Consider the following 57,671-nt stretch of genomic DNA (forward strand, 5'->3'; position numbering starts at 1 on the left):
AGGTAATTTATTTTAGGATCTGTTTTAATGTTGCTCCTGATATTGGAGAAAAGAAATTGATGATTTTAGCGGTTCGTGAGGACACGAACCACGGCAATTTTACCGCTGTCTTCGCCAATCTAAACCTGACATTCGCGTAAAGCCCGGAGCGAGGAACGAGTGAGGACTTGAAGCATTGGCAGGACTAACGATAATAGTAGCACTGTACCTGCTTTTCAAAACTTTTAACCACCAAAACACAATTAATTACCTTCGTGAAGGTTCGATTGTTTACCAAAGTGGCGCAGCGGAAAACTACGCAGTAAACCGAGCCTTTAGCAAGCTCACCGCAGGTAATTTATTTTAGGATCTGTTTTAATGTTGCTCCTGATATTGGAGAAAAGAAATTGATGATTTTAGCGGTTCGTGAGGACACGAACCACGGCGGCGGGGATTATTTATATCTCGTGTCTGCCCTTCGACTCCGCTCAGGGTGACAAAAACATGAGGAAATCCGTGTGTTCTGTGTCTCCGTGGCTAACAATAAAACGTGTATACGGCGATTTGTTTATAATCTTTGGTAAAACCTATGCGTAAAACTTAATGTAAGTTTTAACGATGAGCCAAATGGCAAAAAAGATGATGACCACACCTGCGATTTTATTGAGTTTCTTCAGTGCATCTTCTTTTATTTTATAACGGAGTTTACTCGAATAGAAACTCTTTGCACCATCTATGCTCAATTGGGTGGCCATGGCGATAAAAAAGCAGACGAGTTTTTCGTTCAGCATGTTGTTCAATTTAACCGAGATGATCCCACTTACAATAATCCAGAACATTAAGGTAGAGGGGGTGAGGATGCACATTAAAAATCCTTTTATCACATAACCCCGCTTACTTACTTTTTGAAGCGTTGAACTATTATAGTGCACGGTTATTTTAGAAACCAGGTAATATATACCTACGGCTAACAAAAATAGGCCCCCAATGGTGCCTACATATTTATCAAATTCTGCTTTATAATCGAAAAACTGGCTCCCAAAAAGGACTAATCCAATTAAGATCACATCACTAATAATTACGCCAACAGCTAAAGAAAACCCAGCTTTGAAGCCCCTCTCTATGCTGGTTTTGATCATTGCAAAAAATACCGGCCCTGTTAAAAACGACGAAATAATCCCTGCTCCTATACCTAGTAATATGGCTTCAAACATGCATTGTATTGTTTATAATATGCGAATATGCAATTTTATACCTAAACATATAACATTTATTTTTGTTGCATAGGTTGCATAAAATTTACTGGTTTTCATTTTTTTTTATTTATGTTTAGAGCCACTAAAACTAAATTTAAAAAATGAGTTCAGAACAAACACAAACCAAATGGGGGCAATTTATTCCTTTGGTTACGGTATTCTTTTTTTGGGGCTTTGTAGCCGCCAGTAATGACATTTTAATACCGGTATTTAAAAAAGCTTTTGATTTATCGCAAGCCGAAAGTCAATTGGTTTCATTGGCATTTTATATTGCTTATACAGTGGGTGCTTTAATTTATAACGGTATTTCTGTTATAATAGGACAAGATATTGTAAACAAACTGGGTTATAAAAATTCGCTTGCGCTTGGCCTGGTTATTTCGGCACTTGGAACCTTATTGTTTTATCCAGCTGCAAACCTCCACTCGTTCCCTTTAATGCTTTCGGGTTTGTTTATCGTAGCCTTGGGTTTTTCATTACAACAAACAGTGGCGAATCCATTGGCAATTGCATTAGGTCCGATTACAACCGGCTCGCAACGTTTAACGTTGGCTGGCGGTATCAATAACTTTGGTACTACTATCGGCCCGCTAATTGTGAGTTTTGCTATTTTCGGTTCTGCAGCAAATGCATCAACCAATATCAGTGTAGAAAGTGTTAAAATTCCATATTTAATTTTGGGCGTTGCTTTTATTGCCGTTGCTATTTTCTTGAAAATGTCGTCGTTGCCTGATCGACCTGCTTTGGTGGAAGCCTCAGTTGATGATACTAAATCGATTAAGGGATCTGCTTTGCAATATCCACAATTGGTTTTAGGGATGATTGCTATTTTTGTTTACGTAGGTGTTGAGGTTTCTACCGCAAGTAACCTGCCTGCTTACATGGAGAAAGATTTAGGCTTTGCTATTAAAGATATTGCCCCTTATATTTCATTGTATTGGGCAAGTATGATGATTGGACGTTGGACAGGTGCTGTTGAAGCTTTTACTGATAATATCAGCACACAAAAAGTATTACGTTTTATTGCACCATATTTAGCTTTTGGTATTTTCTTAGCCGTAAACGCTATAGCAAAACATGATCTTGCTCCATTTTATGTATACGGTTTAATTATATTGGTATTAATTGCTGCTGATATGGCGAGTAAAGGTAATCCAGCCAGAATGTTATTGATTTTTTCGGCAATTGGTATTACTGCACTATTAATCGGAATGTTTACTAAAGGAATGGTAAGTGTTTATGCCATTACCAGTGTAGGCTTATTCTGTAGCACTTTATGGCCTTGTATTTTTACCCTGGCAGTAAGCGGTTTAGGTAAACACACCAGTCAGGGAAGTAGCTTCTTAATTATGATGATTATGGGCGGTGGTATTATTAGCTGGGCACAAGGTGCAGTATCAGAATTTACAGGTATTCAATACAGCTATGTTGTAGGAATTATCTGTTTTGCCTACCTGGCATTTTATGCCTGGAGAGTAAGTGGAATTTTAAGATCGCAGGGAATTTCTTTCGATAAGAAACTTTCTGGCGGACATTAATTTTTAATAAAGTAATTTTGCAGCCACAGAGATTTATTTCTTTGTGGCTTTTTTAATTTTTATAATGGCAGATAAACCAAGCTTCGATTCGATATTTATGAACCTTGCCACCGATTTGGCAGCCCGTTCGCATTGCGTACGTGCCCATGTAGGGGCAGTTTTAACAAAGGATACCCGTATTATTTCTATCGGTTATAATGGTCCACCGGCTGGTACGCACAATTGCGACGAGGAATGGCCAGAGCATGGCTGTGCACGCGATAGTAAGGGGAGTTGTTCTTTGGCCTTACACGCTGAAGAAAATGCGATTCTGTACGCTTCTAAAAACGGATCGAAGATAGAAGGCTGTACTTTATATACCACCTTGTCGCCTTGTATTGCCTGTGCCCGGTTAATTTTATCATCAGGAATTAAATTGGTTTATTATTCTAAATCGTATGCGGCTTACAAAGGTTTGCCCAGCGATGAAGGAGTAGACTTTTTACGGAAATTTGGGGTTGAGGTGATTTTGATGGAATCGTAGAGGTTTAGTGGTTCATTTGTCATTAGTTCATTGGTGACTGCAAGTTGTACATCAGCTCATTAAAGTTTATATCTAAAACATAACTTAGTTTCATCTTGACAACTTGACAAGTTTTGTTTATATTTGATTATAAATATTTAACTATGAAAACAATGTCAGTTGGAGAATTTAAAGCTCACTTTTCTGAAGTGCTTGAAGATGTTAAAGCAGGTATTGGTATTGCCGTAACTTATGGAAGAAAAAAAGAGATTATTGGCTATTTTCTTCCAGAATCAGGTAAAAGTAAAACTAAAAGAAAATTAGGTCCTTTGGAAGGTAAGGCTAAAGTGATTTTTAACGACGATTTTGCAATGACAGACGAAGAGCTACTAGGGCTATGATTTACTTGTTGGATACACATGTGTTTTTGTGGACGATAATTGATCCGAAAAGGCTTTCAGAAAAGGCAATTTCTATAATTGAAAATAACGAAAATACAATTTTTATAAGTGCCATTAGTCTTTGGGAAATATCACTTAAATATGCACTGGGTAAACTCAATCTCATCGGTTTAGAACCTAATGAATTGATGAGGCAAGCAAAAGATTTGGGTTTTGACTTAATGCCAGTTTCGCCAGAATCAGCAGCAAGTCATTATAAGTTAAATGCCACTTGGCATAGAGACCCTTTTGATAGGATGTTAATATGGCAAGCTATTCAAAAAGATATAACCTTAATTAGCAAAGATGAAAATATCAGTAAATACCAATCTGCAGGATTAAAGGTTGTTTGGTGATTATTGTTTATTGGTATTAATTCATCGCTGACTGCAAGTTGTATACTGATTAATCGGTTAATTGTTTAAATCGGTTAATCGCCACCAAACGCCTCGCGCTAAACGCTTATCGCCATGCCCTCTGCTCAAAACTCTCCGCACACTACTAAAAATCTCAAATCTGCGACCTCAAATCTCATATCTAATTGGTACCTTTGCGGATGCAAGAAAAAATCATTATCGTCGATTTTGGTTCGCAATTTACACAACTCATCGCTCGTAGGGTTCGCGAACTAAATATTTACTGTGAAATATATCCATATAATAATCTTCCTGAGGTTACGCCTGATGTAAAAGGAGTTATATTTTCGGGTAGTCCTTACTCTGTTCGCCAGGAAGATGCACCTCAGATCGATTTATCGAAATACCATTTAAAATATCCATTATTGGCTGTTTGTTATGGTGCACAATATATTGCCCAACATTCGGGTGGTGCAGTTCAGCCATCTTCAACACGCGAATATGGCCGCGCTAATTTGAATTTTGTAAACCAGGAGAATAAATTATTTAAAGGGATCAACATCGACTCGCAAGTTTGGATGAGCCATGGCGATACCATTACCGATATTCCTGAAAACTTTGAGTTGATTGCCAGTACCGATAGCGTAAAAGTAGCAGCTTACCATATTAAAGATTCAGATACTTATGCCATTCAGTTTCACCCTGAGGTAACACACAGTGTTGATGGAAAAATCCTTTTAGAAAACTTCTTGGTTGATATTTGCGGATGCAGCCAGGACTGGACTTCTGCTGCTTTTGTTGAAACTACCATTGCCGATATTAAAGCTACTGTAGGTAACGATAAAGTTGTTTTGGCACTTTCAGGTGGTGTTGATAGTAGTGTTGCTGCGGTACTTTTGCATAAAGCCATCGGCACAAACCTACACTGTATATTTGTTGATAACGGTTTATTGCGTAAAAATGAATATGAAAGTGTTTTAGAGCAATACAAAGATTTCGGACTAAACATTAAAGGCGTTGATGCTAAAGACAAATTCTTGGGCCAGTTGGCTGGAGTAGAAGATCCCGAAACAAAACGTAAAATAATTGGCCGTGTATTCATCGAAGTTTTCGACGAAGAATCTCACCTGATCCAGGATGTAAAGTGGTTGGCCCAAGGCACAATTTACCCTGATATCATTGAATCAGTTTCGGTTAAAGGGCCGTCGGCAACCATTAAATCGCATCATAATGTAGGCGGTTTGCCAGATTTTATGAAACTTAAAGTTGTAGAACCACTTAAAACTTTATTCAAAGATGAAGTAAGAAGAGTAGGTACCACTTTAGGGTTAGAATCGTTTATTTTAGGCCGTCACCCATTTCCGGGCCCAGGCTTAGGCATCCGCATTATCGGAGAAGTTACTCCAGAAAAAGTAGCCATTTTACAAGATGCCGATAAAATTTATATCGACAATTTAAAAGAAGCAGGCCTTTACGATAAAGTATGGCAGGCAGGTGCTATTTTCTTACCTGTAAGATCTGTAGGGGTAATGGGCGATGAGCGTACTTACGAAAATGTAATTGCATTAAGAGCAGTTGAATCACTTGATGGGATGACTGCAGATTGGTGCCATTTACCTTACCCGGTATTGGCTAAAATCTCAAACGAAATTATCAATAAAGTTAAAGGGATCAATAGAGTGGTATACGATATCAGCTCTAAACCACCTGCAACTATCGAGTGGGAATAATTCAGTTATAAGTTTTCAGTTTGGAGTTTTTAGTCCAAACTGCATAAAATAAATGTTATGCTAGCAAGGTGGAATAAACTTTGCTAGCATATTTTGTTAAAAATGATAGGTATGAATTTTAAGAGGGTTTATTGGTTGGTGGTTTTGTTTACAGTAGTTTTGGGTGCTTGTTCGCCTAAAATCAAGACACCCAAGCCCGAAACGGGTAAACCGGTTGAAAAAGAAAAGCCAGAAGAGAAAAAGCCTATCAAAAAGTTTTCTCAGGCAAGTGTTTCCTTGCTTGTTCCCTTTAAACTTAATGAGCTGAATTTAAAAACAGCCACAAAGGCCGATATTGAGAAATATGCCATGCCGATCGATTTTTATCAGGGCTTTAAATTGGGATTGGATTCTGCCGCTGCCCAGGGTTTAAATTTTAAACTCAATGTTTTTGATACACAGGATGATAATGCACATATATCTGTCTTGTACAAAAATGAACGTTTTAAACAAAGCAATTTAATTATTGGCCCTGTTTTTCCAGATGGATTAAAGTTCATCTCCAATTATGCCAAAGAAAATAATGCAATCATTGTATCTCCTTTGGCCGCTTCCGAACCTGCTGAATTTAATAATCCAAATCTCGTGTCTATTGTAAATAATATTGCTTTACACGGGAAAAAGATAGCCACATACATTGCTAAAAGCTATAATCCTGCCAATACGATAGTGGTATTAATTAACCCTAAGAAAACAGAAGACGAGCAATTTGCAGCACCGATCAGGAACTATTTTCAAACCAATACTAAGTTTGTGCTACAGGAGTATGCTTCGGCCTATGCTTTTGAAACAAAAATGATCAAAGGCAAAGAATATGCCGTGGTGCTTACCTCATCCGACCGGACTTTTGTATTGCCAACAGTAGAAAAACTGTATAAATTAAAGCATCTACCTACAGGTGGTTATAGTATTAATCTATTTGGTCATCCTAATTGGGTAAAACAGAATTATCCTACCGATAAATTACAAGATTTAAATACCATTATCAGTTCTTCTTATAAAATAGACTACAAAAGCAGCGCAGTTGTTGCCTTTATTAAAAAATACCGCTACAGGTATGGATTTGAGCCTGGAGAATACGCTTTTAAGGGCTTTGATGTTGGCTACTACTTTGGTAAACTGTTATCTGCTTACGGCGAAGATTATAGAGTGTATTTAGTAAAAGATAAATATAAAGGCCTCCATAATAACTTTTCATTTATCCATGATGAAAAATTAGGCTATATTAACACCAGTTTAATGCTACTGAAGTTTAAAAACTTTGCGTTAAACATAGTTGAGTAATTCCATAATTTTTTCTTCCATTTTATTATTGCATGAGAGCAGATCATCAGTTAAGAGCCTTTGAACAGATTTTGAGTAATTATGATGGAAGTTTGCCCTTGCATCGTTTTCTGCCCACCTATTTTAAGCAGCATAAGCAAATGGGGTCATCCGATAGGAGATGGGCTACACGTCATATTTACAGCTTTTTTAGATTAGGTAAGGCCTTATCTACACTTCCACAGGAAGAACGTTTGAGCATTGCCGATTTCTTGTGCCACGATACGCTTAGCCTAATTGTAGAGAAAAATCTGCCGGAATTAAAGGAAAGTATTACACTGCCGCTGGAAGAAAAAATATCCATCATTAAAACCAGGTATCCGGATTTTGATTTGCAGGAGGTATATCCGTTTCACGCAAATCTATCTGATGGATTAGATCGGGAAGCATTTTGCACCTCATTCTTCAAACAGCCGGATCTGTTTATCAGGGTGGCAGCAGAAGAATCTGCAGCTATTATTGCAAAATTAGCAGATGAAAACATTGCGGTTAAAGCGATTTCTGAAACTGCTCTGGCTTTGCCTAACGGAACTAAGCTCGAAACCGTTTTAAGAGAAGGCGGTTATCAGGTTCAGGATTTATCTTCTCAGCATACAGGCAATTATTTTAAACCGAACAAATGGGATAAATGGTGGGATTGCTGTGCAGCTTCTGGTGGGAAAACACTTCTGTTACATAGTTTGGAGCCTGTGATCGAGCTATTGGTTTCTGATCTGAGAGAAAGTGTACTCTTAAATTTAGATGAACGTTTCCGCTTAGCCGGGATCAAAAAGTACCATAAAAAGGAACTGGATCTTTTACAGAATAACGATCAGGTGTTGCACCATTATCAGTTTGATGGGATCATTTTAGATGCGCCCTGCACAGGTTCCGGAACATGGGGTAGAACACCTGAAATGCTTACATTTTTCGAGGAACGGAAAATCAGTCAATTTGCCAGTATACAGAAGGGAATTGTCCAAAATATTGTAAAATATTTAAAGCCGGGTAAGCCCTTGATTTACATTACCTGCTCTGCCTTTGCCGAAGAAAACGAAGCCATTGTTCAGCATATGGTTGATACTTTTCCATTAGAACTGGAAAAGATGGAGTTGATAAAAGGCTATGAAAACAATGCCGATACGATGTTTGTGGCGAGGTTGATTAAGCGCCAGGATTAGAAGATTTTGGGATTTCAGGATCGGGGTGTTTAAACTAAGTTCTATTAATTTTTCTTCGAAATACCGTCATTTCGAGCGAACCCGATAGCGATCGGGTGCAACGCAGTCGAGAACCCGAAGGCTCAGCGAAGCTAGATCTAACTCGATAGATCTCTCCATTTCGCTGCGCTTCAGTCGAGATGACGACCCACTCTACGTATGTTCAAACCAGGATCTGAAATTCTTTTTGAAGTATTTTACCGCTTCGATTAAAACGGCTATTGCTCCAATAATTAGGGTATATTCTTCAAAGCTGTTCATGATGTAAGCTTTATGTTTAGATGAATATACGGAATTATTGTTACAGATTGATTGGAGGATTGTCATTTAATAATGTGATCGTCATTTTGACCGTAGTGTTCCAAAGGAACTCTTTCGGAGGAGAAATCTTCAAACTTAAAGATTTCTCCATTTCGCTACCAATGAAGAATTGGTAGGCTTCAGTCGAAATGACGATCTGGCTGGACCTGCTAAAGCCCCGTATTATTTCTGAACAATTTAATGGCAATAGCCAATAAAATTACCCCAAAGGCTTTACGTAGGATGTTCAAGCCCGATTTTCCGAAAAGTTTTTCCAGTCTGTTGGTATTTTTCAATACAAAGTAAACAAACAACATATTGAGTATAATGCCCACTAAAATATTCTGGGTATGGTATTCTGTTTTAAGCGAAAGTAGGGTCGTCATTGTTCCAGCTCCGGCAATTAAAGGGAAGGCCAATGGAACGATGGAGACTGTTTCTGGCGCTTCTTCTTTAAAAATCGTTAATCCCAGTACCATTTCCATGGCGATAAAAAAGATCACGAAAGAACCGGCAATGGCAAAAGATTCTACATCTAATCCAATTACTTTCAATAAGGATTCTCCAACAAATAAAAAGAGGATCATTAATCCGGTAGCCACAAGCGATGCTTTTTCTGATTCGATATGACCAGCTTTTCTACGCAGTTCGATCACAACGGGAATGGCCCCCAAAATATCGATAATAGCAAAGAGCACCATCGTTGTCGATAGGATCTGGCTTAAGTTGAACGTCATAAAATCGAATTTCATAGCAGCGCAATTTTAAGCAAAGGTAGCGGAATTTGTATCAATTCCTCCATTGTACTGTTATTTATTAGAAATAGAACTGTGTTCTTAAAGTAAGCACATTGTCTTTTCTGTCAGCTGTATAGCCCTGAATTTGGGTCGATTCGTTTTTAATGATATCATAATAAAGCACCGCTTTAAAATGTGGATTAAAGTGGTGTAAAAAACCAAAGCCAAAAGTATCAAAACGAACATCCGCTGGCGAAAGTCCCTGGGCGCTGGAAATATCAAGCCCTTTTACCTTCGAATTTGGATCATACCAATCGTATTTTAAGATAATTTGATTGTCGGTACTATTTAAGGTTTGTATAAAAGTAAGATAAGCACCATTAAAGGTTCTGGTGTAATAGGGTAAGGCTATCGATTTGCTATCAACAGGGTAGGAGCCAGGTGTGGTTGATGTTGTTGAAGTAGCTGTTTGCAAACCTGATACCACTTCGGCCCTTAATTCAGATTTCCAGCTCTTGGTTTTTGTGGCCAATTGAATATCTGCACCATAATATCTCCGTGGAGCAACCTTATTAATGGTTGAAGCGGATGAGTCCTTAACCATTCTCCATTGATCGTTGCTTCTATCCATTTTATAGCTTACGGGCAACCGATGATTTAAACCGCCTTGTAACGTACTGATACCGCCCGCAATGGTAAAGTTTTTAAAAGCATAGGTTTTGTGGCTTAATCTGAAGATAAAATCCTTGCTGTTGTCAAATTCTCCGCTACCAGCTAAGCCCTGTCCGTTGTAAATACCAAAATCGAATACAAAATTTTTCAATCGGGCATCTTTCCAGCGCGGGTTTAAGGTAAAGGTAACCCCCAGATCACGTTCTGTTTTCATTAAAATCTGCGACATTCGGCCACGCTCAGGCGCTTCCCTTACTGAAGAAGATAATTGTAGCTCATTCCCAAACGGACGACCAGAAAGGCCTAAAGTAACCGCCAATATTTTCCATTTATTTTCGTAGTAACGGCCCCAAAAATCCCTTATCGCTACACCCTGTTCTGTACCATCAAACTGAAGTACAAAATAGGTAGAAGGACTGCCATCGTCCGTTAGCATCATATAATCTGCTCTTAAACGCCCTCTTCTTAACCTAAACCTATTGTTTGTAAACTCACCAAAGTTTCCGCCCTGGTATTCTGCCTGAGCGCCATTTGCCTGTGCTACCTGGAATTGAGGCTGCAGGTATCCGCTAAACGATAATGAACCATATTTCTTAGAAATAATGAGCAAATGATTTACCGTGGTAGAATCCATTACATCGTTAATCGTTCTCTGTGCATATCCTGCAGCGGAAATGAATAGCAAAGCAACAGTAAAGTATAAATAAACGATCTTAAATTTGGCAAAATAGCGGTACATGTTATCGATTTTTTGCAAAGGTAGTTTTATTAACAATTATTTAACATAAAAAAAGCCCCGACTTTTCGGTCGGGGCTTCAATTTTTTGAAAATATAACTTATTTAGCGTCTTTCAAATGAGAATTCTTTCTACTGTATCCAAAGTAAATGATAAATCCTAAAGCTAACCAGCCAAATAATCTTAACCAGTTTGTCCAGCCTAAACCAAGGATCATTAAACCACAGGCAACAACACCCAAAATTGGAATTAAAGGTACCCAAGGTGTTCTAAACTGACGAGGAAGATCCGGATCTGTTTTTCTTAAGATGATTACTGCAACACAAACCAGCATAAATGCAAATAATGTACCGATACTGGTCATATCACCCACTACATCACCTGGAATAAATGCAGCGAATAAACCTACAATTACCAAGATCACTAAGTTTGCTTTATAAGGTGTTTTAAATTTAGGGTGTAAATCGCTGAACATTTTAGGTAATAAACCATCTTTACTCATCGAATAAAATACACGGCTTTGGCCCAATAACATCACCAGGATTACAGAAGAGAAACCGGCTAAAATTGCTACGGTTACTAATTTAGATAACCACGAGTATCCAGTCATATATTCGCTAATTGCAGCTACCACAGATGCTTCACCACCTTTAGTTCTGAAAAACTCAACTGGTGCGATCCCTGTTAAAACGTGTGCGAACAATATGTATAAAACAGTACAAACTGCTAATGATCCTAAAATACCAATTGGCATTGCTGTTTTAGGATTTTTAGTTTCCTGAGCGGCAGTACTTACCGCATCAAAACCGATAAAGGCAAAGAACACTGTTCCGGCAGCGCCAATAACGCCCCAGAAACCGCCAAAACTATGGCTAATACCTGCATGATCTACATAAGTTGTAGCAGCCGGAATGTATGGGTGGTGGTTAGATTCGTTTATAAAACCCCAACCTAAAACAATAATTAAGATCACAATACCCACTTTGGTAATTACGATTAAACCGTTTACAAAAGCAGATTCTGAAGTTCCTTTAATTAAAAGTAAACTTAACAAGCCTACTATAAACAAGGCAGGAAGATTCATAATTCCATTTACGGTACCATCTGGATGCGATTGGAAAGGTGAGTGGCACCACTCATAGGGTATGGGGGAAGTATGCAGTACTTCTACCAATAGTTTATTCAGATATTCACTCCAGGCTATACCTACAGTAGCGGCACCTACAGCGTATTCTAAAACTAAATCCCATCCAATAACCCAAGCCATTAGTTCGCCCATCGTGGCATAGGTATAAGTATACGCACTACCGGAAATTGGAATAGAAGAAGAGAGCTCGGCATAACATAAGCCTGCCAAAGCACAGCCTATTGCAGCTATTATAAAACCGATTGTAACTGATGGTCCAGCATTTTGAGCGGCTGCAGCAGCAGTACGAACAAATAGCCCGGCACCAATAATAGCCCCTACACCTAATGCAACTAATGCACCTGCACTAAGTGTGCGCTTTAAGCCTTTGCCTGAATCACCTGCTTCTTCAAGCAATAGATGCATTGGCTTTTTAGTAAATAAACCCATATTATAGTTTTTGTTTAGATTAATTCAGCCCCAAACGTAATTAAAAATTACGGAAATGTAAAAGGGATTTTGGTTAAAAATCCCTTTAGCTATTATTTTATCAATGTTTTTACAACTAACGCCTTAAAGTGTCGGTGGCATTTGTTAAAGTGTCGGTAATTGTATGTCCTAAACTATCGGTTTTTTGCTCAATTCTGATTTCTTTTCGAACTTCTTGCTTATGTTCGCCGGCAATTGCCTTAACTGCGATGTATGGAGCAATAACGAGTGAAACAATAGACATTAATTTGATTAAAATGTTCATTGAAGGGCCCGAAGTATCTTTAAAAGGATCGCCTACCGTATCTCCGGTTACCGAAGCCTTATGTGGTTCTGATTTTTTGTAGTGCATTTCGCCATTAATCATTACGCCTTGTTCAAAAGATTTTTTGGCATTATCCCAAGCGCCACCTGCGTTGCTTTGGAAAATCCCCATTAATACACCGGTAACGGTTACACCGGCCAATAATCCACCTAAAACTTCAGGACCAAAAGTAAAACCAATAATTATCGGCGTGATTAAAGCAATAGCGCCGGGCATCATCATCTCGCGGATGGATGCTTTGGTTGAAATGGCTACACATTTTTCGTACTCTGGTTTGGCTTTATACTCCATAATGCCAGGGATTTCCCTAAACTGGCGACGAACTTCCTGAACCATATCCATTGCCGCTTTACCCACCGCCTGGATGCAAAGGGCTGAGAAAATGAAAGGAATCATCCCGCCAACAAATAATCCTGCTAATACTGGCGCTTTATATATATCTATTGCCGTAATACCTGCAATGCCTACAAAAGCTGCAAATAATGCTAAAGAGGTTAAGGCTGCAGATGCAATGGCAAATCCTTTACCGGTAGCGGCAGTGGTATTTCCAACAGCGTCTAAATTATCGGTACGTTCGCGTACTTCTGGAGGTAACTGGCTCATTTCGGCAATACCGCCCGCATTATCTGCAATTGGTCCGAAAGCATCAATGGCCAATTGCATAGCTGTAGTGGCCATCATACCTGCTGCCGCAATGGCTACACCATATAAGCCCGCAAAGTGGTACGATAACATAATCCCGCCTGCTAAAACCAAAATTGGAATAACAGTCGATTTCATTCCGACAGCTAAACCTGCAATAATATTGGTGGCATGTCCGGTTGATGATTGTTGGATAATAGAATTTACAGGACCTTTGCCCATTGCGGTAAAATATTCGGTAACAATACTCATAATGGTACCTACTACTAAACCAACAATAATGGCATAAAACACATTAATACTAGAGAATTCATACCCACGTAAGTTTAATGTTTCTGGCAGCATCCATTTTACAATAAAGAACGAAGCTACTGCCGTTATTAAAATTGACGACCAGTTGCCTAAGTTCAGCGCATTCTGCACATTTGATTTATCATCTTTAATGGTCACGAACCAGGTACCTATAATAGAGAATAAAATTCCCAGCCCGCAAATTACCATTGGCAAAAGGATGGGAGACATGCCGCCAAATTTATCTGTTACGGTAATTTCTTGTCCTAAAACCATGGTGGCCAATATCGTTGCCACGTATGAGCCAAATAAATCGGCACCCATACCTGCAACATCACCCACGTTATCGCCTACATTATCGGCAATGGTTGCAGGGTTACGTACGTCATCTTCTGGAATTCCAGCCTCAACTTTACCCACTAAATCGGCACCAACATCGGCAGCTTTGGTATAAATACCTCCACCCACGCGGGCAAATAAGGCAATAGATTCGGCACCCAATGAAAATCCGGTTAAAACCTCAATAGCAGTTCTCATTTCTACACTATTGGCACTGGTTACATGAAATATCTGCAAAAAAACAATAAATAAACCACCTAAACCTAAAACAGCAAGACCGGCTACGCCTAAGCCCATTACGGTACCGCCGGTAAAAGAAACTTTTAATGCTTGTTTTAAACTTGTTCTGGCCGCCTGTGTGGTTCTAACATTCGCTTTTGTGGCCGATTTCATTCCGATATAACCCGCAGTTGCAGAAAATACCGCTCCTATAATAAAAGAGATAGAGATAATCCAGCTCGAATGCATAGGTACCCCTTTAATTTCGGTAATTGTGCCAGAGTAAGCTAGGAGCGCGGCTGTAAAAACAGCGAAAATGCTCAATACCCTCCATTCGGCTTTTAAAAAGGCCATAGCACCGTCGGCGATATAGCCCGCAAGCTCCTGCATGTTTTTATCACCTGCATCTTGCTTATTTACCCAGGCGCTTTTAATCATCATAACTATAATCCCGACAAGGCCCAGCGCCGGAATACAGTAAATTAAATTGTTTTGTAAAAAATCCATAGTTAATAATTGGTTTTGTATTTGGTTAGTTGTTTATGTTGTTGTGTAATTGGTTAACTGTTTAAATCGGTCAATTGTTTAATCTATTTCAAACGTTCAGCGCCAAACGCTTCTCTCCAAACTACGTACTTATATCTAGCAAGATAATAAAATATTTTTCTTGTGATTAAATTTTTCATGCGAAGTAGAATAAAATTTTGCCCAGTTAAAATAATACAAACGAAGTACTCCTATTTTCTTTTTTTTAAATAAATTAGCCACAAACTAAACCAAACTAAAAATGAATATTGAAAAAGAAGACGGACCTTCTAAAAGAAAATTAAGCCTTTTTGATGCCACCATGCTGGTAATGGGTTCAATGATCGGAAGCGGAATCTTTATTGTTAGTGCCGACATCATGCGGAATTTAGGTTCCGGTTATTGGCTGATTGTGGTTTGGGTGATCACTGGGGTGATGACAGTTGCCGCCGCAATTTCATATGGAGAACTCTCTTCCATGTTTCCCAAAGCAGGTGGGCAATACACTTACCTGAAAGAGATTTTCGGCAAAATGATGGGATTTCTTTATGGTTGGGGTCTGTTTACCGTAATTCAAACCGGCACTATTGCTGCTGTTGCTGTTGCTTTTGGTAAATTTACAGCCTATCTAATACCAGCTTTAAACGATGCTGCTCCAATTTTTCAAAGCGGCGGTTATAAAATTACCTGGATACAGATTTTAGCCATCGGTGTGATTCTGCTTTTAACCTATATTAATACAAAAGGTGTTGAAGGCGGTAAAATTCTGCAGAATATTTTTACTGGGTCTAAAATTGTTGCTTTAATCGGCTTAATTATTTTAGGCTTTCTTCTGGTGAAAAACAGTTTTTGGGCCGGAAATATGGGCTATGGCTGGGATGCTTTCAATAATCTTAAAACAGATCCGAGCGGCAATTTTCTGAAATCGGGATGGGAATCCATTTCCGGAATGGCAATAATGGGCGGAATTGCAGCGGCCATGGTTGGTTCGGTATTTTCAAGTGTGGCTTGGGAAAACGTAACTTTTGTTTCGGGAGAAATCGAAAATCCAAAGAAAAATGTAGTACGTTCTATGGTTTTAGGTACTTCGGCAGTAATGATTCTTTATTTATTGGTCAATTTTATCTATCTCAATACTCTAAACAGAGATAGTATTGCTTTCGCCCTCAATGATCGGGTTGCTGTTGCAGCCTCTGAACAGATTTTCGGTAGTGGAATCGGCACAATTGTAATTGCATTGTTAGTCATGATTTCTACTTTCGGTTGTGTTAATGGAATTGTATTAGCAGGTGCAAGGGTTTTTCAAACCATGGCAAAAGATGGGATGTTTTTTAAAGCAGCATTAAAAAACAATAAAAATGGAGTTCCTGAAAGATCACTTTGGATGCAGGGCATTTGGGCATCTGCTTTATGTTTAAGTGGGCAATATGGTAATCTTTTAGATATGATCTCTTTTGTTATTGTGCTCTTTTATATGATTACTGTTTTTGGTGTTATTTATTTAAGGATAAAACAACCCAGTCTTGAAAGGCCTTACAAAACCTGGTTGTATCCAGTTACACCGATTATTTACTTATTGATAGGAGCGGCATTTTGTATTTTGCTTTTAATATATAAACAGCAGTATACCTGGCCAGGGCTCGTGATTGTTTTACTGGGTGTGCCTGTCTACTTTTTCATTAATAAAAAAGAACAGCAGGATTAGCCGGGGTCGTCCTGCTGAACTTATTTCAGCATCTTAATGGCAGGATAGATCCTGAAACAAGTTCAGGATGACGGTACGAAATGAAGAATTTACTAAGAAGCCTCGCGGGTTTTAAGCTTGCGAGGTTTTTTTACGCCAAAAAATATCGCATTGCCATTGGCTTTTTTGTTTTTCTTCATGGGTACTTCTCAAATCTTACATCTAAAGTCTTGTTTCACATTGGAAAATCAGGGTTCTGTTTCAATCGGTTCCGAAAGCCCCGCTGTCCGCTTTACTTCGTTGCACTCCGTGCCCGCTACCATCGGGTTTAGTTTACCTGGTTTTGTGCAGGGAACTCATTGATTTAAACCCGACATGGCGGATACCGGCCTTGTGCCTAAGGCCTGCGGGCGTATGAGCATGTGGCGGGACTAACACTGCCATGAAACACAGGATTTGCTTTTCTAAAAAGAAATTAATGTTTTTAAAACTTAGCCATTCGGAATTGTTTTCCCTAAACCCTAAACCCTAAACCCTAAACCCTAAACCCTAAACCCTAAACCCTAATTGTAAGTCCAATCTCAAATCTCACGTCTAATCTCTCAAATCTAACCTCACGTCTCGAACAAAAACCGTATTTTTGCAAATAATGGGAACACTAGTAGATTCAGGGATAAAGGGTTATAAAAATTACGGCACGCATTTGCGCGAAAAGTATAAAGGGCAGCGTGTATTTAAAGTAATTGTAGATGGTGGTTTTACCTGCCCTAACCGCGATGGTAGCAAAGGTTACGGTGGATGTACGTATTGTAATGTAGATTCTTTTACACCGGAGCCTTCACGTAAAAATCCAAATATTAAAGATCAGCTTGCCGAAGGCATGTTAAGGGCAAAAACCTCTTATAAAGCCGATAAGTATATTGTTTATTTTCAGCCAAACACCAATACTTATGCGCCGGTACATTATTTAAAGATGATGTATGATGAAGCGCTATCGATTAATACCGAAGATATTGTTGGTTTTGCTGTAGGTACACGTCCTGATTGTATAGATGCAGAAAAGGTTGCTTTGTTAGAAAGTTATACCGACCGCTTTGATGTAGATTTAGAAATGGGCATGGAATCGATCTATGATGAAACCCTCGATCAGATCAACAGGGGTTGCAGTCACGGCGAATTTGTTGCTGCGGTAGAACTTTTAAAAGATAGTAAGCTCGATCTGTGCGTACATACCATTTTTGGCTTCCCGTGGGAAACCCGCGAGCAGATGCACGGTTACATTCATGAAATTAACCGTTTCCCACAAATCAAGTTTGTAAAGTTCCATCACCTTCATGTTGTAGAAGGATCTATAATGGGCGCTAAGTACAAAAAGGAGCCTTTTAAATTGTTTTCTCTCGAAGAATATACCGATTTACTTTGTGAATTAATCCCTTTATTACGTCCGGATATTGTTATTCAGCGGCTTTTTGGTATTTCGGATTGGGATTTGTTGATTGCGCCTAACTGGGGACTTAATAAATCGGCAATTCAAACCTATATGGATAAAGAAATTGAAAAAAGAGGCGTAGTTCAAGGATCTGCTTATTTTTCGTAAAAAGTTAAATTTTTTAACGATTTTTTTAAAAACCCATGAAATTTCATGGGTTTTTCTGTTATTGATCAGTTTTTTGGGGTAATTTTTTATAAATTTTAGGTAAAATCATATAATTTAAGGTTAATATATGATTTTGTTTTTATTAAAAACTTGTATTAAAATCCCCTGTATTTTTTGTTATTTTTATTTTTAAGGTTAATTTTTGTGTTGTTTTATAAAAATCACTTGTTTTTATTAAAATATTTCAATTAAATGGTGTATAAACTGCAATATGTCGTATTTTTAGAAAAATAAATCAAGCATATTTCAATTATTTTAAACAATACAAACAAATTAAACTAAAAACTATGAGTAAATTCTCCTTTAAACAGTATGCGCCTTTTGCGATATTGATGATTGTCGCAATTTTCGCTCTATTTATTCCACTTCTTCCTAATTTTGATGAAGGCAAGTATAGTGGGCCTGATATTGCATTCATATTAATTGCAGCTGCACTTGTATTTTTAATGACTCCAGGCCTTGCATTCTTTTATGGTGGAATGGTTCATCGTAAAAATGTATTATCTACCATGATTAAAAGTGTGGTAGCAGCAGGAGTAATTACAGTTTTATGGACAGTAGTAGGTTTTAGTTTAGCCTTCGGAGACACTATTGGTGGCTTTATTGGAAATCCATCAACGTTTTTGTTCTTTAAAGGTGTAAATTCTGGAGCACCACATCTTCAGGGAGGTGCAGACTTAACCATCCCGCTATCTTTATTTGCTGTGTTTCAATTAATGTTCGCCATTATTACACCAGGTTTAGTGGTAGGTGCCGTAGCTGAGCGTATCCGTTTTACCTCATACATTTTATTTATTGTTTTATTCGCAATATTCGTTTATTCTCCGTTAGCCCACTGGACATGGCACCCACAAGGTTTCTTATTTAAAATGGGTGTATTGGATTTTGCTGGAGGTACCGTAGTTCACATTTCTGCTGGTATGGCTGCATTGGCTGGTGCATTGGTTTTAAAACGTAGAAAATCTCACTTAGAGCATAAAGAAGTTCCGCCTGCAAATATCCCTTATGTATTAATCGGTACTGGTTTATTATGGTTCGGTTGGTTCGGTTTTAATGCAGGTTCTGCATTAAGCGCAGGTAGTTTAGCTGTTTCCGCATTTTTAACTACAAATACCGCTGCTGGTGCCGCAGGTTTATCGTGGATGTTCTTTGATGTTGCAAGAGGTAAAAAACCTTCGGTTTTAGGTTTTTGTATCGGTGCAGTAGTTGGTTTGGTAGCCATTACACCAGGTGCAGGTTTTGTAAGTATTTCATCAAGTATATTTATTGGTGCTATTGCCGCAGTTATCTCAAACCTTGTGGTTTCTTGGAAACAAAAAACCAGTTTAGATGATACATTAGATGTTTTCCCTTGTCACGGTGTGGGTGGTATCGTTGGTATGTTGTTAACAGGTGTTTTTGCTACTAAAACGGTAAATGCTGCAGGTGCCGATGGTTTGTTTTATGGCAATCCGGCGTTCTTTATAACACAATTAAAAGGTGCTGTAATTGTAATTATATTCAGTTTCGTTGTGTCATTTGTAATTTTCAAACTTGTAAATCTTATTAACCCAATCAGGGTATCAGATGAAGAAGAAGAAATGGGGCTTGATGCATCTCAACATGACGAGAAATACTCTCAAGGTACCTTGCTAGTTGAAGAAAGAGCGATCTATATCGAAAAAAACAGTCCATTAACAGAACCAATATCTTAAGGATTTTATAATATCTAAACTCAAATAAGCTCAAACATGAAGAAACTTTTAACCGCTATTTTTGCAATGGCCAGCACTACGTGTGCCCTGGCTCAAGAGACCACTACGTCACCACTTGAAATTTCAGGGTCGGTAGATACGTACTTTAAATACGATTTTGCTAAAAATCCATTAAATGGAAAAACATCTTTTGTAACTGATCACAACTCGGTATCATTAGGTATGATTGATATTGCCTTGAAGAAAAAAACAGGCAAGGCCTCATTTGTTGGAGAGCTTTCTTTTGGACCAAGAGGACAATCGCAATCTATTCCAGATGCGGCAGCCGGAGGTTCGTCTTTTAATATTCAAAACTTATATGTTAACTACGATTTTACCGATCAGTTTAGTATGACAGCAGGTTACATGGGTACATTCATTGGATATGAGGTAATTTCACCGGTTGGAAACTTTAACTATTCTACTTCATACCTGTTTACCAATGGTCCATTCCAAAATGCGGGAATTAAAGCCACTTATAAATTCAGCGATAAAGTAAGTTTAATGGCTGGTTTATTTAACGATTGGAACGTTTACTCCGCTTCGAGAGGCGTTTCGGCTATCGGTGGCCAGTTAATGGTTGCTCCTGTTGAAGGCTGGACTGCTTACATCAATGCTTTATCTGGTGCTGGTTTTGGCGGGTATGGAACAATTATCGATTTAACCACTTCATACCAAATTACAGAGAAATTTAAATTGGGTTTAAATGCAGCCAATTACGATATTAAAGACAGTTCGGTACCGGGAAGTTACGCAGGTGCAGCATTATACCCTCAATTTGCTGTATTGGATGCAGTAACTTTAGGTTTAAGAGGTGAGTACTTTAAATTTAAAGCCGCGGGGGCAGTTCCAGCTACTGCTTTTACTGCAGTGACGCTTACCGCAAACATTAAATCTGGTGGTTTAACCTTTATCCCAGAGGTAAGATTAGACCATAACAGTGATAAACCGTTCTTCAAAGAAGGTGGCGCTGCGGCACCAAATGGTGGCCAGTTTTCTCTGGCAGCAGTTTACGCTTTTTAAGGAAACAAAATTATTAATATTAAGCCGTCCCGATGTAAATAGGGACGGCTTTTTCGTACCTTTAAATCATTAGATCTGCCTGTTAACCAATTTCAAATGAAACATCTTCTTTTTATTATTCTTGCTCTTTTTTCAATTCAATTATCTGCACAGCAAAAACAGTTTTTGAAAGATGATAATGGTAAATTTATTTATTATCAGGTGGTAGATTCGCAATTGATAAGCAAAGATACCTTATTGCAAAGGGCTAAATCTTTTGTTAATGTCGCTTATAAAAAATCGATGAGGCAAGAAAGTGCTACCGATTCTTCTGTTTTGGCTAAAGGGACGATGGTAATTGACAAAACAATTTTGGTAGCAGGCCATCCAAGCGGAGAAGTAAGTTACAATTTCGTTTTTGAAGCACGTAATGGCAAATATAGATTTTGGTTAACTGATTTTCTGTTTATCCCTTATCAAAGAGACCGTTATGGGAATTTTGTAGCGACTACAAAAATTGGCGTGCCTTTAGAGCGTACGCCAGGTAAACTTAGTGCCGGCGCCTGGAAAGATATCTTAAACAGCGCCTATAACAAAATAGAAAAATTTGGCGATGATTTTAAGAAGTATTTGGCCACCAATAGGGTAGAAAAAGCCAAAAAGAAAGCAGAAACCATTTCTACTAAAAAGTGGTAACTAAAGCTTGCCAAATAATTCTTCAACTTTTTGATAGCGGAACTTAAAAATTTCGTTGATTTTTTTATTCACCACCATGGCATTTGCAATAACACCGATTGGTCCCCAGCCAATGCTATAGTGTAAGGTATCGTGCATTAATATACCGCCATCTATTTTTTCGAAATGGTGCTGGTGGTGCCAGAAAGCAAATGGACCAAATCGTTGCTCATCGATAAAATACTCCTTATCCTTAACGTGTGTGATCTCCGTTACCCAATTTAACTTAATGCCGAATAAGGGGGCAACCTTATAAGTGATAATCAGGCCGGGGTACATTTTGGTATTGATAATGTTTGGTGAGGTTACATCAAAGGTCATATCCTTTGGGGTGATTTCGGCCAGGTTCATTGGCGACGAAAAAAAATCCCAGGCAGTATCCAGATCAACAGGAAGTTTTTGTGTAAATTCTAATCTATACGTTTTCAAGTTTTCGTTTTAAAGCACAACAACAAAGATGGGGTTTTGTTGAGGATAGTTTAGGTTTTTCCGTAAAGTTCGCAGAATGAAGGCACAGCGATCGCAAAAAAGATCTACATTTTTGATCCGATAAATTTCTCCATTCCGCTATTATTAACGGATTCCAAAAAAATGGGTCGTCATCTCGACTGGAACGTAGTGGAATGGAGAGATCTATCTGGACAGGTTTATCGGCTGCGCTCGAAATGGCGGTACCCGACTTCGGACCTCTAAGCCCAAGCTTTCCGACTCATTTAATGCACCATTTTATCTGCACAGGTAGAACTGGCAAATGCCTCCGGCTTAGCCTTGAAAATAAAGCCCATACTTAAAATATATCCCATAGCATCGTTAAGTGCTTTGTTCGATTTAAACGACGGACTGGTATTGATATCGGCATGTACTTCTAAAGCCACATCGTAAATATCAAGTAAATCACAAATAGAATAAGCGGTTTCGATTGATTTTTGCACTTCCATCAACATCCTTTCTTTAATGCTTACCTGTTGTGTGCTTTTTTCCTGGTGGATGTACATAAAACCGCCATGATGTTCTCGTAGCAGCACAATAACCGTTGCAAAATCGGTTACTGCGCCTTTTACCTGCGAATCGGTGCCGATGCAAACTTTAAGCTTAAAGCCGTTTTGACTTTCTCTGATAATCGCGTTTTCTACTTCTTCGAGGATTGAAGATTGAATAATTTCACCACTAAATTTTTTCCACGTCATACATTTGTGTTTTTTGAGGTTAAATCCAAAGGAATCCCTTTGGGACGAATGGTAATCAGGTTTTTATAAAAATAAGTGCTAAAAATTAAATATGTGTTAAGGTTAGATTGTTTATTTGCTAACAAAAAGTTAGTTATCAACAAGTTAGTGATAATAGTTTAGATGAACTTATTATTTGTTGAAACAAATTATTCTTCGGTCCGTTAATATTTGTACATTCATTAAAAATTCTTAATTATGAGAGCAGAATTAATTCAAGAGCTCCAGTTATTACAAAATAGCAGAGCGAATAAATTTGCAGATGAACTGGCTGACAAGATCTTATCTTCGGTTGATGCCGTTAACGAAAAAGTGCTGTCATCAATGTCTAAACGTGGTAACATGTTAATGTTGCTCGAGAAAAGATTAAACTTTGCTACGCTGCGGAAACTAAGGGAAAGATTTTTCAAGCCGTAACTAAGGCTGTAGTTCTGGGCGTAAAGAGAAATGATTACCTTTATGGCGGAATGATAGAAAATGCCTTAAAAAAATTAAATATTACTGCACTTAATGAGATGCAGGAGTCGGCTGTAAAAGCAGCCAAGACTGGTAAAGATGTAATATTGATTGCGCCAACGGGTTCAGGGAAAACGCTGGCCTTTTTATTGCCATTACTTTCTAACCTAAAAACCGGAGTAAAAGGGGTGCAGGCCTTGATTTTGGTTCCTTCGAGAGAGCTTGCTCTACAGATAGAGCAGGTTTTTAAACAAATGGGTACTTCATTTAAAGTAAACTGCTGTTACGGTGGCCATGCCGTACGGATAGAAAAGAATAATCTTGCACATCCACCTGCCGTCCTGATCGGAACGCCTGGCAGGATAGCTTACCATTTAGAGCATCAAAATTTTGACGAATCTTTTATCGAAACCTTAGTTTTAGATGAATTTGATAAAGCGCTGGAGTTTGGCTTTGAAAATGATATGTCTTACATCATTGGCTCACTACTTTCGTTAAAACAGCGTATACTTACTTCTGCTACCAAAATGGAAGAAATTCCGGCTTTTGTAAAGTTAAATGTGCCTGTGGAAGTTGATTTTTCAAAAAATATTGAGGCAAAACCAGATCTAAAGCTCAAAAAAATAACTGCACCTGCAGCCGATAAGCTAGATTACCTTTTCAGATTACTGAGTAAAATAGGTGGTAAAAATACATTGGTTTTCTGTAACCACAGGGAAACGGTAGATCGGATAAGTGATTTACTTTTCGAAAACGGTTTAGGACACGATGTTTTTCACGGTGGGATGGAGCAGTTCGATCGCGAAAAGGCATTGCTTAAATTTAGAAATGGTAGCCATCGGATTTTAATCACAACAGATCTGGCTGCCCGTGGTCTGGATATTCCTGAAGTAGAGCATATTGTACATTATCAATTGCCCTACACCGAAGATGCCTATATCCATCGAAATGGTAGAACGGCAAGGATGCATGCAAAAGGAACAGCCTATGCCATTTTAACTACAGAAGAGCACTATAAATATTTACCGGATGATATTGAGGAGGAAGTTTTATCTGAAAAGTATAAATTACCAGAAGCCAGCGATTGGGTAACTTTATACATTGCGCATGGCAAAAAAGATAAAATTAACAAAATTGATATTGTAGGTTTATTTTTGCAAAAAGGTAATTTAACAAAAGAAGACCTTGGCCTCATCGAGGTTAAAGACACCACCAGTTATGTTGCCGTTAAAAGAAACAAAGTAGATAAATTATTGAAAGCATTAAGCGGCGAAAAAATTAAAGGAAAAAAACTTAAATTAGAAGTAGCTAGTTAGTTCATTGGTTCATTGGTTCATTGGTTCATTGGTTCATTGGTTCATTGGTTCATTGGTTCATTGGTTCATTGGTAAAATGGGGATTAAAGTTCGAGATTTATTTTTGTAGGCATTCAATAATTTATTTATTCAACCGTTTATTCAATAGCGCAATATACTCATTCATTAATTCTCTAATCTAATTAGGCTATAATCCGCTAACTCAATCACTCACTAATTCAATCACTCACTAATTCAGACATTCTCTAATTCAATCATTAAAAATGAGCAACAACGATATATTAAAAAAACTAAGAGTAGCCTTATCATTAAAAACAGAGGATATTATAACCATTTGCGACCTCGTTGGGTTTAAGGTAACCAAGGCAGAACTTGGCGATATTTTCAGAAATGAAGACCATGAGAATTTTAAACCTTGTGGCGATCAGATTCTGCGTAATTTTTTAAATGGTCTTGTGATTTACAAAAGAGGTCCGAGGGATGAAAAAAAGCAATAATTTATGCTTTTTATTATTTTTTATACTGATCACACTTTCCTTTAACGCTCTCGCTCAGTCTCAGTTTAAAATAAATGGTAATGTAATCGATTCTTTGAAGAAGCCTGTTGAGGGCGTAAGCATCCGATTGATTACCGATAAAGATACGCTCCGCGCAAATTCTGATGTGAAGGGAAACTTTACATTCGCAAAAGTAACCCGAAATAAGTTCTATCTTACCATTACTGCATTGGGCTACAAGCCGTTTGCTTCTATTTACGAAATTGAATCTTCGAAAAAAAACGCCGTTTTAGAACCTATTATGCTCAAAATGGAAACCATCCGTCTTGAAGATGTAGAGGTTAAAGTAAAGGTAGATCCCATCAAGATCAAGAAAGATACGATTGAGTATAACGCTGCTGCCTATACTGTAAGAGAAAATGATAAAGTAGAAGACTTGTTAAAGCAACTGCAAGGCATCGAGGTTGACGAAAAAGGCGCTGTTACGGCCATGGGCAAAAAAATGACCAAGTTGAGGGTAAATGGAGAAGATTTTTTTACCAGTAATGTAGAAGATTACATCAGGCAGTTGCCCGCCGATATTATTGCCAAACTTCAGGTTATTGAGGATTATGGTGATGAAGCCAATTTTACAGGTATAAAAACGGGTACACCACAAAAAATGCTAAACCTGGTTACTAAATCTGGCATGGACAAAGGTGTTTTTGGCGGAGTGAATATGAGTTCTGCGACCAATAATGCCCACAACTTTGGTGGTAATGGTAGCATCTGGAAAAAAACGAAGCAAATTGGCTTTGGAAGCCGTTATGGGATAACCGATAATGAATTTACCAAAATGAACAATGGAGGTTTAAACGGTAATATCAGAGACAAAATTTCGAAGGAATTTAGCTTTAACGGTGGCTATCATTTTAGTAATGGAATTAATAAATCTATTCAGAGTAATTACCTGGAGACGTTTAACCCACAGGGAACAATATTCGATTTAAGAGAAAGCGCCAATAATTCCAGATCGCTAAACAATAATATCAATCTTGGTTTAAATGGAGCCACAAAAAAGAATTATTTTAACATTTCGCTTAGTGGGGCTTTGGCCAGTACCCATAACGATGCGGTTTCTACTTCCAATAAAACAGGGTTTATCAAACAGGATCTGATTTCTAATTCAGGTTCACGGAACAGTAATCCCAATGTTAATGGAAGTATCAATTGGTCTAGACGGTTGGCTAATAATAAGCGGTCGCTATCTATGGGATTTAATTTTGGTACAAGCGAAGGAAATTCGAACAGTACAATTAATGATATTATCAGGTACTACAACGAAACCACCAATGTACTGGTTAAAGATTCTTTACTGAACAGATTGGTTGATAATAATACCTCGAACTCCAATTTTGGGGGTAATTTCCAGTTTTCCAATTCATTAAAAAAGACAAATGACAGTACAGGATATAGTTTTATTAACCTGTCTTACCGTTTTTCGGTTAGCAGGAGCCGGAACTTGCAAACTACAACGGTTACCAACCCGCTAGGGAACAGTTTTGTTGTCGATTCGCTTGGGCAGGATTATGTATCTAATTTTATTAATCAGAATTTCGGTATCGGTTTTAATACCAATGCAAAGCGGATCAGTTATAATTTAGGACTCAATTTTTCGCCCAGCATTATTATCGGTAAATACCAGAATACTGGTCAAGAGCTGAAAAACTATCAGTTAAATTTTTCGCCATCTGCCAATTTAAGTTATCAGATTAAAGATAATGGAAATTTGAGTTTTGGCTATAATGGTTATACCAGTTCTCCCGATTTTAATAAACTACAACCCGTTAGAAACAATAACGATGTACAGAATCTGATTATTGGTAATCCGGATCTGAAGGCAACTTCGAGCCATACTGCCGATCTGAGCTTTAATCAATTTGGCCTCAAATCTGGATTGAGTATTATGGCAGGTTTATCGGGAACTTTTGCATTTAATAGTGTAGTAAGTAATACGGTTTTTCTGAGAGATACGCTAAACAGTTTAAAACAGCAAACTACCTACGAGAATGTAAATGGTATTTATAATATCGGTGGTAATTATTCCTTCAATAAACGGTTGTTAACCAATAAACTGTCGCTTTCCATTAATGGGAATATCGCCTATAGCCGCAATGTTTTTTATACCGAAAATGTATTAAACCGGAGTGGTGGAATTAATGTTTCGAATGCTTTTAGGTTTAACCTGAATGAGAAAAAATATTCCTTCAATAGCAGTGTATCGTATAGCTTTAGCTCAAACACTTATTCGGTAATGAACCAGAACATTAAGAACATCCAGGTTTTGGCTTTAAATGGCAGTGCCAGTTGGATTCCAAATAAGCGGTTTAGGGTAAATGCATCAGCCTCTAAAAGTTTAAATTTTGGCTATAACCTATATGCCGGCAACCCATTATTGGTGAACATGGGGTTGAATACTTCCTTCTTAAAGGATAATAAACTCCTTTTTTCTATCCAGGCGAACGATCTGTTTAATCAAGGCGCGCTTTTTAGTACGAGTATTACCAATAATTCCATATCCGAAAACAGAACGCGCTTTATCAGCCGCTTTGTGCAGGCCACACTGGGTTATAACCTGAGCCAGTTCGGGAATAAAAAAGGCAGAACGAATGTAAATTTAAGTGGAGTAGAATTTAATTAATCGGGAATTAATTAGTTTAGCGTTTTGTTCAAATCGAATAACCCATGAAAAGTAAAATCTTAATCCTGTTTTTATTGGTCTTAGCAAGCAGTTCATTTGCACAGCTGAAGACAGATTCGTTAAGTAATAAACCTGAAAAAGAGAATTTTGCTGATGACTGGGCTGCGCTAAGCAAGTATCAGAAAGAAAATGAACTTTTACCGCCACCAACCAGAAAAGAAAAAAGAGTTGTTTTTTTAGGGAGTTCGATATTCGAATTCTGGAAGCAAAAAAATCCAGAATATTTTAAGGATAAACCTTACTTGGATAGGGGAATAAGCGGACAGATTTCGCCACAACTGCTTATCCGTTTCCGGCAGGATGTAATTAACCTTAAACCAAAGGTAGTGATCATTTTAGCGGGGAGCAATGATATAGCTGGTAATACAGGCCATGTTACTAACGACAAGATTATGGATAACATTAAATCGATGGCAGAACTGGCAAGGTTGCATCACATTAAGGTGATACTCTGTAAATACCTGCCCGTTTACGAATATCCATGGAATAAGCGCATTAAAGCGGCCGATAGCATCGTGAGCTTAAATGAAAAGATTGTGGCCTACGCCAAAGAAAGAAACTATACCATTTTAGATTATTGGACACCGCTGGTAGATGAACGAAGAGGGCAACGTGCCGAATTAACGGTTGATGGTGTTCATCCCAACCTGGCAGGTTATAAAATAATGGAAGGCGTAACAGATGCTGCGGTAAAAAAAGCCTTGAGGAATCGGCATTAGATCGATAAAGCCCTTCTACTCCAATACTATTGGCAGAATCCATCAGTATAGTCGTCATTCTCGCGTAGGCGGGAATCTTAAAGCGCTTGTATTACGATTATTCATAAGCTTTCTTCTCTTCATAGGCATTCATGAGGCACTACGTGGTTCCCAATCGAGTTGGGAATGACGATTCCTCGCAGCCCATGATTCGTAAAAAAACTGTCATTAATATTGATTTTTATACAATAAATTACCCCTCAGCGCGATAAACGGCGAGGGGTATTCCCAGTTTTCCGCAAATCTGTGACTAAATAGCCCTTTTAGAAAGTTCGTCATCTCGATCCGATAGCTCGAAACTCATCATGCTTTATTTTTATAAACTTTCAATAATATTTGAAAGTTTAATAACATTTAATTAGCTTTACATCGTGAAAAGGAAAATGAAGAACATAAAAATCTAAAAATGCCTTAAAAGAGGCTTATTTTTTTAATCTGTATTTTCAATTTTTCCTGAAAGTTAAATAATTTAAAGCTGTTGGTTATGGATTACAATATACTCGGCTATGGGATCTTTATTACGGTTATCGTATTCATCATTGTTGTGGTTGGCAAAATCTGCTACCGGAACGGAAATATATTTGTGGCCGAACTTATTCCAGATCATCTCGATCTCTGCAGGCAGATTAATAAATCGCTACTGGTTTCTTATTACCTGGTAAATATTGGCTACTGTTCCATGACATTGGTAGGATGGGAGACGATCATTTCCCCACAACAGTTAATCGAGGTAATGGCTGTAAAGGTTGCCACCATTGTATGCATTCTCTCTGTTCTTCATTATTTAAATATTTATTTGCTCACCAATACCATTCATAAATTAATAAAATAACAATCTAAAATTTTCAATTATGGAAACGACCAAAATTTTAATCGGCTATGCAGTTTATTTACCAGTTGCACTTTTTTTAACTTTTTATGTTTCAAAAACGTTATTCAAAAACAGTAAGGTATATATGTTGGATATTTTTAAAGGAAGGGAAGAGATTGCCAACGCAACGAATAAACTTTTCGAAACGGGTTTTTACCTGCTGAACATTGGCTTTGCACTGCTCATTATGAAGATTACCATAGGTGCTAACGATTACCGTAATTTAATCGAGGCTTTGAGTGCGAAGATTGGTGGCTTCTCAATTTATCTCGGCATTATGCTGTTTATCAACCTGTACTTCTTTTTTAGAGGTAAACGCAAAGCGAAAGAGAACCAAAGGCCTGCTCCTTTTCAACCAGCATAGATTATGAGAAAAATTTGTCACCCTGTCCAAAGGACTCCTGCGGTAGCCTGTCGAAGGACTTAAATAGATTTATTGTAAGCGTTTCGACAGGCTCAACGTGACAGTTTATTGTTTTTGAAGTTATCTTTCTAAACCCTAAGTATTTTAAAACATTATAAAATTGCGCTTCTCAAAACAAAAAAGTCCCGATTCTCATCGGGACTTTTTATTAATTTAATTTTTTATATCTGATGCGTTTTGGAGTAACATCACCTAAACGTTTCTTGCGGTTTTCTTCATAATCTGAATAGTTTCCTTCAAAGAAATAAACTTCAGAATTACCTTCGAAAGCAAGGATATGCGTACAGATCCTATCTAAGAACCACCTATCGTGACTGATTACTACGGCACAACCACCAAAGTTTTCCAAAGCTTCTTCCAGTGCACGTAAAGTGTTTACATCGATATCGTTGGTTGGCTCATCCAGTAGCAATACATTGGCTCCTTTTTTCAGGGTAATAGCCAAGTGTACACGGTTACGCTCACCACCCGATAGGATGCCTACTTTTTTCTGCTGATCGCCACCATTAAAGTTGAACTTTGAAACATAGGCACGTCCGTTAACGGCTTTGGTACCCAATTGGATATTGTCTAATCCATCGGTAATGTTTTCGTAAACGGTTTTATCGGCATCTAAATCGTTGTGCATCTGATCTACATAACCCAGCTCAACGGTTTCACCAACGCGGAAAGTACCGGCATCTGCTTCTTCCTGTCCGGTAATTAAACGGAATAAAGTGGTTTTACCCGCTCCATTGGGGCCAATAATGCCCACAATACCTGCAGGAGGAAGCGAGAAGTTTAAATTATCGAATAATACTTTATCGCCATAAGCCTTGGTAACGTTTGTTGCTTCAATAACCACATTACCTAAACGAGGACCTGCAGGGATGAAAAGCTCTAATTTATCTTCTCTCTCTCTGCCATCTTCAGAAGCTAATTTATCGTAGTTGGCTAAACGTGCTTTAGATTTTGCATGACGTGCTTTTGGAGCCATACGTACCCATTCTAATTCACGTTCTAATGTTTTCTGGCGTTTGCTCTCTGTTTTCTCTTCCTGCGATAAACGTTTTGCTTTTTGATCTAACCAGCTGCTGTAATTTCCTTTCCACGGAATACCTTCGCCACGGTCTAACTCTAAAATCCATCCGGCAACATTATCTAAGAAATACCTGTCGTGGGTAACTGCAATAACGGTTCCTTCATAATTTTGTAAGAACTGCTCTAACCAATCGATGCTTTCGGCATCCAAGTGGTTGGTAGGCTCATCCAATAATAATACATCAGGGTGTTGAAGCAATAAACGGCACATGGCCACACGACGGCGCTCACCACCTGATAATACACCGATTTTAGTGTCAGGATCAGGACAACGTAAGGCATCCATAGCCCTTTCTAATTTCGAATCAATTTCCCAGGCACCTAAAGCATCAATTTTATCCTGAAGCTCGCCTTGTCTGGCCATCAGTTTATCCATGGCATCAGGATCAGAGTAGTTTTCTTCTAAGCCGAAAGCTTCGTTTACTTCTTCATACTCTTTTAAAATAGCAGTTACTTCGGCAACGCCTTCTTCAACTACCTCGCGAACGGTTTTTTCAGGATCCAAGATCGGCTCCTGCGCTAAATAACCCACCGAATAACCTGGCGAGAAAACCACCTCGCCCTGATAAGACTTATCTAGACCAGCAATAATTTTTAAAAGTGATGACTTACCAGAACCGTTTAAACCGATAACCCCGATTTTGGCACCGTAAAAGAAAGAAAGGTAAATATTTTTTAAAACCTGTTTTTGTGGAGGGTAAATTTTATTTACACCTGCCATTGAAAAGATTATTTTTTCGTCAGACATTATAATGTATTGTTTTTAAAGTAGTTTAATGCTATGGTTGATATTAAAGGAAGGTTAGCAGTTTTCTCGAAAGTTTCTCTTCTTATAGACTGGGTTAACCCGACTAAATATTGGCAACACCAAAATTGCTTACAAAGATAAGAACAACAAGCCCATTACAAAGTGCTTTATGATTATACTTTAATAAACTTTAGCCACAGAAGCACAGATTAACACAGAAGTGTTTTCTGCATCATGCTAACTAATAAACCAATCTCTAACGAACAAATGAACCTTTTTAGCTAGGGAAACACAGATTAATACAGAATGGTTCTGCATCATGCTAACTATTAAGCCAATGTCCAATGAACAAATGAACTTTTTAGCCAACGGAAGTACAGATTAACACAGAATGGTTTTCTACATCATGCTAACTAATGAACCAATAACAAATGAACCAATAACTCTAATTTAATCTCGTTTTAATGTAATTATCATAATTCGTTCATAAAATATATCTTGTTGTGTAACGCAATACAAAAGTTTTACATTTAGCTAGCGGATAATTCTTAGTAGATACCGTAAACAATAGTAAAAACAAAAGCCTTTCAGGATTGAAAGGCTTTTGTTTTTAAACGGGGTATGGATTGATAAAGTGATTTAAAAACCTAAACCTAATGTAAATCCTCTAACAGCAGTGCTTATGGTTGCACCTGCAGTTGCGGCACCAGTTGTAAGATTTACTGAATATAATTTCTGAACGCCACTAACCGTAAATATGCCGTAGGCAAGTCCGCTTGTACCACCAATATCGAAACCGCTGTTGGCTTCTACATTTATACCCAGTGGGCCAACATCAACTAAAGTTCCGTTATTTGGCGGGTCTTGTTTGTATAAACGATCACTTGTCGAATCAATATCAAATAATACTGTCGTTGTTGCGCCTGCAAAGTTATTAGTATAGGCTGCACCCGAAATTGCTGCAGTGCTTAGTGAAATAGCACCATCTACAAGTAAAACGCCATCTGTTGGATTTACCCTAAAATTTTGACCAGTATTTCCAACAATTCTAATCCGGTCTACTGTTGGATTAAAATCAATACCAACTTGAGTTGCGGTAAGTAAAGTGCTTAATGGTCCTGTTCCTATCATGACTGCAAGGCCTGAAGACGCATTGATACTGTAAATCCTACTTGTACTTCCAATGGCAAATAATTGGCCATTTAAGGGGCGCATATCTATACCTAAAATATTTTCTCCTGGTTGTATACCGGTGATGGCTTTTACCACGAGTGTTGGGCTGGCAGCTAATGGATTGAAAATTAAAAGTTCATTATTGTTCGATACCGCATAAGCAACAGCTTCTGTAGGGATTGCAATACCAGTGATCTGCTGGTCTATCTTGTTGATTTTCGAGGCTTTTCCTGTTGTTAAATCAATCAGGTACAAACCAGATTTACCACCTGTTGTTAAAGCTGCTAATGCTGCTGTACCATCAGGATTAATATCAAAACCGCCAATATCTTCAAAATCGAAACCCAGGCTTCCAATCTCAACCAATTTCCCATCATTTGGCGGATCTTGTTTATGAAGCTTATCATTGGCAATATCGATATCAAAGAGCACAGTGGTGCTTGCGCCAGCTTTATTTTGGGTATAGGCAACCGATGATACCTTGGCGTTAGCTACGCCATTAACCATTCCATCAGTAGCAGCTACAGTACCTGTTTCAGGATTTAAACGCAAGTTCTGACCTGACGAGGTCACCACACGAATACGATCTACAGTAGGATTAAAATCAAAACCCACTGATGTTCCACTTAATGCAGGCGTGAAGGGGGCTGCTGAAATTGATCTTGCTGCTCCGGTTTTAGGATCAATAACATATAAGCGGCTGGTGCTGCCCAATCCATATAGCTGTCCTGTTGCCGGGCGAAAATCTATACCTAAAATGGTTTCTCCGCTCTGCAGACCAGAAACTGTAACCTGAGCGGTAACTGAATTGGGGTTTTTTGCATTAATCAGCAACAGTTTGCCATCGGCTGTTAATGCATAAAAATTAACATCTGGTCCGGGGGAGAGCATTTCCTGTTCAGGATCGTTGTTTCTGTCTTTTTTACAGGCAGAAAATAAAATAGGGGTCACAATAGCCAATAGGGCCATTATGATTAAGTGTTTAGTTTTAATCATGTCTTTAAATGTTTAATTAAGAAAAATAGTTAAGGGCAAACGTGGTTGCTTATTTAGGTGGGTACTCTAGTGTTTGAGGGTAGCGCGTTAAAAGTTTGTAATCACTAGTAAAAAGAACGGCTTTTGATCTTGTTATGTTTAAGAAAGCAGTATTGAATATTCTGTTAATGGCCAGATCTTCGAGTTTAAGTTTCTCTTCTAGCTGTTCGTTACTTTCGCTGGCACAAGATTTATCAGTTTTGTTGCCGTTTTCTTTTAGAACTTCTTGCTGCGATTTTGGAGTGGTAATGGCATATACTGCAACTCTTCCTGCAAAAGCGATGAGGAGAAATAGTACGATTAAAAGTCTTTGATAAATAGACGCCATTGAGTCTCATCCAATTTTATGGACTTAGCTACATATACGGCAAAAAAACTTTCTTAGATTTTTTTGGAATAATTTATTTTGTAGTTTCATTTGAAGACTACTAATAGGGAAATAATAAACGGGCTGAATTAATCCAGCCCGTTTATTATTATTAAGGATTTTGAGATAAATTAGGGTTTTTATCTCTTTCGGTCTGTGGGATAAAATAAATTACCCGCGCATCAGTAGGGTTGATGGTTTGATTAACCGAGCCATTAATGGTAGAATGTGTACCTGGGTAATCTCTTACCACTGGGCGGTTATTTCTAAATAGGTCGTAAGCCCGTTGGCCTTCAAAAGCCAGTTCTAGCCATCTTTCTTCCAGTACAATATCTAAAATACTGTGCGTTGACGTAACATCTGCCAAGGTATAAGTCGGGATTCCTGCACGGGCTCTAATTACATTTACATCATCTAAAGCCAATTGTGTATTGTTCAGCTTGGCATTGGCCTCCGCTCTGTTTAGATACATCTCTGCTAAACGCAGGTAAACAGGTGATGTTAAATTAATCACACCTTCTTGCAGGTTATTTTTATTTACATAATAAATAGGTGCAGCAGGGGTTAGTTTTGTATTTAACTGTTGTACACCATTTACGATTAAAGGTGAAATAAAGCTTTTTCTTTTATCCTGAGGATATTTATTGAGAAAATTATAATACTTTACCGAAGCATATATTTCTCCCCATCCGCTTTCTCCCTGGCCTAAGGCGTTACCATTGGCGTCTCCACTATAGTATAAGGAACCAATAGCTGAATAGTCGTAGTTCTCGGTTTTGGTGTGTTTGATGGCAAAGATATTTTCGGTGTTTTTTTCCGGATCACCTCTGAAATAGGTTTGATAGGCAGCATCTTGCATCAATTGATACTTGTTTGAACTGATAACCAAGTTGGCATATTCTACGGCTTTAGTGTTGTTATCCATATAAAGATAAACTCTTGATAAGAGTGCGTAAGCAGCCATTTTTGTAGCGAAGCTATTGCTTTTCTCTACGGTGATACATTGCGCAGCTTTTAATAGATCGGCAATTACAAAATCGTAAACCTGGGCAACTGTACTTCTTTTGATTATAGCGGCGTCGGTTTCACTTACCGTTTCGCTCAAAATTGGAACTCCAGCATTTGTGGTAGGGTTCTGTGCATAAGGCCTTCCGAACATGCGTACCAGGTTAAAGTGCAACATCGCCCTTAGGAATAAGTTTTCGCCTTTAATTTGCAGTAAATCTGCAGGTGAACCATCAGGAATAAGCTTAATGATTTTATTTGTTGCAGATGCAATATAATAGGCTTGCTGGAAATAAGCAGTGGCGTTGGCAGAATTTACCAGGTGGGTATACTTATATAAATTGGTTACATCACTTGATGAATTTTGCCCCTGAGCTACTTCATCAGAAGGGAGCTCTGCAAGCCAATGGTAATTATTTTCGTAGTTTAATGATTTTAGGGTAGCATAATTACCTAAAGTGGCGGTACGCTTACCTTCAATTGTAGTTAACAGTCCGCTATCTTCCGCTTTATCAGAGGGGAAATAAGTTTTACGACATGCAGATGCGGTAAGCATAACACTAGCTACAATGGCGAATTTTATGATGTGATTATGGTATGTTTTCATGATTATCTTGTTAATAATTAGAATGTTAGGTTAACGCCAAAAACAAATCTTCTACTGGTTGGATATCTGAAAGACGATATACCACCAGTAAGATCAACTTCAGGATCTACACCCGAAAACTTGGTTGCCGTAAATAAGTTGTCGCCGCTCACATATAAACGGGCTGCATTTATTGAAGCCTTTTTTAACCAGTTGATAGGTAAATTGTACCCTACAGTTACATTTCTCAATCTTAAATAACTTCCATCTTCTAAAAAGCGGGTAGAGGTTTGGTGTGATTGAAGATTGCCACCAAATTTAGCTTGTGGATGGGTTGCATCGGTTTGCCCAGGGGTTGTCCATCGTACCGAACCTTTAGGTAATACCTGTTGATTGTAACTTTCGTACACGCCGTCGTTATCGAAATAGAAACGGCTGTCGTTATACACCCAGTTGCCATATACAAAATTTAAAAAGGCAGAAAGGGTAAAGTTTTTATATTCCAATGTATTGGTTAATCCGCCACTAAATTTTGGCGCTGACGATTTGCCTGTATATTGTCTGGTAGCCTGGTTGTAAGTACTCGTTACACCGGTAGGATCGTCTAATTTTTCCCAAAGCGGTTTGCCATCAGCCGGATTCACCCCTGCCCATTTTTGCATGTACCATTCATCCATATCGTGGCCCAAAGCTATTGGCTGGGTACTGGTGTTCACTACCAATAAGCCTTGATTTAACTCCATAACTTTGTTGCGGTTAAAAGACATATTAAAGTTAGTTTCCCATTTAAAGTCTTTTTGCTGGATGTTTTTAGAGCTGATAGTGAGTTCAATACCTCTGTTTCTTACCGCACCTATGTTTCTTCTAATGCTTCCATAACCCACTGTTGAAGGAAGTGGTACAGCGAATAGCAGATCAGAGTTGCGTTTGTCATAGGCATCAATCGTAATGTCGATACGTTTAAATAATCCAAAATCTAGACCTAAATTGTAGGCTCTCGATTTTTCCCAGGTCAAATCCGGGTTGGCAATTTGGGTAGGGAAGGCACCTGTTTGGCCATTGTATGAAGCTGCGGCATTTAAATTATATAGTCCTAACGATTGATAAAAACCATCAGGACTATCGTTTGTGGTAAAACGTTGATTACCAGTAGTACCAAAACTGGCGCGTAATTTTAGAAAGGTAAGTGTGGTATTGCTCTTTAACAAATCTTCATTAGATAAAATCCATGATGCACCTGCCTGATAAAAAGTTGCGGCGGGATTGTTTTTCCCAAATCGCGAAGAGTATTCATTTACTACAGAAGCTACTAAGTAATACTTGCCCTGATAGCTATAGTCGGCCTGCGCAAGGTATTTTATATTTTGATACTGATCATATCTGCCAGTGGGTTTATTGGTGATATCAGTTGCTGTATTTATGGCATCCAATCCGGCTGGCAAACCTTTGGCAGTAATTCCGCTTTCATCATATTTATAACCTTCTATCTCCGCAACACCTAAAACGCTCAGGCTATGGTTGCCTAAATTTACGTTATACCTAATTCTGTTCGATGATAAAAGCGTGGTAGAGAAAGTATTACCTAAAGATACTGTTCCCAGGTTTGTTGCGCCACTCTGACTTCTTCTGTCATAATAATTGTTCGATTTGCCGTTGGCAATGGTGGCCCTGTTATAACTGGAAACTGTTAGGTTTTTGAGTAGGTCATAATCCAGGTTTATATCACCTGTTGTAGTATAACTTCTTGCTTTTGAGTAATTATATTGCAAGCCCTGCAAAAAGTTAGAGCGGTCTCTACCTTTCCAAGAAGGAATACTCCGTGGGTCAGTTGGACTGCCATCCGCATTATAAGCAGGATCGTATGGCATATTTAAATAGGCCTGATAAACAGCACTTTCAGGGTTATAATTATCATTGATTACAATTCCGCTTAATAAAGCCGTTAATTTTAATTTTTTAGTCAACTGTGAGGTAAGGTTAGCCCTTAAACTATATTGTGTTTTATCGTTGTTGATTAAAGTTCCTTCTTCTTTAAAATAGTTGCCTGAGATATAAAATTGAGTTTTCTCACTCCCTCCGGATGCAGTTAACGTGTGGTTATTTACCATTGCTGTTCTAAAGGCCTCATCCCACCAATCGGTATTGGTATTTAGTGCCGAAGCAGCTGGCGGAGTAGTAAAGAAAGATTTTTGGTAATCGTAAAGTTGTTGAGCATCCATTAGCTTAAAGTTACCTGTAGTGGCCTTTGCAATACCAATGGTTGAGTTTAGGCTAAATCTGGTTTCTCCCGCTTTTCCTTTTTTGGTGGTTACAATAATAACGCCATTGGCAGCTCTCGATCCATATAAACCTGTGGCTGCGGCATCTCTCAATATGGTAATGTTATCCACATCGGCCGGGTTATACGTACCACCAATGTTTCCATCAACTACGATTAGTGGCCCGGTACCGGCATTAATGCTACCTACACCACGTACCACTACATTCGAGCCGGCAGTAGGGTCGCCAGAAGCAGAACTCGCCACCACACCAGGCGCTTTACCCTGTAGCAGGTTGCCGAGGTTTACAGAAGTTACATCATTAAGCTGCGAGCCGCTCACGGTAGTTACTGCACTCGAAATTTCTGATTTCTTCTTCGTGGTATACCCTACAACGGTTACGGCATCCAATTCTGTAGTTTGATCTACCAAGGAAACATTTACAGCAGTATTTGTGCCCACTTTAATAGTTTGTGTGGTAAAACCTAGGGCTTTAAACTCCAGGGTACTCTCATTATCAGCGCTAATCGTATATTTTCCGTTTGCATCTGTTTGTACAGCAGTTTTTGTGCCCAGAACGGTTACGGTAATTCCCGGAAGGGGTAGTTTTTTACCATCGGTTACCGTACCAGAAACAGTACGGTTTTGTGCCTTTACTACGAAAATACACGCAATAAAGGAAATCATTAAAAGAAATCTCTTCATGTTTTTTAGGTTAGATTAGTTATTGTTTCGTTATCGGTTGAGCAACATTAATCAGATTAAGGAGGGCTAAAAGTTATTCTTAGGTTCATTAATAATATACTTTTTAGTAAAATGATTATTACTAAACTATAACCATAAAAGTCAATATCAAATCACTAATGCAGCGCAAACGTTTGCTTTAAATGTTTATATAATAGGCGATATGTTTATTATTTAACCCTTTTTTGGAAGAGGGAGAGATTATAGAATTATGACCGTTGATAATATTAAGCGCAAACGTTTGTGTCTGTATGATTTAATAGCGCATTTTAAAAGAGAAGAGAATAATTTTTTTAATGATTAAAACAAAATATTGATTTCTGCTTGTTGTTTTCTCTGATTATTAGTGTGTGGGTGTAAATGGTAGGTTTATTAGTAGTCTTTTGTTAGATTTGATTGGTTATGCCTTGTTTTGTTTGGATTGTTGTAAATAAATATCATGTAATAGGCTTGTTTTGTTAAAAAAAATGGAAAATTTAGCGTTAATTACCGCATGGAATTAAAGATTGAAGTTTTAAAGCCCATTTTTTATTTAATTTATACCAGCATAGAAAGCAGCTTGTTTAACAATGATGAACTTAAAGCCTTGCTTAATCAGTGCAGAGATTTTAATAATCGGAATAACATTACTGGAATATTACTATATGTAAGAGGTCTGCAGATTACAAAGAGTAAGGGGAGGTTTATGCAATTGCTTGAAGGAGATGAACGGATCATTCGCAGACTTTTTAACAAGATTGTAAATGACGAACGCCATGAATCGGTTGTTTTACTACAAATTGGCAAATATGAGCACCGTTATTTTACAGATTGGAGTATGGGGTTTGAGCAGACTGATGGAGAACTTTATCAATCGCTATCTGGTCATTTCGATTTAAATGATGTAGTTGCAAAATGCGATAAGCTTGGTGTTGCCGATGTTCCATTGCAGTTTTTACAGAAGTTATCTTTAAATAATAAACAGCAATTTGTCGAAGCGCTTTACGGTTGAAACTATGGAAGCACCGTAATTGGTTTCTGTATCAAAAGATGGTTTATTATTTATGATAAATGGATTACAATAAACTATAGTGTTAGAAAACAAAAACAACCTAATTACAGTTAACTTCGTATTAAGGTTATAATAGGTATAGTTGATCGGGTTAATCTGTAAGCTATTATCTGATGAAATTGTTAAATGATGTCACGTTCTTTTTGTTTTTCTGTCAAAACTTGTAAATTGCCTAAATAAAAAGATACAAATTGTCAGTTATTGATGGCGAAAAAATCCTTACAATAAACCGACAATAAAATATCTTTAACTGGATGTTTTTGGCAAATGTCCCTTTAAAACCTTTAGAACACTTATTACGTAGATAGATATAAATAAAATAATATTTATCGAAACGATAATCTTACATTGAATTTTGGGTTCTCAGGCATTCAAAAGCCTCTTTATCCACCCATATGGCGCAATTGTTGATAAAATAAAGAAAACAGTACGTTCGTTTTTATAAAGTTATTTTATAGTTTAGGGACGTAGCTGTTAAGAAAGGTATTATGGAAGCAAAATTTTCACCACAGGTTAAAGATGTAATCTCTTTTAGTAGGGAGGAAGCGCTCCGCTTAGGGCACGATTACATCGGAACCGAGCATTTATTATTGGGCCTCATCCGCGAAGGCGATGGCATGGCTATAAAAATTTTACGATCGTTAGGGGTTGATACCGGTAAATTGCGCCGCTCAATTGAAGATGCCGTTCGCGGTACTTCGAGTGTTACAGTAAACTTAGGCAATATTCCATTAACAAAACAGGCAGAAAAAGTTTTAAAAATCACTTATTTAGAAGCCAAAATATTTAAAAGCGATTTAATTGGCACCGAACATTTGCTGTTATCGGTTTTGAGAGATGATGATAACATCGCCTCACAAATCTTATTGCAGTATGGTGTTACTTACGATGTTTTTAAACAGGAGGTTGAAGTGAATAAAAATGGTTTCAGAGATGATATCTCAAACAGTGCTTCTACAGGAGGCGATGACGATTATCGCGAAGAGGAAAGCTTTAGTACACCTAAAAAGGTTTCAGATATAAAATCTAAAACCCCTGTTTTGGATAACTTCGGCCGTGATTTAACAAAAGCTGCAGAAGAAGGTCGTTTAGACCCGATTGTAGGCCGCGAGAAAGAAATTGAGCGTGTATCGCAGATTTTATCCCGCAGAAAAAAGAACAATCCAATTTTAATTGGAGAACCAGGTGTTGGTAAGTCGGCAATTGCAGAAGGCCTGGCCTTACGCATTGTACAACGTAAAGTTTCGCGTGTGCTATTTGGCAAACGTGTAGTTACGTTAGATTTGGCATCGCTGGTGGCCGGTACAAAATACCGTGGCCAGTTCGAAGAACGTATGAAAGCCGTGATGAACGAGCTTGAAAAATCTACTGATGTAATTTTATTTATTGATGAGATTCATACCATTGTTGGTGCTGGTGGCGCATCAGGTTCATTAGATGCATCCAATATGTTCAAACCTGCTTTGGCAAGGGGAGAAATTCAATGTATTGGTGCCACAACATTAGATGAATACCGTCAGTACATTGAAAAAGATGGTGCTTTAGACCGTCGTTTCCAAAAAGTGATGGTAGAGCCAGCTACGCCGGATGAAACTGTTGAGATTTTAACACGTATTAAAGATAAGTACGAAGAACACCACGGTGTAACTTATACTGACGAAGCTATTTTAGCTTGTGTTACTTTAACATCGCGTTATATTTCTGATCGTTTCTTGCCAGATAAAGCCATTGATGCTTTAGATGAGGCCGGTTCGCGTGTTCACTTAACCAATATCCACGTTCCGCAGAATATTATTGATATCGAAGCTAAAATTGAAGATATCAAATTAGAGAAAAACAAGGTTGTACGTAGCCAGAAATATGAAGAAGCTGCGAAACTGCGCGATACCGAGAAAAATTTAATTGAAGAATTAGATAAAGCTAAGGCAGAGTGGGAAGCTGAAACCAAAACTAAGCGTTACGAAGTATCAGAAGATAACGTAGCCGAAGTGGTTTCGATGATGACTGGTATTCCAGTACAACGTGTTGGACAAACAGACAGTGCAAAACTGTTGAATATGTACGATAAAGTGGCCGAGAAAATTATTGGTCAGGATGATGCGATCAAGAAATTGACCAAAGCTATCCAGCGTACAAGAGCCGGATTAAAGGATCCTAAAAAACCAATTGGTTCATTTATTTTCTTAGGTCCAACAGGTGTAGGTAAAACAGAGCTGGCGAAAGAACTGGCCCGTTTCATGTTCGATAGTGATGATTCTTTGATCCAGATCGACATGAGTGAGTACATGGAGAAATTTGCGGTTTCACGTTTAGTGGGTGCGCCTCCGGGATATGTAGGTTATGAAGAGGGTGGACAGTTAACTGAAAAAGTAAGAAGAAAACCTTATGCTGTAATCTTATTGGATGAGATTGAAAAAGCTCACCCGGATGTATTCAATATCTTATTGCAGGTTTTGGATGAAGGACAGTTAACCGATAGTTTAGGCCGTAAAGTTGATTTTAGAAATACAATCATCATCATGACTTCTAATATTGGTGCCCGTCAACTTAAAGATTTTGGACAAGGTGTTGGTTTCTCTACAACAGCGAAAACAAACCAGGCCGATTCTCACAGTCGTGGTGTAATTGAAAGTGCATTAAAACGTGCTTTTGCTCCTGAATTCTTAAACCGTGTTGATGATGTGGTGGTATTCAATAGCTTAGGTAAAGACGAAATTTTCAGAATTATCGATATCGAGTTAAAAGCTTTGTTCGGTCGCGTTCATACCCTTGGTTATGAAATTGCATTAACTGATAATGCTAAAGAATATATTGCAGATAAAGGTTTTGATAGTAATTTTGGTGCTCGTCCGTTAAAAAGAGCAATTCAGAAATATTTAGAAGATCCAATTGCTGAAGAGATTCTTAAAGGCGAACTGGCCGAGGGTGATGTTTTAGAAATTGATTACGATAAAACTACCGAACTGATTTCAATTAATCACAAAAAAGGCGAAAAGAAAAAAGAAGAGCCAAAACAAGAAGAAGACTCTTCGAGTAAATAAATAAAAAACTCCCGATGAAAATCGGGAGTTTTTTGTTTAAGACAATAATTAATGTGAGCTAAATTTTTACTTGTTTTTGGAGTGCGAAAAAGATGCATGCAATCCTGGACGATCGTCATAAGGAGTGCCAACCTTTATAAAAACATAATAATTGGTGATGTCAAGACGCAAAGGATCGTCATCTCGATCCGATAGCTATCGGATCGAGCACCGCGAAATGGAGAGATTTATTGTAGATTTTCGGCTTTGTTTCACTTCGCTCGAAATGACCATCTTTATTTTAAATCAACTCTACTAACGCCTTATAATACCGCTCATAATTTTCGGTTTCTGTGTTCAAAAACAGAAAAGGCTCTATCAATTCCAGTTCCATCAACAAAAATTCGCCATTAACGATAGTGCCATCAACTCGTGCATAAAGGCAGTCTTTAGCAAACAACGTAACATATTGCTGTGCTGTAGCAATCAGTTCTTCACTCGGTTTTTGTGGATGTACAGATCCGCCATGCGCAGGCTGCACCCTAAAATCGCCAGGCTTGGCCTGTTTGATTAACGAATGACTATACGCTCCGTTAAAAAAAATGAAAGACCATTCACCGCTTTCCAGAATTTCAGGTAGAAATGGCTGAATGATAAAATCTTCATCCTGAATAAGGAGATTTAATTTTTGATTAACCTCGTTCACATTATCTGTAGTTACCTTAAATGTATTTTTTGCACCACCGCTCACACATGGTTTTACAATTAATTTATTGGTATTAAATTTCTCAAAGAAATGCTCAAGATTTACACTTTCTTTATTTTGAAGGAAAAAACTAGGTGTAATTTTTAATCCGGCAGCTTCAATTTCCTGTAGATACTGTTTGTTTGCGTTCCACCTTACTACCTCAATGGGGTTAAGCAATTTTATATTTTTTGCTTCCAACAAATCAAGCCAACTGTAAAACTCTTCAATCAGGTCGAAATAATCCCATGGCGATTTTAAGATGGCAAGCGAATAGTTTTCCCAGTTTACTCGTGGATCATTCCAGATTACTTTTTCAATGTTGAGCTCTTTTTCATTCAGGAAATTTAAGAGTTTATCATCCTCGCTTTCAACTGTGGTGCTATCATAAGCTCCTTTATCGAGGTAGGTTACTAATGCAATGTTCATGGAGCTAAAACTAAGTTTTATCAACGTGGATTACAAATCGTGACCAATAATCTTTGAGATGGCCGTGATGATAAAACCACGGCCCTGAGCGCTGAGGGCTTTCTCCTCAAAATTTTTAAAACAGACTTGCCTGGTTACTCGGAATTTTGAATAAAGTATGGTCTAAAATAATATCCTTTACATTTAAGCCATTTAAGCGGCAGTGCAGCCTGAAATTATCTCTTATCATTTGCGAAATATTGCCATCTCCGCGCATCCGATCGCCAAATCTGCAATCGTTCACATGGCCACCATGACAACTTTGAATCATGTGCCAAACTTTATCAAAACGATCAGGAAAGTTTTTGCGCAGCCAATCTTCAAATATCTGCCCAATAGCTCCATTTAGCCTTACTACGGTATAACCGGCTTTTATAGCACCAGCATTGGCTACGGCTTTTAGAATTTTCGGAATTTCGTGGTCGCTTAGTCCCGGAACAAGAGGGGCAACCATAACACCCATAGGAATTCCATCTTTACTCAATTCTTCTACCACCCTTAACCGCTGTTTGGCAGTTGTAGTTCGGGGTTCCATTACCTGCCGTAAATCTTCGTTTAAGCTATTAATTGACACATAAACCATGCAGAGATTTAACTTCGCCATTTCTTGTAGAATATCCCGATCGCGAAGAATAAGCGAATTTTTGGTAATCATACCAATGGGCTGCTTATAGGCCAATGCAATTTCGAGCAACTGCCTGGTGAGTTTAAACTTTCTTTCGGCAGGTTGGTAGCAATCGGTATTGCCAGAAAGGGAAATGGTAGTGGCATCCCAGCCTTTTTTCTCTAAGAACTTTTTAAATAGCGCTGGAGCCTCTTTTTTAACAATTATTTTCCGCTCAAACTCTATTCCAGCACTATAACCCCAATATTGATGCGAATTGCGGGCATAACAATAAGTACAGCCATGTTCGCAGCCCTGGTAAGGGTTTAAAGAATAAGCCATGCCCACATCAGGGCTGTCAACTTTGTTTACAATGGTTTTCGAATTTTCAAAAATAAAGGAGGTTTTACGATCGCTTTCTTCCCAATCGTCTATGCCTTCATCATGTTCCTTTACGTAAACATCTTTTAGAAATTTGTTGTGTGGATTAACCTGAGCGCCCCGTCCTTTAAAATATTGTTTTTCTTCTTCGCCAATCATAAACTAAAATTACTAAAAATATTAGCAATTTTAGTTTCTAAAAAGGATGACTTTTCAACATTTTTAGTTTTAGGTCAATCCTTCGTCTCACATCGTTCTTTACTTATTCTTCGGTAGCGGTACATAATCCATCGGCACCATATCTGCCACTTTTTCGTAAGCCCAGAAACCTTCGTACAAGAGCGATCGGGAGTCGTAAATGCCACCATTTTCATAGAAACGTACGCCTTCGCCAGTTAAGTTGGCAACAGAAATTTCATTTTCGGGTACATCCAAAGGTCTGAAGATCCAAAATCCGGTGTTAGAATAAGCCAGAGATTCTTTTTCCTTGGTGTACTGAATCAGCAATGCATCTGTATAACTAAGGTATTTTAAGTTCTGGTTAAAATAATGCACCAAGGTATCGGTAAGTACCTCCGCTCTCGAAAATTTATCAATGGTTCGGGGCATTTCTTTTTGTTTGGTCCAAAAGGCGAGTAGGGCCGTATCTATTTTACCTTTATTCTGCCTGATGCCCGTTTTCTCGGGTACGGCCTTAATTTTCTCTAAATTGGCATTAATTAAATATTCGGGATAGCGGTTAGGGTTAGGCACTTTTACCATCTTGTTGATGATAAATCCTTCTTCTTTTGTTTTGTTAGCATAAAGCGAATGGAAGAAATGTTGCGAAGAACCATAATATGCAACCTCTCTGGCGGCGATATACTTTTTCTTTTTAGCTGCCGATGCTTTTAATTCCTCAAAAAACGGGTGACCGGAATAGTAAATAATGTGTGTTCTCGAATTATACTCGAAACGGTCGAGCATATATTTTAGCCGATAACCTAAAGCTTTATTCTCTACAATCAGAAACTCTGTTGTAGAAACCGTTAAGGTGCTTTTAGTAATGTCGAAATCTACATTTAAAACCTGCGGATTTAATATCTTACATTGTAAGGCATTTGGGGTTTTACCAATAAAAAAATCTTTAAACTGGTTAATGTATTTCTGACGGTTTGGATCGGCCCTAATTACAACTTCTTCCAGTTGCGCAACATTTTCTTTCAAAACCAGCTCTACCTGCACGGATTTATCAGAAATGATTACACTTTTAGAATAGGGGAGGTAACCAACCAGCTGAACGAGTAGATCATAACTGCCAGGTTTTAGGTTTGATAATTTAAATCGTCCGTCGTTATCAGCCACTGTAGCAATTTTATATCCACTTAAATAGATACTTGCACCAGGTAATCCATCTTTTTGATCCCTAACCAAACCGCTAATCGAGAAGGTGTTTTGAGCAATGGCATTAGTACCCAACATGATTAGCGTAAGGGCTACTAAAAGGCTTTTAATCATAGAGACGAATGTAACCAAAAGGCGTAATATTTATTAAAAACGCAAAAGATTTTTAACAAATTTAACATTTACAAATAATCGTTATTTCTGGCTGCGAGCGACCTGATAAAATTTGTCATCCTGAGTGAGCGAAGGATCTTTAAAACGGAATTTATTCAAAATAGGCCAGGTGAATATTAGGAAATGTTTTCGGGTTTGGAAACGAAAGGCCTGTTTTTCATGGCTAGAGCAGTCCCGCCATCGCTTGTAGTCCTCTCCCGATGAAAAATCGTGATGCGGGCTACCCGCTCTGTCGGGTTTATTTAACAAAGGTAGGTGCTGCATGGTTCCAAAACCCTCAATAGTATAATTGGCCCTGCCAACTAAACCCGACCAAAGTGAAAAACCCAAAGCCCGAAGCATGAGGGGCGAGGATTTGTAACGGAGGGCGGTACTTTCGAAGCCAAAAAAGTACTGTATTTGCTTTTCAATAACAATAAAGAAATACTTGGTCTATAACCGCCCTTCCTTTAAGGGGATGAAAGGTTATTTCCCCTCCAAACTGGCTGGCGGCAAATAATCCATGGGTACGCTATCGGCAATTTTTTCCCAGCCCCAGTAACCTGAATAAATCATCGAACGAGGGTTGTAAATAGATCCGTTTTCATAAAAATATACCGGAACAACTTGTAAGGTAATGGTAGAAATCTGGTAATCTGGCATATCTAATGGCCGTGCAATAGACAGGCCGATCCGGTTGGCGTAAGAAGGATCTTCCCTTTCTTTGGTGTAAACAACATAAAGTTGATCAGTAAAATTGAAGCTTTTAATACTCTGATTCTTCATGTGTACCAATGTATCCTGTAGTACCGGAGCACGGCTTAAAATAGAAATCCCATTTGGAAGATTTTTCTTTTTTATCCAATAGCTCAAAGAATCTCCAGGCATAAAAGTTAACGTGCGTGTTAAGCCATCCTGTACTTTTGTTAAGCGTTTAATGTTGGCGTTAATCACACTGTCTGAAGGTTTATCCGGATTTGGTATGCTAACCAGTTTATTAATCATAAACCCCTCTTCGGTAGCGCGGTGATGATAAATGGACCTAAAAAAGTGCTGTGGCGAACCTAGATAAGCCGTAATCCGCTTTTGCTCCCAAATTTTCTTTCGCCGTGCCGATCCTTTTAAATCTTCGTAATAGGGGAAACCTTCATAATAAATGATCCTGGTTTTGCTCTCGTATTCAAAATTGTTCAGCAGGTATTTAATGCGGTATCCAAGCGCCTTGTTTTCAATAATCAGAAATTGGGTGGTTTTAACTGTAAGTTTATGTTCCTCTTTATCGTAATCGATAATCAGTACGTTCGGATTGATGAGTTTACATTGTTCTGCATTGGGGGTGGTACCAATAAAGTACCCCTTAAACATGGCAATATAATGTTCCCTGTTAGGATCGGGTTTAATGGTTACTTCGGCCAGTTGGGTTACACTTTCTTCGAGGGTAAGATCCAGTTTTACGGCTTTATCGGCAATTACTACATTTTTGTTTAAAGCTTTATAGCCGATTAATTGTACTAAAATATCGTAGTTACCAGGTTTTAGCGGTAGTGTGTATGTGCCATCATTGTTAGAAACTGTTGCAATTTTATAACCGCTTACATATACGCCAGCCCCGGGTAAAGCCTCACCATGTTTATCTTTTACCATGCCCGAAAGGATATAATTTTGTTGAGCAGAACAAAGTTTACCGACGATTAATAATGAAAGTAGAAGTATAAAAGATTTCATTGACTAAATATAAACTAATTATTTAGTTTTGTTTAATACCTGATGTAAAATTATTGGTGCTTTTCTTTTTAGCTGTCAGATAGGAACATCTGACAGCACAACAACATTTCCCTACCATTAACAAATCCATAAGAAAAGTCGTCATCTCGACTGAAACGCAGTGGAATGGAGAGATCTGCCTAGATAGATTTCTCGACTACGTTGCACTCCGCTCGAGATGACGTAATGTAAGAATTAGGCTAGCAACTCGCGCGCATTTTCCATGGCAGACGAACCTGGGTTTTTCCCACTTAACATTTCAGCAATTACACCAATACGTTCTTCTTGTTTAAGTTTACGGATGCCTGTTGTAGTTTTTCCGCGGTCTTCATTTTTATGAACAAAATAATGTGATATGCCTTTAGCCGCAATTTGTGGGAGATGTGTAATCGAAATTACCTGCATGTTCTGTCCTAGATCGGAAATTACTTCTCCAACTTTTAACGCGGTTTCACCAGAAATTCCGGTATCAATCTCATCGAAAATAATGGTCGGTAACGAAGTGTGTTTAGCCAGTAAAGCTTTTATGGCCAACATCAGTCGCGATAACTCACCACCAGATGCCACTTTATTGACCGGTGCAGGCGCCTGACCGGCATTGGCGGTAAAGAGGAGATTTATTTCATCTAAACCATCTTTATTTAATTCGTTCAGTACTTTTTGGTTTAAAAGCAATTTGGCATTTAGCATCCCCACTTTTTTCAGGGTAATGCCGGTTTGTTCTTCTACAACTTTAATTGCTTTCTTGCGGTTGGCACTTAATTGATCGGCCTGTTTATGTAGTTCTTTTTTAAGTTGATCGATTTCTTTATGTAGTTTTTCGATATGCTCATCAGAAGATAGGAGTTTGTTCAGGTTCTCTTCCAATTGTTTTTGAAGTGCCAGTAATTCGGTATTATTGGCAACCCGGTGTTTTTGCTGGAGTGAATAGAAAAGATCCAGTCTTTGATTTACCAGCTCTAAACGATCGGCACTATGTATGGTATTTTCTTCAATGCCAGAAACCTCATCGGTAATATCTTTTATTTCGATAATCGATGAGCGTAAACGTTCATACAGCACATTAATTGCCGGATCGAATTTTTCTATACTCTGTAGTTGTAACGAAGCTTCTTTTAAAATCTGGAGGGCAGAAGGTTCACTTTCGTTAATTAAACCGGAAGCGGTGAGTAAGGCTCTTTTTATGGTTTCCGCATGTGTTAAACGTTCTAACTCCTGTTCTAACTCCTGTTGTTCGCCCTCCTGTAATTTTGCCTGTTCGAGCTCGTTAAACAGAAATTGCTCATAATCTTGCCTGTTTCTTGCTTCGTCGGCCTCGCTCACCAATTTCTTCAACAGGTTGGTATCTTGTTTAAGTTTTTTAAACCCGCTGCGGTAATTAAACAATAGCGATTGGTGCTTAGCTAAAGAATCGACAATTAACAGTTGAAAATCGGTATCGTTAATCTCTTGGGTGGCATGCTGGGAGTGGATGTCGATCAGCTTTTCGCCAATTTGTTTAAGAATTGATAAATTAACCGGTGTATCGTTAATAAACGACCTGGTTTTACCGTCTATAGATATCTCTCTGCGCAAAATGCTTTCGTTCGAGAAATCTAGATCATTTTCTTCAAAAAGTTCTTTCAGGTTTTCATCTGCCAATGCAAAACTTCCTTCAATAACACATTTTTTATCCTGGTTAAAAAAGTATTTGCTTTCTGCGCGCTGGCCTAAAATTAGCGATAATGCCCCTAAAATGATGGATTTACCAGCGCCAGTTTCACCTGTTATAATATTTAAGCCTTTATCAAATTCGATATCGAGACTGTCAATTAATGCGTAATTACGTATAGAAAGTTTTTGTAGCATAGCTAAGCAAAAATATCAAAATTTATTCAACAGGTGAATACAAAACAAAAACAGCGAAGAATAATCTTCGCTGTTATAATCTGTTTGGTTTTTGTGTTGTTATTTTATCGAAATATTAATTGCATTATCTGCAGCAATTTTTAAGTTGGTTGCCTGAACATAACTTTTTAGCGCTATTTGATCGGCATTGGTAAAATCAGATTTTTTATATGTTACTACAGCATTTAATGTGTTCAGGGCTTTAACGGCGCTGGTAAAATCCTGATTGTTGTATAACATCACTGCCGGAGTTACCTGTGAACTTTTGTGCCCACTTTCTACCTTTTCCTTTTTCTCTTTCTTCTCCATTTTCTCTTTCAGCTCTTTTACTTCGTTGTCGAATTTTTCTTTCAATTTCTTGTACTCCTCAGTTTGTCTAACCTTACTGTTCGAGTTATCGTTGTATTTAAAAATTACACCATCCGGAGAAAGCTGATAACCTTTAGTTTTAAACAAAGAATCGGAACGTAATATGTTTAGGCCAGATAATCTTGCGATTTCTCCTGATTTCAGGGCCTGTATTCTGATATTATCTATTTGTGCTCTGAATTCTGGCGTATTTATTTTAGCCGCCATATCTTCACCCATTTTTTTCCATTTGGCTTGTGCTTCTGGTGAACCGAATTCTTTGCTCATATCTTCAGCCATTTTTTTCCATTTTGCCTGGGCTTCAGGAGAATTCATTTTCTTTTGCATTTCCTCTCCAAATTTCTTCCATTTGGCCTGTGCTTCTGGTGAATTGTATTGTTTGGCAATATCTTCACCAAATTTTTTCCATTTAGCCTGTGCCTCTGGTGAGTTATATTGTTTGGCCATGTCTTCGCCAAATTTTTTCCACTTGGCTTGTGCTTCCGGTGAATTGTACTCTTTGTAAATTTTGTTGCGTATCAGTGAGTCATTAAATCTGAATTTAAAAGAACTGTCGGCATGAATGCGGTATATATTCTTAGCAGCAAAAAGCTCATCCCTGTAAAAATCTTTTCTCAGGCTATCTGGCATTTCTTTTACCGAGTTATATTCGGTTTTTTTACCATCCGCATCAATCGTTACAATTTTAATTTTACGTTTTTTAGTGGTATCAGCGCACACAAGGGTTTTTACATCATGGTGGTCTATCACGCTCAAAACCTCAATTTTAGACGTTTTTTTATTTTCTTTTTTCTTTTCTGTCGGATTGATCCAGGCAATGGAAAACAAGCAGGCTACTCCTAAAGTTAAGGCTGCCATTTGTTGTTTGGCGTTTAAATAATTTGTTTTCATGTTGGTTATTCTTTTTATGCGTTGATACAAATTCTGGGTCTTGCCTGTTGCTGCTAATGCATAAGCCGGACTGTTTTTGTCTTTTAATAGTTCGAGTTTAAGTAGGGCATGGGCATAATTCAGTGGCTTTCCGGTAATTTTTAATACCAGATCATCGCAGGCATGCTCGCGCTCAATATGTATAAATCTACCTGCCATCCATACAAATGGATTATAGAATAATAAGGTTTCTATGGCTGTTTTAATCAGGTTCAATAAGAAATCGTTTCTTCTGATGTGCGATAACTCATGGATTAATATCGCTTCTACCTGATCGTTGTCTAACTGGTTTACCAGGGCCAATGGAAATAATACCACAGGTTTTAAATAACCGATAACCAAAGGCACATTAACAATAGAAGATAAATGGAACCGGATAACTTTATTGATTTTAAGGTGGGCAGTTACCTGCTCGAAAATGGCTTTCCAGCTATCTGGAATGGCACTTAAACTTTCTTTTTTCAGTTTTGAAAGCTGACCATAGCCTTTAACAATAACGAATAACTGAAGCAAGATACCGATAACATAGAATATTACTACAACAGGGAAATACTGTTCTGCCTTGCTGCTAAAACTTGGTGGCAGGTTGTTAAAGTATTGGTAAACCTGTATATTTTGTGCATTGATTGCAGGAGCCTGATTATTTACATTCAAAGTTAACTGATGAATGAAATTATAGCCAAAGCCAATAAACATTAAAATGATGGCACCAAAAGCAAGGTTGTGCTTATGTTTTGCCGGCAGTTTCGGAATGCTCAGCATTACGATAAATAGGATGCCATAAATGATGGCGCTTTGCCAGAGTGAGTTTAAAATACTCCAGCCAAATGCTTTGATGAACTGTTGTAATAAAGTTTCCATAACGGTGGTTTTAATTTTTTATACGGGGACAATCCGAAAATTTTACTGTTTATTAGGGATCTAAACCCTACACCTTTCAACCTTCAACGCTAACCTTACTTTAGGCTATCTAAATACTTTTTGATTTCGTCAATCTCATCTGCACTTGCAGTATGGTTACCCAAAGCCTGCATGACCAATCTTGCTGCCGATCCGTTAAATACGTTATCGATCATTTTGTTTACCAATTGTTTTTCAGTTTTATCCTGACTAACAAGCGCTTTATAGATATGCGTTTTTTGATTGGTATCTCTTTCTACCATTCCTTTTTCGTGCAGAATCTGCATCAGTTTTAAGGTAGTGGTATAACCAGAGTCTTTTTTATTCAACGCTTCATGAACTTCTCTTACCGTTGCATTCCCCTTTTGCCAAAGCACCTGGAGGATTTCCATTTCACCTTCTGTTGGTTTGATGTTATGATTAGTCATATGTTACAAGTTGTACGAATTATTTCGTATTCAAATGTACGAAGATATTCGTAAGATCAAAATATTTTAACAAATTTTTAACTTTTGTCTTAACTGGTTAACCGGTTAACTGTGATATAGGACGCATAAGAAAGCCAAATGTTGCATGCTTATCTGGCTTTTGAAAGGAAATCCCCACTATGAAAAACTGACCTAGGTTAATAAACCTGATTGATGTGGATACCGGCCCGTGGATAAGGCCTGCAGGCGTATGAACGAAAGCAGGAGTGGCTTTAATTGAAATGCTGAGACTGCTTTGCTAAACAATTAATCACCACAAATAGGGAAACTACTTACTGGTTAACTGTGTTACAAGTTAGTTGCATGAGCAGCTAGCATGAGGGTTCAGCTTTAGAAAGAAAAACCACCACTATAAAAAACTGACTGATGTTATTAAACCTGATTGATGTGGATACCGGCCCGTGGATAAGGCCTGCAGGCGTATGAACGAAAGCAGGAGTGGCTTTAATTTGAAATGTTGAGACTGCTTTCCCAAAAACAACTATCACTAATAGAAAAACAACTTAAGTGTTAACTGTTGAAACTGGTTGACTGAAAGTTATTTTACGATTAACCGATTTAAACAATTAACCAGTTAACCCAAAAAACTAATTCTTCTTCAGTCCTTCGTATTTGCCAATATTCGCCGGATCGATTTCTGCCAACATATTATAAGCTTTCATGCGTTCCTGGCCATTTAGTTTAGAAAGTACATTGGTTACTTCTTCAGCTTTTGATGCGAAATAAACATTAGGGAAAATAGAACCCAGTTTCTGCTTATCCATTTGCTGCAGCGCAGGTAGGGCAGCAACAATCTGTGTTAAACCCTTATCATTATCAGTTAGCTGATCCAGGCCATTTAAATGGTAGCTGTAGATGAAATTGCGCAGCTCACTAAAAATAGGGTTCAAAACATTTTCATTAAACCAAAAACGATTGCGTAAACCATCAGCTGCTCTCCAGCCGGTATTGCCCGAAGCTTGCGCCAGGTTAATGATGTTCTGTGCTTTTTTATAAAAAGGAGTACCACCCATTTTGCTGAAACTATCTTTATCTATTCCGATGATGGTATAAGCGTAGTAGGTGAGGAGGGCACTGATATTGGAAATATAATTCTGATCAGAAAAGTCGATTGTAGCGCCATCATTGAAATTAAAATCGAAATTCTTATCACTCATATTTAACAAAGTGCTATTGTAAGAGCTGTTAAAAACAGGGCGGCTGCTTTGGATCTGCGCTTCAGCAATGTATCCGGAACCACCATCCCAGGAATTTATGGTAATCACAAAACTACATTCAATCCTTTCCTGAGGCTTATAACTTTCGTTGCTGAACTTGTTATTGTTTAAAAAATCGCGGATTGTTTTTTGCAGCGCATCTAAAGTTGGCTTACTGATGTTCGAAACCTGGGGAGCCAGCAAAGTTACCCTTGCATTTAACTCCTGCGCCTGTAGTTTGCCGAAACCAATCAATAACAATATCCAAACAATCTTTTTTATCATTTTGCAATTTTTAAAATGGCCGCACAAATATCTTTAGCAACAGCTGTTTTCGATTTCATTTCAAATACTGTCCGTTCTAAAGCTTTGTTAAAAATAGTAATTTTATTGGTATCTGATTTAAAACCTGCACCCTTATCATTTAAAGAATTTAAAACAACGAGGTCGAGATTTTTCTTCTCGAGTTTGCCTTTAGCATAATTTTCTTCATCATTGGTTTCTAAAGCAAAACCAACCAAAATCTGATGCTCTTTTTTCGTTTTACCTAAAAAAGCGAGTATATCCGTTGTTTTTTCCAGTTCCAAAACCAGGCCGCTATCCTGCTTTTTGATTTTTTGAGCAGCAATCAGTTTAGGACGATAATCTGCCACAGCGGCGCACATTACCGTAATATCGGTATCAGCAAATACCGATGAACAGGCATCGAACATGTCCTGGGCGCTTACTACATCAATCCTTTTTAAGATTTGATCAGATTTTTGTGCAGTTGGTCCGGCAATTAATGTAACATCAGCTCCAAGGCTGGCCAGTTCATCAGCAAGCGCGAAACCCATTTTGCCTGATGAGTGATTGCCAATAAAACGTACCGGATCAATAGCCTCGTACGTAGGACCAGCAGTAACCATTACCTTTTTGCCAAATAAAGGCATCGATCTTTTAATGGTATCATCCAGAAAAGAAACAATTTCTTCAGGTTCTGCCATTCTGCCTTCACCCCAAAGTCCGCTGGCAAGTTCGCCATTGGCAGGTGCAATAACCGTATTGCCAAAACCGATAATCTTTTCGATATTAGTTTGTGTAGTCTCATGCTTCCACATGTCCAGGTCCATTGCCGGGGCAACATACACAGGGCATTTGGCCGATAGATAAACAGCTGTTAATAAATTATCGCAGATGCCTGTTGCCAGTTTGGCCAGCGTGTTGGCACTTATTGGTGCGATGATCATCAAATCGGCCCATAAGCCTAATTCAACATGATTGCTCCATACTCCAGTTTCTTCTTCGAAGTATTGCGTATAAACAGGGTTTTTAGAAAGCGTAGCAAGGGTAAGTGGTGTAATGAAATTAGCACCATCAGGGGTAAGAATAACCTTTACGTTTGCGCCAGCTTTTACGAGCAGCCGAACTAAAAAAGCCGACTTATATGCTGCGATGCTACCGCAAACGCCAAGGATTATATTTTTATTTTTTAGCATAATGCGCAGAGTACATAAGACATGGAGCATAGAGCGTAGTGCTAAACGCTTTGCCCTAAACGCTATGCGCTACGCCAGTTACTTTTGTTCTTTAGCAGGATTTCTGTGATAAATTTTCTCGTTTAAAAATTCATCAATAGCAACCAAAACAGGCTTCGGCATGCGCTCGTAATGTTTACTGATTTCAATCTGCTCGCGATTTTCGAAAATTTCTTCTAAATTATCGTTGCTTGAAGCAAATTCTGCCAATTTACCGTGTAACTCCTCTTTAACGTTGTTCGAAATCTGATTTGCTCTTTTAGCAATTACCACTAAAGATTCGTATAAGTTATCTGTAGTTTTATCTAAATCGTGTACGTTTCTGGTTACTGTAGTATTTGGTACAGCAGGTTTGTTAGTATTCATGTATTACTTGTTTTTAATATTCGTGTTATCAGCATTAGTTGGTTTTGTAGAAACGGTATCCTTTAATTTACCAGTTTTAATCAACATCTGCTTGTATTTTTCCTGATCAGCAGCATATAATGCCAGTTCTTGTTTTGTCGCCACAATACCAGCCTCCACATCATCCTTAAGTACCTTTGCATCTTTAGTGTATTTACTGTCAGGATGGTTTTCGGTAAACTCAGTATATAAGGCAAGTGCTTCATTATAACGGTCTTCCTGGCGGATGATATAACTGTTTTTTGCGTATAAATACTGCGCTTTAATCATCAAGAAATCCATTTCCTCAGCATATTTAATGTCTGGGTAATCTCTTTGTGCATTTTTTAAGGCAATAACCGCTGCTCTGTAATTATCTACATTGCTTGGTCCGGTAGTTAAATACATTTTGGCATTTTCGAAAGCTTTATCCTCTAATTTACCCCTTAATGTGGCAATATATTTGCCCGCGGCTGCAGCACGATCGCTGGTAGGGTATAAGTTGATGAATAATTGTAGTGCATCAATAGCCTTATAGGTATTTTCCTGGTCTAAAGAGAAATTTGGAGATTCTAAATAGAAACAATAAGCAGCCATGTATCTCGCTTCTTCGGCATTTTTACTTGCTGGATAGGTATCTGCAAAACTTTTAAACTGGTATCTGGCAGTTGTATAATCACTCAATCTATATAAAGTATAAGCATAATAATAGTTCAGATCCTCAGCTTCTGCACGGCCCCTATATTTTTGAGAAAGATCCTCAAAAAGCACCAATGCCTTACTGTAATCGCGTTTATTATACAAACGAAGAGCCTCTTGGTACTTTTTTGCAACGTCATTGCTCGCTCTCAATTTCTCGAAACGACTTTTACAACCCGCAATACCCAGAGCGGAAACAAATACTAAAATAATTAAGTGTTTAACTTTAAACATTCTGCAAAGATAATTAATAATACGATAACATCAATAAAAACAATTGGCCGCTAAGCTATGCAAAGCAATTCAGTACAATATAACAGTTAACAATTTTTAACATATATATAGCATAGTCTGATTTTTTTGCTATCTTTTTGTTTATATAATGTATATAGGTATGTATTTAGTAGATATGTACTGAAGTTTAAATGCGCTCGGTATAACTTCGGAGGTTTGCTTATTAATACATTGTTTATCTTTTTAGCAAAGCAGGTTCAGTACGACTATATAGGTTTGTCCCGCCATCTGTTGAAAAGCCTTGGTTCGTTCCTCACTATTGGATTTTCCACTTCTGTGGAGTTTAGGTGTCAGGGCCTTCCGAAGTCTTAAACGGCCTGGCTCAGGAAAACTTGGGATTCTATTCACTCACACGTTGTTGCTACACTATATAAAGATATAGGAGTGCTTTTGTTTTTTTTAGCAAAGCAGGTTCGGTGCTACTATATAAGCTGGTTCCCGCTATCCGCTTTATCCCGATGAAAATCGGGATGCCCGCTGCTATCGGGTTTAGGTGGCAGGGTCTTCCGGGATTTTAAATGGCCGGGCGCAGGGAAAACTCCGGAAGCCTGAAGGGGGGACTGCTATAAACACGCATTC

44 protein-coding genes and 1 pseudogene are annotated in these 57,671 nt (G+C 38.1%); 22 read left to right on the forward strand and 23 right to left on the reverse strand.

From position 1 onward, the window contains the following. Positions 1–566 precede the first annotated feature (566 nt). The gene (locus tag AC07VK_RS24075) at positions 567–1,193 is read right to left on the reverse strand and encodes a LysE family translocator (RefSeq protein WP_492956052.1); all 627 of its coding nucleotides are present in this window, start codon (positions 1,191–1,193) and stop codon (positions 567–569) included. A 143-nt stretch (positions 1,194–1,336) separates the two neighbouring features. Here AC07VK_RS24075 and AC07VK_RS24080 point away from each other — a divergent pair, with 143 nt between their 5' ends. The 7 genes from AC07VK_RS24080 (at position 1,337) to AC07VK_RS24110 (ending at position 8,323) form a co-directional block, all read left to right on the forward strand. Next, on the forward strand, positions 1,337–2,773 hold the full coding sequence (locus tag AC07VK_RS24080) for an MFS transporter (protein ID WP_057932786.1): 1,437 nt from the start codon (positions 1,337–1,339) through the stop codon (positions 2,771–2,773). 64 nt (positions 2,774–2,837) lie between these two features. After that, complete coding sequence (locus tag AC07VK_RS24085; RefSeq protein ID WP_265851793.1) at positions 2,838–3,296, forward strand: deoxycytidylate deaminase; 459 nt, start codon at positions 2,838–2,840, stop codon at positions 3,294–3,296. Between the two features lie 143 nt (positions 3,297–3,439). Beyond that, positions 3,440–3,676: a type II toxin-antitoxin system Phd/YefM family antitoxin gene (locus tag AC07VK_RS24090; RefSeq protein WP_492956053.1), complete on the forward strand. Its 237-nt coding sequence runs from the start codon at positions 3,440–3,442 to the stop codon at positions 3,674–3,676. An 8-nt stretch (positions 3,677–3,684) separates the two neighbouring features. Beyond that, positions 3,685–4,071 (forward strand): type II toxin-antitoxin system VapC family toxin, encoded by a 387-nt coding sequence (locus AC07VK_RS24095; protein ID WP_494939843.1) that lies wholly within the window; start codon positions 3,685–3,687, stop codon positions 4,069–4,071. A 200-nt stretch (positions 4,072–4,271) separates the two neighbouring features. Further along, entirely contained in the window at positions 4,272–5,801 is a 1,530-nt protein-coding gene (gene guaA, locus AC07VK_RS24100; RefSeq protein WP_492960672.1) for a glutamine-hydrolyzing GMP synthase, read from the forward strand. Between the two features lie 111 nt (positions 5,802–5,912). After that, the gene (locus tag AC07VK_RS24105) at positions 5,913–7,124 is read left to right on the forward strand and encodes an ABC transporter substrate-binding protein (RefSeq protein WP_492960674.1); all 1,212 of its coding nucleotides are present in this window, start codon (positions 5,913–5,915) and stop codon (positions 7,122–7,124) included. A gap of 32 nt (positions 7,125–7,156) precedes the next feature. Then, positions 7,157–8,323: an RsmB/NOP family class I SAM-dependent RNA methyltransferase gene (locus tag AC07VK_RS24110; protein ID WP_492960676.1), complete on the forward strand. Its 1,167-nt coding sequence runs from the start codon at positions 7,157–7,159 to the stop codon at positions 8,321–8,323. A 509-nt stretch (positions 8,324–8,832) separates the two neighbouring features. Here AC07VK_RS24110 and AC07VK_RS24115 read toward each other — a convergent pair. The 4 genes from AC07VK_RS24115 to AC07VK_RS24130 form a co-directional block, all read right to left on the reverse strand. Further along, positions 8,833–9,399, reverse strand: coding sequence for a MarC family protein (locus AC07VK_RS24115; RefSeq protein WP_029274105.1), 567 nt, complete (start codon positions 9,397–9,399; stop codon positions 8,833–8,835). A 79-nt stretch (positions 9,400–9,478) separates the two neighbouring features. Further along, positions 9,479–10,828, reverse strand: a complete 1,350-nt coding sequence (locus AC07VK_RS24120) for a porin (protein WP_492960678.1) — start codon at positions 10,826–10,828, stop codon at positions 9,479–9,481. Positions 10,829–10,908: 80 nt separating this feature from the next. Next, positions 10,909–12,384, reverse strand: coding sequence for an amino acid permease (locus AC07VK_RS24125; RefSeq protein ID WP_492956059.1), 1,476 nt, complete (start codon positions 12,382–12,384; stop codon positions 10,909–10,911). Between the two features lie 115 nt (positions 12,385–12,499). Further along, complete coding sequence (locus AC07VK_RS24130; protein WP_492960680.1) at positions 12,500–14,746, reverse strand: sodium-translocating pyrophosphatase; 2,247 nt, start codon at positions 14,744–14,746, stop codon at positions 12,500–12,502. 280 nt (positions 14,747–15,026) lie between these two features. Between AC07VK_RS24130 and AC07VK_RS24135 the strand changes: the two genes are divergently transcribed. The 5 genes from AC07VK_RS24135 to AC07VK_RS24155 all read left to right on the forward strand — a co-directional run bounded on the left by AC07VK_RS24135 (position 15,027) and on the right by AC07VK_RS24155 (position 21,536). Next, positions 15,027–16,469 (forward strand): APC family permease, encoded by a 1,443-nt coding sequence (locus AC07VK_RS24135; RefSeq protein ID WP_492960682.1) that lies wholly within the window; start codon positions 15,027–15,029, stop codon positions 16,467–16,469. 628 nt (positions 16,470–17,097) lie between these two features. Continuing rightward, the gene (gene mnmL, locus AC07VK_RS24140; protein WP_108198438.1) at positions 17,098–18,045 is read left to right on the forward strand and encodes a tRNA modification radical SAM protein MnmL/YtqA; all 948 of its coding nucleotides are present in this window, start codon (positions 17,098–17,100) and stop codon (positions 18,043–18,045) included. Between the two features lie 347 nt (positions 18,046–18,392). Further along, positions 18,393–19,799, forward strand: a complete 1,407-nt coding sequence (locus AC07VK_RS24145) for an ammonium transporter (protein WP_492960685.1) — start codon at positions 18,393–18,395, stop codon at positions 19,797–19,799. Positions 19,800–19,835: 36 nt separating this feature from the next. Then, positions 19,836–20,861, forward strand: coding sequence for a porin (locus tag AC07VK_RS24150; RefSeq protein WP_057932804.1), 1,026 nt, complete (start codon positions 19,836–19,838; stop codon positions 20,859–20,861). Positions 20,862–20,957: 96 nt separating this feature from the next. Next, the gene (locus AC07VK_RS24155; RefSeq protein ID WP_492960687.1) at positions 20,958–21,536 is read left to right on the forward strand and encodes a DUF4468 domain-containing protein; all 579 of its coding nucleotides are present in this window, start codon (positions 20,958–20,960) and stop codon (positions 21,534–21,536) included. Here AC07VK_RS24155 and AC07VK_RS24160 read toward each other — a convergent pair whose 3' ends face one another. Both AC07VK_RS24160 and AC07VK_RS24165 read right to left on the reverse strand, forming a co-directional pair. Continuing rightward, complete coding sequence (locus tag AC07VK_RS24160; protein WP_492960689.1) at positions 21,537–22,004, reverse strand: SRPBCC family protein; 468 nt, start codon at positions 22,002–22,004, stop codon at positions 21,537–21,539. It lies immediately after the preceding gene. A gap of 284 nt (positions 22,005–22,288) precedes the next feature. After that, positions 22,289–22,762, reverse strand: a complete 474-nt coding sequence (locus AC07VK_RS24165) for a ribonuclease H-like YkuK family protein (RefSeq protein ID WP_057932807.1) — start codon at positions 22,760–22,762, stop codon at positions 22,289–22,291. A 237-nt stretch (positions 22,763–22,999) separates the two neighbouring features. Here AC07VK_RS24165 and AC07VK_RS24170 point away from each other — a divergent pair, with 237 nt between their 5' ends. The 7 genes from AC07VK_RS24170 to AC07VK_RS24200 all read left to right on the forward strand — a co-directional run bounded on the left by AC07VK_RS24170 (position 23,000) and on the right by AC07VK_RS24200 (position 29,803). Then, entirely contained in the window at positions 23,000–23,218 is a 219-nt protein-coding gene (locus tag AC07VK_RS24170) for a hypothetical protein (RefSeq protein ID WP_492956065.1), read from the forward strand. Positions 23,219–23,268: 50 nt separating this feature from the next. After that, positions 23,269–24,573, forward strand: a complete 1,305-nt coding sequence (locus AC07VK_RS24175; RefSeq protein WP_492960691.1) for a DEAD/DEAH box helicase — start codon at positions 23,269–23,271, stop codon at positions 24,571–24,573. 263 nt (positions 24,574–24,836) lie between these two features. After that, positions 24,837–25,070: a DUF1456 family protein gene (locus AC07VK_RS24180; RefSeq protein ID WP_029274124.1), complete on the forward strand. Its 234-nt coding sequence runs from the start codon at positions 24,837–24,839 to the stop codon at positions 25,068–25,070. Next, positions 25,054–27,750, forward strand: a complete 2,697-nt coding sequence (locus AC07VK_RS24185) for an outer membrane beta-barrel protein (RefSeq protein ID WP_492960693.1) — start codon at positions 25,054–25,056, stop codon at positions 27,748–27,750. The genes AC07VK_RS24180 and AC07VK_RS24185 overlap by 17 nt, the downstream gene beginning before the upstream one ends. Before the next feature lie 44 nt (positions 27,751–27,794). After that, positions 27,795–28,529: a GDSL-type esterase/lipase family protein gene (locus AC07VK_RS24190; RefSeq protein WP_492960695.1), complete on the forward strand. Its 735-nt coding sequence runs from the start codon at positions 27,795–27,797 to the stop codon at positions 28,527–28,529. A 523-nt stretch (positions 28,530–29,052) separates the two neighbouring features. Continuing rightward, positions 29,053–29,400, forward strand: coding sequence for a hypothetical protein (locus AC07VK_RS24195; RefSeq protein ID WP_492956069.1), 348 nt, complete (start codon positions 29,053–29,055; stop codon positions 29,398–29,400). Positions 29,401–29,419: 19 nt separating this feature from the next. Continuing rightward, the gene (locus tag AC07VK_RS24200; RefSeq protein WP_492960697.1) at positions 29,420–29,803 is read left to right on the forward strand and encodes a hypothetical protein; all 384 of its coding nucleotides are present in this window, start codon (positions 29,420–29,422) and stop codon (positions 29,801–29,803) included. Between the two features lie 208 nt (positions 29,804–30,011). Here the strand turns inward: AC07VK_RS24200 and ettA are convergent, their stop codons facing one another. The 5 genes from ettA to AC07VK_RS24225 all read right to left on the reverse strand — a co-directional run bounded on the left by ettA (position 30,012) and on the right by AC07VK_RS24225 (position 38,820). Further along, positions 30,012–31,691: an energy-dependent translational throttle protein EttA gene (gene ettA / locus AC07VK_RS24205; protein WP_057932811.1), complete on the reverse strand. Its 1,680-nt coding sequence runs from the start codon at positions 31,689–31,691 to the stop codon at positions 30,012–30,014. A gap of 639 nt (positions 31,692–32,330) precedes the next feature. Then, positions 32,331–33,860, reverse strand: coding sequence for a DUF4394 domain-containing protein (locus AC07VK_RS24210; protein WP_492960699.1), 1,530 nt, complete (start codon positions 33,858–33,860; stop codon positions 32,331–32,333). A gap of 49 nt (positions 33,861–33,909) precedes the next feature. Then, the gene (locus AC07VK_RS24215) at positions 33,910–34,227 is read right to left on the reverse strand and encodes a hypothetical protein (RefSeq protein WP_492960701.1); all 318 of its coding nucleotides are present in this window, start codon (positions 34,225–34,227) and stop codon (positions 33,910–33,912) included. A 151-nt stretch (positions 34,228–34,378) separates the two neighbouring features. Further along, positions 34,379–35,878 carry a RagB/SusD family nutrient uptake outer membrane protein gene (locus tag AC07VK_RS24220; RefSeq protein ID WP_492960703.1) on the reverse strand — a complete coding sequence of 500 codons (1,500 nt, stop codon included), beginning with the start codon at positions 35,876–35,878 and terminating at the stop codon, positions 34,379–34,381. A 17-nt stretch (positions 35,879–35,895) separates the two neighbouring features. After that, positions 35,896–38,820, reverse strand: a complete 2,925-nt coding sequence (locus tag AC07VK_RS24225) for a SusC/RagA family TonB-linked outer membrane protein (protein WP_492960705.1) — start codon at positions 38,818–38,820, stop codon at positions 35,896–35,898. Positions 38,821–39,352: 532 nt separating this feature from the next. Between AC07VK_RS24225 and AC07VK_RS24230 the strand changes: the two genes are divergently transcribed. Together AC07VK_RS24230 and AC07VK_RS24235 are read left to right on the forward strand one after the other, a co-directional pair. Further along, complete coding sequence (locus tag AC07VK_RS24230; RefSeq protein WP_492960707.1) at positions 39,353–39,850, forward strand: BLUF domain-containing protein; 498 nt, start codon at positions 39,353–39,355, stop codon at positions 39,848–39,850. 548 nt (positions 39,851–40,398) lie between these two features. After that, a complete protein-coding gene (locus AC07VK_RS24235; RefSeq protein ID WP_492956076.1) occupies positions 40,399–42,951 on the forward strand; it encodes an ATP-dependent Clp protease ATP-binding subunit in 2,553 nt (850 codons plus the stop codon). Between the two features lie 280 nt (positions 42,952–43,231). On the opposite strand, the gene AC07VK_RS24240 is transcribed toward AC07VK_RS24235, so the two are convergent. The 6 genes from AC07VK_RS24240 to AC07VK_RS24265 all read right to left on the reverse strand — a co-directional run bounded on the left by AC07VK_RS24240 (position 43,232) and on the right by AC07VK_RS24265 (position 52,475). After that, the gene (locus AC07VK_RS24240; protein ID WP_492960709.1) at positions 43,232–44,104 is read right to left on the reverse strand and encodes an ATP-grasp domain-containing protein; all 873 of its coding nucleotides are present in this window, start codon (positions 44,102–44,104) and stop codon (positions 43,232–43,234) included. 115 nt (positions 44,105–44,219) lie between these two features. Continuing rightward, the gene (locus AC07VK_RS24245) at positions 44,220–45,287 is read right to left on the reverse strand and encodes a PA0069 family radical SAM protein (RefSeq protein WP_492960710.1); all 1,068 of its coding nucleotides are present in this window, start codon (positions 45,285–45,287) and stop codon (positions 44,220–44,222) included. A 99-nt stretch (positions 45,288–45,386) separates the two neighbouring features. Beyond that, positions 45,387–46,625, reverse strand: a complete 1,239-nt coding sequence (locus AC07VK_RS24250) for a carboxypeptidase-like regulatory domain-containing protein (protein WP_492960712.1) — start codon at positions 46,623–46,625, stop codon at positions 45,387–45,389. A gap of 525 nt (positions 46,626–47,150) precedes the next feature. Then, positions 47,151–48,389, reverse strand: a complete 1,239-nt coding sequence (locus AC07VK_RS24255) for a carboxypeptidase-like regulatory domain-containing protein (protein ID WP_492960714.1) — start codon at positions 48,387–48,389, stop codon at positions 47,151–47,153. A 234-nt stretch (positions 48,390–48,623) separates the two neighbouring features. Continuing rightward, positions 48,624–50,276: a DNA repair protein RecN gene (gene recN / locus AC07VK_RS24260; protein WP_492960715.1), complete on the reverse strand. Its 1,653-nt coding sequence runs from the start codon at positions 50,274–50,276 to the stop codon at positions 48,624–48,626. A 99-nt stretch (positions 50,277–50,375) separates the two neighbouring features. Beyond that, positions 50,376–52,475, reverse strand: coding sequence for a M56 family metallopeptidase (locus AC07VK_RS24265; RefSeq protein WP_492960717.1), 2,100 nt, complete (start codon positions 52,473–52,475; stop codon positions 50,376–50,378). Positions 52,476–52,481: 6 nt separating this feature from the next. Between AC07VK_RS24265 and AC07VK_RS24270 the strand changes: the two are divergent. Next, a pseudogene (locus AC07VK_RS24270) lies at positions 52,482–52,568 on the forward strand (hypothetical protein); the annotation flags it as partial. Positions 52,569–52,570: 2 nt separating this feature from the next. Here the strand turns inward: AC07VK_RS24270 and AC07VK_RS24275 are convergent. The 5 genes from AC07VK_RS24275 to AC07VK_RS24295 form a co-directional block, all read right to left on the reverse strand. Further along, the gene (locus AC07VK_RS24275; RefSeq protein WP_057934613.1) at positions 52,571–52,942 is read right to left on the reverse strand and encodes a BlaI/MecI/CopY family transcriptional regulator; all 372 of its coding nucleotides are present in this window, start codon (positions 52,940–52,942) and stop codon (positions 52,571–52,573) included. Between the two features lie 647 nt (positions 52,943–53,589). Beyond that, complete coding sequence (gene porD / locus AC07VK_RS24280) at positions 53,590–54,483, reverse strand: type IX secretion system protein PorD (protein ID WP_492960719.1); 894 nt, start codon at positions 54,481–54,483, stop codon at positions 53,590–53,592. Further along, a complete protein-coding gene (gene coaBC, locus AC07VK_RS24285) occupies positions 54,480–55,676 on the reverse strand; it encodes a bifunctional phosphopantothenoylcysteine decarboxylase/phosphopantothenate--cysteine ligase CoaBC (RefSeq protein ID WP_492960720.1) in 1,197 nt (398 codons plus the stop codon). Before coaBC ends, porD begins: the two co-directional genes overlap by 4 nt. A gap of 78 nt (positions 55,677–55,754) precedes the next feature. Further along, on the reverse strand, positions 55,755–56,081 hold the full coding sequence (locus AC07VK_RS24290) for a DNA-directed RNA polymerase subunit omega (protein ID WP_025145617.1): 327 nt from the start codon (positions 56,079–56,081) through the stop codon (positions 55,755–55,757). Between the two features lie 3 nt (positions 56,082–56,084). Next, a complete protein-coding gene (locus AC07VK_RS24295; protein WP_492960722.1) occupies positions 56,085–57,032 on the reverse strand; it encodes an outer membrane protein assembly factor BamD in 948 nt (315 codons plus the stop codon). Positions 57,033–57,671 lie beyond the last annotated feature (639 nt).

It is taken from the genome of Pedobacter sp. GW821-FHT01D05, assembly GCF_059422505.1.

What these genes read in the sequence shown, in the direction of transcription:
- AC07VK_RS24075 (WP_492956052.1), bottom strand. Translation starts at nt 1,193, where the DNA reads ATGTTTGAAGCCATATTACTAGGTATAGGAGCAGGGATTATTTCGTCG.
- AC07VK_RS24080 (WP_057932786.1), top strand. Translation starts at nt 1,337, where the DNA reads ATGAGTTCAGAACAAACACAAACCAAATGGGGGCAATTTATTCCTTTG.
- AC07VK_RS24085 (WP_265851793.1), top strand. Translation starts at nt 2,838, where the DNA reads ATGGCAGATAAACCAAGCTTCGATTCGATATTTATGAACCTTGCCACC.
- AC07VK_RS24090 (WP_492956053.1), top strand. Translation starts at nt 3,440, where the DNA reads ATGAAAACAATGTCAGTTGGAGAATTTAAAGCTCACTTTTCTGAAGTG.
- guaA (WP_492960672.1), top strand. Translation starts at nt 4,272, where the DNA reads ATGCAAGAAAAAATCATTATCGTCGATTTTGGTTCGCAATTTACACAA.
- AC07VK_RS24105 (WP_492960674.1), top strand. Translation starts at nt 5,913, where the DNA reads ATGAATTTTAAGAGGGTTTATTGGTTGGTGGTTTTGTTTACAGTAGTT.
- AC07VK_RS24110 (WP_492960676.1), top strand. Translation starts at nt 7,157, where the DNA reads ATGAGAGCAGATCATCAGTTAAGAGCCTTTGAACAGATTTTGAGTAAT.
- AC07VK_RS24115 (WP_029274105.1), bottom strand. Translation starts at nt 9,399, where the DNA reads ATGACGTTCAACTTAAGCCAGATCCTATCGACAACGATGGTGCTCTTT.
- AC07VK_RS24125 (WP_492956059.1), bottom strand. Translation starts at nt 12,384, where the DNA reads ATGGGTTTATTTACTAAAAAGCCAATGCATCTATTGCTTGAAGAAGCA.
- AC07VK_RS24130 (WP_492960680.1), bottom strand. Translation starts at nt 14,746, where the DNA reads ATGGATTTTTTACAAAACAATTTAATTTACTGTATTCCGGCGCTGGGC.
- AC07VK_RS24135 (WP_492960682.1), top strand. Translation starts at nt 15,027, where the DNA reads ATGAATATTGAAAAAGAAGACGGACCTTCTAAAAGAAAATTAAGCCTT.
- mnmL (WP_108198438.1), top strand. Translation starts at nt 17,098, where the DNA reads ATGGGAACACTAGTAGATTCAGGGATAAAGGGTTATAAAAATTACGGC.
- AC07VK_RS24145 (WP_492960685.1), top strand. Translation starts at nt 18,393, where the DNA reads ATGAGTAAATTCTCCTTTAAACAGTATGCGCCTTTTGCGATATTGATG.
- AC07VK_RS24150 (WP_057932804.1), top strand. Translation starts at nt 19,836, where the DNA reads ATGAAGAAACTTTTAACCGCTATTTTTGCAATGGCCAGCACTACGTGT.
- AC07VK_RS24155 (WP_492960687.1), top strand. Translation starts at nt 20,958, where the DNA reads ATGAAACATCTTCTTTTTATTATTCTTGCTCTTTTTTCAATTCAATTA.
- AC07VK_RS24165 (WP_057932807.1), bottom strand. Translation starts at nt 22,762, where the DNA reads ATGACGTGGAAAAAATTTAGTGGTGAAATTATTCAATCTTCAATCCTC.
- AC07VK_RS24170 (WP_492956065.1), top strand. Translation starts at nt 23,000, where the DNA reads ATGAGAGCAGAATTAATTCAAGAGCTCCAGTTATTACAAAATAGCAGA.
- AC07VK_RS24175 (WP_492960691.1), top strand. Translation starts at nt 23,269, where the DNA reads ATGATAGAAAATGCCTTAAAAAAATTAAATATTACTGCACTTAATGAG.
- AC07VK_RS24180 (WP_029274124.1), top strand. Translation starts at nt 24,837, where the DNA reads ATGAGCAACAACGATATATTAAAAAAACTAAGAGTAGCCTTATCATTA.
- AC07VK_RS24185 (WP_492960693.1), top strand. Translation starts at nt 25,054, where the DNA reads ATGAAAAAAAGCAATAATTTATGCTTTTTATTATTTTTTATACTGATC.
- AC07VK_RS24190 (WP_492960695.1), top strand. Translation starts at nt 27,795, where the DNA reads ATGAAAAGTAAAATCTTAATCCTGTTTTTATTGGTCTTAGCAAGCAGT.
- AC07VK_RS24195 (WP_492956069.1), top strand. Translation starts at nt 29,053, where the DNA reads ATGGATTACAATATACTCGGCTATGGGATCTTTATTACGGTTATCGTA.
- AC07VK_RS24200 (WP_492960697.1), top strand. Translation starts at nt 29,420, where the DNA reads ATGGAAACGACCAAAATTTTAATCGGCTATGCAGTTTATTTACCAGTT.
- ettA (WP_057932811.1), bottom strand. Translation starts at nt 31,691, where the DNA reads ATGTCTGACGAAAAAATAATCTTTTCAATGGCAGGTGTAAATAAAATT.
- AC07VK_RS24210 (WP_492960699.1), bottom strand. Translation starts at nt 33,860, where the DNA reads ATGATTAAAACTAAACACTTAATCATAATGGCCCTATTGGCTATTGTG.
- AC07VK_RS24215 (WP_492960701.1), bottom strand. Translation starts at nt 34,227, where the DNA reads ATGGCGTCTATTTATCAAAGACTTTTAATCGTACTATTTCTCCTCATC.
- AC07VK_RS24220 (WP_492960703.1), bottom strand. Translation starts at nt 35,878, where the DNA reads ATGAAAACATACCATAATCACATCATAAAATTCGCCATTGTAGCTAGT.
- AC07VK_RS24225 (WP_492960705.1), bottom strand. Translation starts at nt 38,820, where the DNA reads ATGAAGAGATTTCTTTTAATGATTTCCTTTATTGCGTGTATTTTCGTA.
- AC07VK_RS24230 (WP_492960707.1), top strand. Translation starts at nt 39,353, where the DNA reads ATGGAATTAAAGATTGAAGTTTTAAAGCCCATTTTTTATTTAATTTAT.
- AC07VK_RS24235 (WP_492956076.1), top strand. Translation starts at nt 40,399, where the DNA reads ATGGAAGCAAAATTTTCACCACAGGTTAAAGATGTAATCTCTTTTAGT.
- AC07VK_RS24240 (WP_492960709.1), bottom strand. Translation starts at nt 44,104, where the DNA reads ATGAACATTGCATTAGTAACCTACCTCGATAAAGGAGCTTATGATAGC.
- AC07VK_RS24245 (WP_492960710.1), bottom strand. Translation starts at nt 45,287, where the DNA reads ATGATTGGCGAAGAAGAAAAACAATATTTTAAAGGACGGGGCGCTCAG.
- AC07VK_RS24250 (WP_492960712.1), bottom strand. Translation starts at nt 46,625, where the DNA reads ATGATTAAAAGCCTTTTAGTAGCCCTTACGCTAATCATGTTGGGTACT.
- AC07VK_RS24255 (WP_492960714.1), bottom strand. Translation starts at nt 48,389, where the DNA reads ATGAAATCTTTTATACTTCTACTTTCATTATTAATCGTCGGTAAACTT.
- recN (WP_492960715.1), bottom strand. Translation starts at nt 50,276, where the DNA reads ATGCTACAAAAACTTTCTATACGTAATTACGCATTAATTGACAGTCTC.
- AC07VK_RS24265 (WP_492960717.1), bottom strand. Translation starts at nt 52,475, where the DNA reads ATGGAAACTTTATTACAACAGTTCATCAAAGCATTTGGCTGGAGTATT.
- AC07VK_RS24275 (WP_057934613.1), bottom strand. Translation starts at nt 52,942, where the DNA reads ATGACTAATCATAACATCAAACCAACAGAAGGTGAAATGGAAATCCTC.
- porD (WP_492960719.1), bottom strand. Translation starts at nt 54,483, where the DNA reads ATGATAAAAAAGATTGTTTGGATATTGTTATTGATTGGTTTCGGCAAA.
- coaBC (WP_492960720.1), bottom strand. Translation starts at nt 55,676, where the DNA reads ATGCTAAAAAATAAAAATATAATCCTTGGCGTTTGCGGTAGCATCGCA.
- AC07VK_RS24290 (WP_025145617.1), bottom strand. Translation starts at nt 56,081, where the DNA reads ATGAATACTAACAAACCTGCTGTACCAAATACTACAGTAACCAGAAAC.
- AC07VK_RS24295 (WP_492960722.1), bottom strand. Translation starts at nt 57,032, where the DNA reads ATGTTTAAAGTTAAACACTTAATTATTTTAGTATTTGTTTCCGCTCTG.